47 protein-coding genes (1 of these 47 running past the window's edge) are annotated in these 57,671 nt (G+C 70.2%); 34 read left to right on the forward strand and 13 right to left on the reverse strand.

The annotated features are described in order from the left end of the window. Positions 1-279 precede the first annotated feature (279 nt). Positions 280-867, reverse strand: a complete 588-nt coding sequence (locus ACWDEW_RS07820) for an NADAR family protein (protein WP_450510597.1) — start codon at positions 865-867, stop codon at positions 280-282. A gap of 211 nt (positions 868-1,078) precedes the next feature. Between ACWDEW_RS07820 and ACWDEW_RS07825 the strand changes: the two genes are divergently transcribed. The 8 genes from ACWDEW_RS07825 (at position 1,079) to ACWDEW_RS07860 (ending at position 10,764) form a co-directional block, all read left to right on the forward strand. Beyond that, complete coding sequence (locus tag ACWDEW_RS07825; RefSeq protein WP_450510599.1) at positions 1,079-2,614, forward strand: gamma-aminobutyraldehyde dehydrogenase; 1,536 nt, start codon at positions 1,079-1,081, stop codon at positions 2,612-2,614. 56 nt (positions 2,615-2,670) lie between these two features. Beyond that, positions 2,671-3,918: an ABC transporter substrate-binding protein gene (locus ACWDEW_RS07830; protein ID WP_450510601.1), complete on the forward strand. Its 1,248-nt coding sequence runs from the start codon at positions 2,671-2,673 to the stop codon at positions 3,916-3,918. Between the two features lie 5 nt (positions 3,919-3,923). Beyond that, complete coding sequence (locus ACWDEW_RS07835; RefSeq protein ID WP_093632126.1) at positions 3,924-5,078, forward strand: ABC transporter ATP-binding protein; 1,155 nt, start codon at positions 3,924-3,926, stop codon at positions 5,076-5,078. Continuing rightward, a complete protein-coding gene (locus ACWDEW_RS07840; RefSeq protein ID WP_450510604.1) occupies positions 5,078-6,001 on the forward strand; it encodes an ABC transporter permease in 924 nt (307 codons plus the stop codon). Before ACWDEW_RS07835 ends, ACWDEW_RS07840 begins: the two co-directional genes overlap by 1 nt. Then, on the forward strand, positions 6,002-6,802 hold the full coding sequence (locus ACWDEW_RS07845) for an ABC transporter permease (protein ID WP_450510606.1): 801 nt from the start codon (positions 6,002-6,004) through the stop codon (positions 6,800-6,802). A 29-nt stretch (positions 6,803-6,831) separates the two neighbouring features. Continuing rightward, the gene (locus ACWDEW_RS07850) at positions 6,832-8,259 is read left to right on the forward strand and encodes an NAD(P)/FAD-dependent oxidoreductase (RefSeq protein WP_450510608.1); all 1,428 of its coding nucleotides are present in this window, start codon (positions 6,832-6,834) and stop codon (positions 8,257-8,259) included. Positions 8,260-8,387: 128 nt separating this feature from the next. Next, positions 8,388-8,843 carry a hypothetical protein gene (locus tag ACWDEW_RS07855; protein WP_450510610.1) on the forward strand — a complete coding sequence of 152 codons (456 nt, stop codon included), beginning with the start codon at positions 8,388-8,390 and terminating at the stop codon, positions 8,841-8,843. A gap of 112 nt (positions 8,844-8,955) precedes the next feature. Beyond that, positions 8,956-10,764, forward strand: coding sequence for a chitinase (locus tag ACWDEW_RS07860; protein ID WP_450510753.1), 1,809 nt, complete (start codon positions 8,956-8,958; stop codon positions 10,762-10,764). Here ACWDEW_RS07860 and ACWDEW_RS07865 read toward each other — a convergent pair. Further along, positions 10,752-11,345, reverse strand: a complete 594-nt coding sequence (locus tag ACWDEW_RS07865; RefSeq protein ID WP_450510612.1) for a phosphatase PAP2 family protein — start codon at positions 11,343-11,345, stop codon at positions 10,752-10,754. The genes ACWDEW_RS07860 and ACWDEW_RS07865 overlap by 13 nt on opposite strands. 478 nt (positions 11,346-11,823) lie before the next feature. Continuing rightward, complete coding sequence (gene gabT / locus ACWDEW_RS07870; RefSeq protein WP_450510614.1) at positions 11,824-13,158, reverse strand: 4-aminobutyrate--2-oxoglutarate transaminase; 1,335 nt, start codon at positions 13,156-13,158, stop codon at positions 11,824-11,826. A gap of 259 nt (positions 13,159-13,417) precedes the next feature. Between gabT and ACWDEW_RS07875 the strand changes: the two genes are divergently transcribed. The 3 genes from ACWDEW_RS07875 to ACWDEW_RS07885 all read left to right on the forward strand — a co-directional run bounded on the left by ACWDEW_RS07875 (position 13,418) and on the right by ACWDEW_RS07885 (position 19,286). Next, positions 13,418-15,811: an ATP/GTP-binding protein gene (locus ACWDEW_RS07875; protein ID WP_450510616.1), complete on the forward strand. Its 2,394-nt coding sequence runs from the start codon at positions 13,418-13,420 to the stop codon at positions 15,809-15,811. 148 nt (positions 15,812-15,959) lie between these two features. Beyond that, complete coding sequence (locus ACWDEW_RS07880) at positions 15,960-17,615, forward strand: PucR family transcriptional regulator (RefSeq protein ID WP_450510618.1); 1,656 nt, start codon at positions 15,960-15,962, stop codon at positions 17,613-17,615. A gap of 225 nt (positions 17,616-17,840) precedes the next feature. Further along, complete coding sequence (locus ACWDEW_RS07885; RefSeq protein WP_450510620.1) at positions 17,841-19,286, forward strand: aldehyde dehydrogenase family protein; 1,446 nt, start codon at positions 17,841-17,843, stop codon at positions 19,284-19,286. A gap of 152 nt (positions 19,287-19,438) precedes the next feature. Here the strand turns inward: ACWDEW_RS07885 and ACWDEW_RS07890 are convergent, their stop codons facing one another. Continuing rightward, positions 19,439-22,276 carry a glycoside hydrolase family 3 C-terminal domain-containing protein gene (locus ACWDEW_RS07890; protein ID WP_450510621.1) on the reverse strand — a complete coding sequence of 946 codons (2,838 nt, stop codon included), beginning with the start codon at positions 22,274-22,276 and terminating at the stop codon, positions 19,439-19,441. 291 nt (positions 22,277-22,567) lie between these two features. Here ACWDEW_RS07890 and ACWDEW_RS07895 point away from each other — a divergent pair, with 291 nt between their 5' ends. The 7 genes from ACWDEW_RS07895 to ACWDEW_RS07925 all read left to right on the forward strand — a co-directional run bounded on the left by ACWDEW_RS07895 (position 22,568) and on the right by ACWDEW_RS07925 (position 33,812). Continuing rightward, entirely contained in the window at positions 22,568-24,259 is a 1,692-nt protein-coding gene (locus tag ACWDEW_RS07895) for an extracellular solute-binding protein (protein WP_450510623.1), read from the forward strand. 27 nt (positions 24,260-24,286) lie between these two features. Further along, complete coding sequence (locus tag ACWDEW_RS07900) at positions 24,287-25,321, forward strand: ABC transporter permease (RefSeq protein ID WP_450510625.1); 1,035 nt, start codon at positions 24,287-24,289, stop codon at positions 25,319-25,321. Then, on the forward strand, positions 25,318-26,271 hold the full coding sequence (locus ACWDEW_RS07905; protein WP_450510627.1) for a carbohydrate ABC transporter permease: 954 nt from the start codon (positions 25,318-25,320) through the stop codon (positions 26,269-26,271). Before ACWDEW_RS07900 ends, ACWDEW_RS07905 begins: the two co-directional genes overlap by 4 nt. 103 nt (positions 26,272-26,374) lie before the next feature. Next, entirely contained in the window at positions 26,375-28,567 is a 2,193-nt protein-coding gene (locus ACWDEW_RS07910) for a 1,4-beta-glucanase (RefSeq protein ID WP_450510629.1), read from the forward strand. Further along, positions 28,567-30,537, forward strand: coding sequence for a beta-galactosidase (locus ACWDEW_RS07915; protein WP_450510631.1), 1,971 nt, complete (start codon positions 28,567-28,569; stop codon positions 30,535-30,537). The genes ACWDEW_RS07910 and ACWDEW_RS07915 overlap by 1 nt, the downstream gene beginning before the upstream one ends. 143 nt (positions 30,538-30,680) lie before the next feature. Beyond that, positions 30,681-33,062: a glycosyl hydrolase family 95 catalytic domain-containing protein gene (locus tag ACWDEW_RS07920; protein ID WP_450510755.1), complete on the forward strand. Its 2,382-nt coding sequence runs from the start codon at positions 30,681-30,683 to the stop codon at positions 33,060-33,062. Between the two features lie 36 nt (positions 33,063-33,098). Further along, complete coding sequence (locus tag ACWDEW_RS07925; RefSeq protein ID WP_019074788.1) at positions 33,099-33,812, forward strand: glycoside hydrolase family 12 protein; 714 nt, start codon at positions 33,099-33,101, stop codon at positions 33,810-33,812. Positions 33,813-33,827: 15 nt separating this feature from the next. On the opposite strand, the gene ACWDEW_RS07930 is transcribed toward ACWDEW_RS07925, so the two are convergent. The 3 genes from ACWDEW_RS07930 to ACWDEW_RS07940 all read right to left on the reverse strand — a co-directional run bounded on the left by ACWDEW_RS07930 (position 33,828) and on the right by ACWDEW_RS07940 (position 37,504). Then, on the reverse strand, positions 33,828-34,217 hold the full coding sequence (locus tag ACWDEW_RS07930) for a hypothetical protein (protein WP_450510634.1): 390 nt from the start codon (positions 34,215-34,217) through the stop codon (positions 33,828-33,830). Positions 34,218-34,334: 117 nt separating this feature from the next. Then, positions 34,335-36,377 carry a glycoside hydrolase family 31 protein gene (locus tag ACWDEW_RS07935; RefSeq protein ID WP_450510636.1) on the reverse strand — a complete coding sequence of 681 codons (2,043 nt, stop codon included), beginning with the start codon at positions 36,375-36,377 and terminating at the stop codon, positions 34,335-34,337. Between the two features lie 113 nt (positions 36,378-36,490). Beyond that, positions 36,491-37,504 carry a LacI family DNA-binding transcriptional regulator gene (locus tag ACWDEW_RS07940; RefSeq protein ID WP_450510638.1) on the reverse strand — a complete coding sequence of 338 codons (1,014 nt, stop codon included), beginning with the start codon at positions 37,502-37,504 and terminating at the stop codon, positions 36,491-36,493. Positions 37,505-37,756: 252 nt separating this feature from the next. On the opposite strand from ACWDEW_RS07940, the gene ACWDEW_RS07945 reads away from it, so the two are divergent. Together ACWDEW_RS07945 and ACWDEW_RS07950 are read left to right on the forward strand one after the other, a co-directional pair. After that, positions 37,757-38,566 (forward strand): GH12 family glycosyl hydrolase domain-containing protein, encoded by an 810-nt coding sequence (locus ACWDEW_RS07945; RefSeq protein ID WP_450510640.1) that lies wholly within the window; start codon positions 37,757-37,759, stop codon positions 38,564-38,566. Between the two features lie 111 nt (positions 38,567-38,677). Beyond that, entirely contained in the window at positions 38,678-40,609 is a 1,932-nt protein-coding gene (locus ACWDEW_RS07950; RefSeq protein WP_450510642.1) for an acyl-CoA dehydrogenase family protein, read from the forward strand. Positions 40,610-40,616: 7 nt separating this feature from the next. On the opposite strand, the gene ACWDEW_RS07955 is transcribed toward ACWDEW_RS07950, so the two are convergent. After that, positions 40,617-41,066, reverse strand: a complete 450-nt coding sequence (locus ACWDEW_RS07955; protein WP_450510644.1) for a lamin tail domain-containing protein — start codon at positions 41,064-41,066, stop codon at positions 40,617-40,619. A gap of 188 nt (positions 41,067-41,254) precedes the next feature. On the opposite strand from ACWDEW_RS07955, the gene dxr reads away from it, so the two are divergent. From dxr to ACWDEW_RS07985, 6 genes are all read left to right on the forward strand, one after another. Then, entirely contained in the window at positions 41,255-42,523 is a 1,269-nt protein-coding gene (dxr, locus tag ACWDEW_RS07960; RefSeq protein ID WP_450510646.1) for a 1-deoxy-D-xylulose-5-phosphate reductoisomerase, read from the forward strand. An 8-nt stretch (positions 42,524-42,531) separates the two neighbouring features. Then, positions 42,532-43,824: a M50 family metallopeptidase gene (locus ACWDEW_RS07965; RefSeq protein WP_450510757.1), complete on the forward strand. Its 1,293-nt coding sequence runs from the start codon at positions 42,532-42,534 to the stop codon at positions 43,822-43,824. Between the two features lie 168 nt (positions 43,825-43,992). Continuing rightward, on the forward strand, positions 43,993-45,150 hold the full coding sequence (gene ispG / locus ACWDEW_RS07970) for a flavodoxin-dependent (E)-4-hydroxy-3-methylbut-2-enyl-diphosphate synthase (RefSeq protein WP_200714782.1): 1,158 nt from the start codon (positions 43,993-43,995) through the stop codon (positions 45,148-45,150). A gap of 268 nt (positions 45,151-45,418) precedes the next feature. Next, a complete protein-coding gene (locus ACWDEW_RS07975; protein ID WP_450510649.1) occupies positions 45,419-46,267 on the forward strand; it encodes a GNAT family N-acetyltransferase in 849 nt (282 codons plus the stop codon). Positions 46,268-46,381: 114 nt separating this feature from the next. After that, positions 46,382-46,945 (forward strand): GNAT family N-acetyltransferase, encoded by a 564-nt coding sequence (locus ACWDEW_RS07980; protein WP_450510650.1) that lies wholly within the window; start codon positions 46,382-46,384, stop codon positions 46,943-46,945. A gap of 73 nt (positions 46,946-47,018) precedes the next feature. Next, positions 47,019-48,734, forward strand: coding sequence for a proline--tRNA ligase (locus ACWDEW_RS07985; protein ID WP_450510652.1), 1,716 nt, complete (start codon positions 47,019-47,021; stop codon positions 48,732-48,734). 39 nt (positions 48,735-48,773) lie between these two features. Here the strand turns inward: ACWDEW_RS07985 and ACWDEW_RS07990 are convergent, their stop codons facing one another. Continuing rightward, positions 48,774-49,160, reverse strand: a complete 387-nt coding sequence (locus ACWDEW_RS07990; RefSeq protein ID WP_450510654.1) for a hypothetical protein — start codon at positions 49,158-49,160, stop codon at positions 48,774-48,776. A 15-nt stretch (positions 49,161-49,175) separates the two neighbouring features. On the opposite strand from ACWDEW_RS07990, the gene ACWDEW_RS07995 reads away from it, so the two are divergent. The 4 genes from ACWDEW_RS07995 to ACWDEW_RS08010 are packed head-to-tail and all read left to right on the forward strand — an operon-like array spanning position 49,176 to position 52,141. Further along, positions 49,176-50,135, forward strand: a complete 960-nt coding sequence (locus tag ACWDEW_RS07995) for an FAD:protein FMN transferase (RefSeq protein ID WP_450510656.1) — start codon at positions 49,176-49,178, stop codon at positions 50,133-50,135. After that, a complete protein-coding gene (locus ACWDEW_RS08000) occupies positions 50,132-50,713 on the forward strand; it encodes a ferric reductase-like transmembrane domain-containing protein (protein ID WP_450510658.1) in 582 nt (193 codons plus the stop codon). Before ACWDEW_RS07995 ends, ACWDEW_RS08000 begins: the two co-directional genes overlap by 4 nt. Next, positions 50,710-51,930: an NADH-ubiquinone oxidoreductase-F iron-sulfur binding region domain-containing protein gene (locus ACWDEW_RS08005; protein WP_450510660.1), complete on the forward strand. Its 1,221-nt coding sequence runs from the start codon at positions 50,710-50,712 to the stop codon at positions 51,928-51,930. Before ACWDEW_RS08000 ends, ACWDEW_RS08005 begins: the two co-directional genes overlap by 4 nt. A gap of 1 nt (position 51,931) precedes the next feature. Then, positions 51,932-52,141, forward strand: coding sequence for a ferredoxin (locus ACWDEW_RS08010; protein ID WP_450510662.1), 210 nt, complete (start codon positions 51,932-51,934; stop codon positions 52,139-52,141). Positions 52,142-52,282: 141 nt separating this feature from the next. Here the strand turns inward: ACWDEW_RS08010 and ACWDEW_RS08015 are convergent, their stop codons facing one another. Both ACWDEW_RS08015 and ACWDEW_RS08020 read right to left on the reverse strand, forming a co-directional pair. Next, positions 52,283-52,531: a hypothetical protein gene (locus ACWDEW_RS08015; protein WP_381244407.1), complete on the reverse strand. Its 249-nt coding sequence runs from the start codon at positions 52,529-52,531 to the stop codon at positions 52,283-52,285. Positions 52,532-52,721: 190 nt separating this feature from the next. Then, entirely contained in the window at positions 52,722-53,144 is a 423-nt protein-coding gene (locus tag ACWDEW_RS08020; RefSeq protein ID WP_450510664.1) for a helix-turn-helix domain-containing protein, read from the reverse strand. A gap of 361 nt (positions 53,145-53,505) precedes the next feature. Here ACWDEW_RS08020 and ACWDEW_RS08025 point away from each other — a divergent pair, with 361 nt between their 5' ends. From ACWDEW_RS08025 to ACWDEW_RS08040, 4 genes are read left to right on the forward strand one after another with little or no spacing between them, the layout of a single operon-like run. Next, on the forward strand, positions 53,506-54,090 hold the full coding sequence (locus ACWDEW_RS08025) for an RNA polymerase sigma factor (protein WP_450510666.1): 585 nt from the start codon (positions 53,506-53,508) through the stop codon (positions 54,088-54,090). Next, positions 54,087-54,971 carry a BN159_2729 family protein gene (locus tag ACWDEW_RS08030; RefSeq protein ID WP_450510668.1) on the forward strand — a complete coding sequence of 295 codons (885 nt, stop codon included), beginning with the start codon at positions 54,087-54,089 and terminating at the stop codon, positions 54,969-54,971. Before ACWDEW_RS08025 ends, ACWDEW_RS08030 begins: the two co-directional genes overlap by 4 nt. After that, positions 54,968-55,516: a WhiB family transcriptional regulator gene (locus tag ACWDEW_RS08035; RefSeq protein WP_450510670.1), complete on the forward strand. Its 549-nt coding sequence runs from the start codon at positions 54,968-54,970 to the stop codon at positions 55,514-55,516. The genes ACWDEW_RS08030 and ACWDEW_RS08035 overlap by 4 nt, the downstream gene beginning before the upstream one ends. Before the next feature lie 29 nt (positions 55,517-55,545). Next, a complete protein-coding gene (locus ACWDEW_RS08040) occupies positions 55,546-56,118 on the forward strand; it encodes a hypothetical protein (protein ID WP_450510672.1) in 573 nt (190 codons plus the stop codon). A gap of 167 nt (positions 56,119-56,285) precedes the next feature. Here ACWDEW_RS08040 and ACWDEW_RS08045 read toward each other — a convergent pair whose 3' ends face one another. Further along, positions 56,286-57,176: an aminoglycoside phosphotransferase family protein gene (locus ACWDEW_RS08045; protein ID WP_450510674.1), complete on the reverse strand. Its 891-nt coding sequence runs from the start codon at positions 57,174-57,176 to the stop codon at positions 56,286-56,288. A 51-nt stretch (positions 57,177-57,227) separates the two neighbouring features. Continuing rightward, positions 57,228-57,671 carry the 3' portion of a ferritin-like domain-containing protein gene (locus ACWDEW_RS08050; protein WP_450510676.1) on the reverse strand. The gene runs 21 nt beyond the window's last position, so the window shows 444 of its 465 coding nt (coding positions 22-465); the start codon falls outside the window, past its right edge — the gene reads right to left on this strand; the stop codon is at positions 57,228-57,230.

The raw sequence follows: 57,671 nt of genomic DNA on the forward strand, positions 1-57,671 counted from the left end.
CTCAGCCTGTCGGCACCGACCCTGCTCCAGGGCTGACCACAGCAGGCACCCCCTCCGACAGGCTCCCGCGGCAGGCCTCGCCGGAGCGGCACCCAGTCCGCCACCAAAGCGAGCCCTGCTGCTGCCGAAGCGCCCTCCCCGACACGCCCCCCGGGCGCGCCCCTCACCTCAGCTGCCCCCGGGACCCAAGTCAGCGCCAGCTCCCCAGCCAGCCCCGTCCCAGCCCTGCTCCCCGAAGTGCCTCGCCGCTCTCCATCCCCCCGAAGGTCCAAGCCACCCTTACCCCAACCGCCCCCGCGCCTCCATCAACGCGAACCCCAGCAGATTCGGCCCCCGCCACCGCTCGGGATCCTCCGCCGCTGGGTCGTCCGCGGTCAGGCCGATGCCCCACACCCGGTCCACCGGACTCGCCTCCACCAGCACGCGCTCACCCGTGCCCAGCAGAAACGTCCGCAGTTCCTCGTCCGCGGCGAACTTGTGGACGCTCCCCTCGACGACGATCCCGAACCGCTCCCGCGCCCAGGTCTCCTCGTCGAAGCCCCGCACGAGGCGCCCCGCCTTCTTCGCCACGGACGGATGCCCCGCCGCCAGCACCCGCGCGAGAGCGTCCTCGTCGCCGAAGAGCCGCGCCTTCCCGGCCATCATCCAGTGCTCGGCGGTCGCATAGGTCATCCCGTCCACCGTGAACGGCGACGGCCACCACTGGCTCAGGCAGCTCGTGCCCACGCGGCCGTCCGGGCGTGGCCGGTGACCCCAGAAGTGCAGGTACTTGACCCTGGCCCCCGAGCGCACTTCCCTGATCAGGGCTTCCTGCGAATCGATCTTTTGCGCGGCCCCCGCCGCGAGCTTCCCCGTGATCTTGTCCATACACGCGAGTCTTGCAGGCACCACTGACACTCCGTCCCCCCTTTTCCACGAGGACTCGACACCTGGTCGACAGATTCCGTCGCGTAACCAAAAGGCAACAACGGAATCACTTGTTGGAGTCCCTTTGCTCTGTCAGGATCGGCATTCAAATCGAGCTGGAGCTACGCCACCCGCCAGCGGACGAAGCGGGGCGAAGGCGGAGGAGAGCGACATGCACAACCCGGGCAGCGTCACCCCGGACCGATTCCCCGCTCAGGAGTACTTCGCGGACGGCGCGCAGTTCATCGCGGGCCGCCTGACGAAGGGCACCTCGGGCCACACCCACGCGGTCGTCGACCCGGCGACCGGCGAGGACGTCTACACGTACGAGCTGGCCGGTACGGCGGACGTGGACGCGGCCGTGGCCGCCGCCCGCGCCGCCTTCCCGGGCTGGTCGGGCGCCACCCCCGGCGAGCGCTCCGACGCGCTGCACCGCTTCGCCGCCGTGCTCGCCGAGCGCGCGGACGACTTCGCCCGCGCCGAGTCCCTCCAGTGCGGCAAGCCGCTCAAGCTGACCCGCGAGTTCGACATCCCCGGGACCATCGACAACACGGCCTTCTTCGCCGGTGCCGCACGGCACCTGCAGGGGCAGTCCGCCGGTGAGTACTCGGGCGACCACACGTCGTACGTACGCCGTGAACCCATCGGTGTCGTCGGCTCCATCGCGCCCTGGAACTATCCCCTCCAGATGGCCGCCTGGAAGATCCTCCCGGCGATCGCGGCCGGCAACACGATCGTGCTCAAGCCCGCCGAGCTGACCCCGCTCACCTCGCTGATGTTCGCGCAGGCCGCCACCGAGGCCGGCATCCCGGACGGTGTCATCAACATCATCACGGGGACGGGGAAGGAGGCCGGTGAGCATCTAGTCGGCCACCCGGATGTAGCTATGACCTCCTTCACCGGGTCCACCGCCGTCGGCAAGCGCGTCGCCGAGATCGCGACCGCCACCGTCAAGCGCATCCACCTGGAGCTCGGCGGCAAGGCCCCCTTCGTGGTCTTCGACGACGCCGACCTCGAAGCCGCCGTCAACGGAGCCGTCGCCGGTTCGCTCATCAACACCGGGCAGGACTGCACGGCCGCCACGCGCGCGTACGTGCAAAGGCCCCTCTACGAAGCGTTCGTCCAGAAGACCGCCGCCCTCATGGCGAGTGTCAGGGTCGGCGACCCGTTCGCCCCCGGCACCGACCTCGGGCCGCTGATCTCGCACGTCCAGCGCGACCGCGTGGCCGCCTTCGTCGACCGGGCGCGTGACTACGCGCGTGTGGTGACCGGCGGCGAGGCTCCTCAGGGAGATCTCAAGAACGGCGCGTACTATCGCCCCACCCTGGTCGCGGACGCCGCCCAGGACAGCGAGATCGTGCAGTCGGAGCTCTTCGGCCCGGTGCTGGTGGTCCTGCCCTTCGACAGCGACGACGAGGGCATCGCGCTCGCCAACGACACCCCGTACGGGCTCGCCGCCTCCGCGTGGACCCAGGGCGTCTACCGGGCCAATCGCGCGACCCGCGAGATCAAGGCCGGCTGCGTGTGGATCAACGACCACATCCCGATCATCAGCGAGATGCCCCACGGCGGCTACAAGGCGTCCGGCTTCGGCAAGGACATGTCCGCCTACTCGTTCGAGGAGTACACCCAGATCAAGCACGTCATGTTCGACAACACGGCGGTCGCCAGGAAGGACTGGCACCGCACGATCTTCGGGGACCGATAGCAGAACTGACGGCCGCCCAGGGCGCCGCCGTCTCCTCCCGAAAGGGCAGCACGCGCATGAAGCAGTACGAGCCCGACCGCCTGACCCCGGCCGAAGTGGCCGCCGTCCGGCGCAGCTTCCGCAAGAGCAGGTCCGCGTGGACCCGTCGTTCGGTGCTGCGCGCCTCCGCCGGCGGCGCGCTCGCGGTCGGCGGACTCGGGGCCCTGAGCGGCTGCGGGATCCCCGCGGCAGGCAAGACGCAGGGAGGTGTGTCCGCCGACGACCACTCGGCCACGGAGAAGGAGATCGACTTCTCCAACTGGCCCGAGTACATCGACACGGACGACAGCGGCAAGCACCGTCCCACGCTGGACGCGTTCACCAAGCGGACCGGCATCAAGGTCAAGTACACCGAGGACATCAACGACAACGACGAGTTCTTCGGCAAGATCCAGCCGCAGCTCGCCGCCGGCCAGCCCACCGGCCGCGACCTGATCGTCCTTACCGACTGGCTGGCCGCCCGCATGATCCGGCTGGGGTATGTGCAGAAGCTGGACGCGTCCAACCTGCCGCACGCCTACGCCAACCTGTCGGACCAGTTCCGCAGCCCCGACTGGGACCCGGGCCGGGCTTACTCGTACGTGTGGCAGGGCATCTCGACGGTCGTCGCCTACAACAAGAAGGCACTCGACGGCGTCGAGGTGAAGTCGATCTCCGACCTGCTCGACAACCCCAAGCTCAAGGGCCGCGTCGGCTTCCTCACCGAGATGCGCGACAGCGTCGGCATGACCATGCTCGACATGGGCAAGGACCCGGCGAAGTTCACCACCGACGACTACGACGCGGTCATCGCCCGCCTCCAGAAGGCCGTCGACAAGGGCCAGATCCGTCGCTTCACGGGCAACGACTACACGTCCGACCTCACCAAGGGCGACTTCGCGGCCTGTGTCGCCTGGGGCGGCGACATCGTCCAGCTCCAGTCGGACAACCCGGACGTCGGCTACGTCATCCCCGAGGCCGGCTACATGACGTCGACCGACAACCTGCTGATCCCCAACAAGGCGCGTCACAAGACGAACGCCGAGCGGCTCATCGACTACTACTACGAGCCCGAACCGGCCGCCGAACTCGCCGCCTACGTCAACTACGTCAGCCCGGTCGCGGACGTGAAGCCGTATCTCGCGAAGATCGACAAGTCGGCGGCGAGCAACCCGCTGATCCTTCCCGACAAGGCCATGGCGGCCAAGTCCCACGCCTTCCGCTCCCTGAGCTCGAAGGAAGAGACGGCCTACCAGCAGAAGTTCGCAAAGCTCACAGGGGCGTGACGAGGATGAACACCAAGGACAACAGCGGCGACGTCCGCCTCTCCGGTATCAGCAAGACCTACGACAACGGCTTCACCGCAGTACAACCGCTCGACCTGACCGTGCCCCAGGGCTCCTTCTTCGCCCTGCTCGGCGCCTCCGGCTGTGGCAAGACCACCACCCTGCGCATGATCGCGGGCCTGGAGGAACCTTCCTCCGGCACCGTCCACCTCGGCGACCAGGAAGTCACCAACCTCCCGCCGTACAAGCGACCGGTGAACACCGTCTTCCAGTCCTACGCCCTCTTCCCGCACCTCGACATCTTCGAGAACGTCGCCTTCGGTCTGCGCCGGCGCGGCATCAAGTCGGTGAAGCAGCAGGTCGTCGACATGCTCGACCTCGTCCAGCTCGGCGAGCAGGCGCGCAAGAAGCCGCACCAGCTGTCGGGTGGCCAGCAGCAGCGTGTCGCCGTGGCCCGCGCGCTGATCAACCACCCCAAGGTGCTGCTCCTCGACGAGCCCCTCGGCGCCCTCGACCTCAAGCTGCGCCGCCAGATGCAGCTGGAGCTCAAGCGCATCCAGACCGAGGTCGGCATCACCTTCGTGCACGTCACGCACGACCAGGAGGAGGCCATGACCATGGCCGACACGGTCGCCGTGATGAACGCGGGCCGCGTCGAGCAGCTCGGCTCGCCCAGCGACCTCTACGAGAACCCGAACACCACCTTCGTCGCCAACTTCCTCGGCACCTCCAACCTCATCGAGGCCGAGGTCGACTCCAAGTCCGGCGACGACATCGTCCTCAAGGCGGGCGGCGGCAAGCTCGTCCTGCCCGAGGCGCGATGTTCCGCGCCCACGACGACCGGCGGCAAGGTCCTGGTCGGCGTACGCCCGGAGAAGATCACCCTCACGCCCGCCGACGACGCGGGCGAGATCCCGGCCGGCCGCAACCGCATCACCGGCAAGATCGCCGACTCCAGCTTCATCGGCGTCTCCACCCAGTACGTCATCGACAGCCCGGTCTGCCCCGAGTTCGAGGTCTACGCCCAGAACATCGACCGCGACTCCCGGCTGCGCCCCGGCGCCGACGTCGTCCTGCACTGGAACCCGGCCCACACCTTCGGCCTCGACGCGGCGCAGGACATCGACGCGGGCGTCGACACCGAAGAGGAGGCCGCCTGATGGCCGCAGTCACCGAGGCGCCGCCCCTGGCGCCCGCGCCGGAGAAGAAGCCTCCGCGCAAGAGGGGCCGCTGGACGCCGTACTGGCTGCTGCTGCCCGGCATTCTGTGGCTGATCATCTTCTTCGCGCTGCCGATGATCTACCAGGGCTCCACGTCGATCCAGACGGGTTCTCTGGAGGACGGCTACAAGGTCACCTGGCACTTCTCGACCTACTGGGACGCGGTGTCCGAGTACTGGCCGCAGTTCGTGCGCTCGGGCCTCTACGCCGCCGCCGCGACCATCCTCTGTCTGCTGCTCGGCTACCCGCTCGCGTACCTCATCGCCTTCCGCGCGGGACGCTGGCGCAACCTGATCATGATTCTGGTGATCGCGCCGTTCTTCACCAGCTTCCTGATCCGCACGCTCGCCTGGAAGACGATCCTCGCGGACAGCGGCCCGGTCGTGAGCGTCCTCAACACGCTGCACGTCCTGGACGTCACCAACTGGCTCGGCTGGACCTCCGGCGACCGCGTCCTCGCCACGCCACTCGCGGTGGTCTGCGGACTGACGTACAACTTCCTGCCGTTCATGGTCCTCCCGCTCTACACCTCGCTGGAGCGCATCGACGGACGGCTGCACGAGGCGGCCGGCGACCTGTACGCCAAGCCCTTCACCACCTTCCGCAAGGTCACCTTCCCGCTGTCGATGCCCGGCGTCGTCTCCGGCACCCTGCTGACCTTCATCCCGGCGGCCGGTGACTACGTCAACGCCGAACTCCTCGGCTCCACCGACACCCGCATGATCGGCAACGTCATCCAGACGCAGTTCCTGCGCATCCTGGACTACCCGACGGCGGCGGCACTTTCCTTCGTCCTCATGGCCGCCATTCTCGCCATGGTGACCATCTACATTCGCAAGTCCGGGACGGAGGATCTGGTCTAAATGGCAGTCGTACGCTGGTTCAAGCGCCATTTCGTAGTCATCGCCGGCCTGTTGACACTCGGATATCTCCTGCTCCCGAACGTCATCGTCACGGTGTTCTCCTTCAACAAGCCGAAGGGGCGCTTCAATTACGAGTGGCAGCAGTTCTCGCTGGACGCCTGGAAGCAGCCGTGCGGTGTCGCCGACATGTGCGGCTCGCTCTCCATCAGCCTCCAGATCGCCGTCTGGGCGACCATCGGCGCCACCGTCCTCGGCACGATGATCGCCTTCGCGCTGGTCCGCTACCGCTTCCGCGCCCGCGGCGCCGTCAACTCGCTGATCTTCCTGCCGATGGCGATGCCCGAGGTCGTCATGGCCGCCTCGCTGCTCACCCTGTTCCTCAACATGGGCGCCCAACTGGGCTTCTACACCATCCTGATCGCCCACATCATGTTCTGCCTCAGCTTCGTCGTCACCGCCGTCAAGGCCCGTGTGATGTCGATGGACCCGCGCCTGGAGGAGGCGGCCCGGGACCTCTACGCCGGCCCGGCGCAGACCTTCCTGCGTGTCACCCTGCCCATCGCGGCCCCCGGAATCGCGGCAGGCGCGCTGCTCTCCTTCGCGCTCTCCTTCGACGATTTCATCATCACCAATTTCAACGCGGGTTCGACCGTCACCTTCCCCATGTTCGTCTGGGGTTCGGCACAGCGCGGCACACCCGTTCAGATCAATGTCATCGGTACGGCCATGTTCCTCGTCGCCGTATTGTTGGTGCTCGCCTCGATGGTGATCACCAACCGCCGCAACAAGGTAAAGGCATAACCGCTAGCGCCCTGTAGGGAGTTGAAATCATGGCCCCAAGCGCCATGAGCCGTAACACCAATTGGACGAAGTCTCTCTCCGAAGCCCGGCCGGTCCCGTACTGGCTGGACGACCCCGGCAAACCCCACCCCGAGCCCGCGCTCACCGGCGCCGAGACCTGCGACCTGCTGGTCGTCGGCGGCGGCTACAGCGGACTGTGGACCGCGCTCATCGCGAAAGAGCGCGACCCGCAGCGGGATGTCGTCCTGCTGGAAGGCCGCGAGGCGGGCTGGGCCGCCTCGGGCCGCAACGGCGGCTTCTGCGCCGCCTCCCTCACCCACGGCCTGTCCAACGGCCTCACCCGCTGGCCCGACGAGATCCACAAGCTGGAGGAGCTGGGCGCCCGCAACCTCGACGAGATCGAGAGCGCGGTCGCCCGCTACTCCCTGGACTGCGAGTTCGAGCGCACCGGCGAGATCGACGTCGCCACCGAGCCGCACCAGGCCGAGGAACTCCACGACTGGCACGCCGAGTTGGCGAGCAAGGGCCTCGCCGACGGCATCGAGTTCCTGGACGGGGAAGCGGTTCGCGAACAGGTCGACTCCCCGACCTTCCTGGCCGGCCTGCACGACAGCCGGGGCGTCGCGATGCTCAACCCGGCCAAACTGGCTTGGGGGTTGAAGCGCGCCTGCCTCGGGCTCGGCGTCCGCATCTACGAACACACCCCCGCCCTCGCCCTCAAGCCGTACGGCGCCGGCATGGCCGTACGCACTCCGTACGGCTCGGTCCGCGCCCGCCGGGTCGCGCTCGGCACCAACATCTTCCCGAACCTGATCAAGCGCGTCCGCTCGTACACCGTCCCGGTCTACGACTACGCCCTGATGACCGAGCCGCTCTCGGCCGACCAGTTGGCGTCGATCGGCTGGAAGAACCGCCAGGGCCTGGGCGATTCGGCGAACCAGTTCCACTACTTCCGCCTCTCCGCCGACAACCGCATCCTGTGGGGCGGTTACGACGCGATCTACCCCTACGGCGGCCGGGTGCGCGCCGAGTACGACGACCGGCCGGAGACGTACGCCAAGCTCGCCGAGCACTTCTTCACCTGCTTCCCGCAGCTGGAGGGCCTCAACTTCAGCCACGCGTGGGGCGGCGCGATCGACACCTGCTCGCGCTTCTCGGCGTTCTTCGGCACCGCTCACCAGGGCAGGGTGGCCTACGCGGCGGGCTTCACCGGCCTCGGCGTCGGCGCCACCCGCTTCGGCGCGGACGTGATGCTGGACCTGCTCGCGGGGGAGCGCACCGAGCGCACGGAACTGGAGATGGTCCGCAAGAAGCCGCTGCCCTTCCCGCCCGAGCCCTTCGCCTGGACCGGCATCGCGCTCACCAAGTGGTCGCTGGCCCGCGCCGACGACCACGGCGGCCGGCGCAACCTGTGGCTGAAGACGATGGACAAGCTGGGCCTGGGCTTCGACAGTTGAGCCCGGCCGCTCGACGGGTGTGACCCGGTTCACTCCATCGGGGTGCCGGAACCCGCGTAATGCCGTGAGCCGACCTCCCTCTCTCCTGTGACGCGACCAGCGTCGACATGAGAAAGGGAGGTCTCCTCATGACTGGGGCGAAGACGGCCGTCGAGTGGCTGGCATCCGTGGCTCCGGATCCGGAGGCCTGCCGCTGGGAATGGGAGCGCAACCCCATGGGGATCGCGCTGCTGCCCGCCGGCAAGGCCTGGGACGTACTCATCCTGCCGGGTGAGCTCGGATACCCCACGCTCGATGTGCTCACCCGGGTCATCGACCAACCGGGCCCGGTACTCGTCGACTTCGGCGACGCACGCATGGGTTTCCTGGTGCCGCCGGGCACCGCCGCCCGCTGGCTCGGCACCGGGATCCGTACGGCGGGACCCGGTACCTGGATCGTCGTGCCGTACCCCGGCAGGTCGACCGGCGGAGTCCGCTGGCTGGTACCGCCGGACGGCTCCGGCACCCTCACCGACCCCGCACTCCTCGAACTCGCGATGCACGAGGCGGCGGCGGGGCTGGCGACGGAAGGGGAGGACGGATGAGTGGGTGAGGTCTTGACAAGCTAATTGGTCTGGACCAAATTGGGCGCGCTCCACCCCTCCAATTCCCCCATGCCCGGAGGCCCTTGTGGATCGCTCCAGACCTGTCCTCGCCATGCTCACGGCCGCCATGCTGGCCGTACCCGGCATCACCGCACTCTCGTCGGCCGCCCGTGCGGCCGACGCGGACCTGGCGAAGAACGGAGGCTTCGAGTCCGGCCTCGACAACTGGTCCTGTTCCGCGAGCAGCGGTACGACCGTCAAGTCGCCCGTGCACGGCGGCAGTTCGGCGTTGCAGGCGACCCCGGCCGGCAACGACTACGCGCAGTGCGCGCAGACGGTGACCGTGAAACCGAACTCGCAGTACGCGCTGGCCGGTTACGTCCGCGGCAGCTACGTCTACCTCGGCGCGAGCGGCACCGGCACCACGGACGTCTCCACCTGGACCCAATCGGCCCCCGACTGGCAGCGGTTGACGACAAGCTTCACCACCGGCCCGTCCACCACCAAGGTCACGATCTACACCCACGGCTGGTACGCCACCGGCACCTACTACGCCGACGACATCTCCCTCACCGGCCCGGCGGTCGACCCGGGCCAACCGCCAACCACCCCCACAGGCCTCGCCGTTGGCTCGGTCACCTCGTCCTCCGTCGCCCTCTCCTGGTCCGCCGTCACCGGCGCGACGAGCTACGCGATCTACCGCGACGGCGTGAAAGTCCAGACGGCGAGCGGCACTTCGGCCACCGTGAGCGGCCTCACGGCCGCGACGGCGTACAGCTTCCAGGTCACGGCGGTCAACGACGCGGGCGAGTCACCGAAGTCGACGGCGGTCACCGCGACCACGGCCACCGGCTCGGGCCCCAGCACCGGACTGCCCACCCACGCCCTCGTCGGCTACCTCCACGCGAGCTTCGCCAACGGCTCCGGCTACACGCGCCTGGCCGACGTCCCCGACAGCTGGGACGTCATCGACCTGGCCTTCGGCGAACCCACCTCCGCCACCTCGGGAGACATCCGCTTCAACCGCTGCCCGGATGGGGGCCCCTCCCGTTCGAGCGAAGCCGAGAATGGGGGAGAGTGCGCGAACGTCGAGAGCGACGCCGACTTCAAGGCCGCGATCAAGGCCAAACAGGCGGCGGGGAAGAAGGTGCTGATCTCCATCGGCGGCGCCAACGGCCAGGTCCAACTCACTACGGCGGCGGCCAGGGACGCCTTCGTGTCGTCGGTCTCGAACATCATCGACACCTACGGACTGGACGGCCTGGACATCGACTTCGAGGGCCATTCGCTGTCGTTGGACGCGAGCGACACGAACTTCAAGAGCCCCACAACTCCCGTGGTGGTCAATCTAATCGCGGCCCTGAAGACCCTGAAGGCCAAGTACGGTTCGAAGTTCGTGCTGAGCATGGCGCCCGAGACCTTCTTCGTGCAGATGGGCTACCAGTTCTACGGCACCGGCAAGTTCGGCGGCCAGGACCCGAGGTGCGGCGCGTATCTGCCCGTCATCTACGCCCTGCGCGACGACCTCACCCTGCTGCACGTCCAGGACTACAACTCGGGCCCGATCATGGGTCTCGACGGCCAGTACCACACCATGGGCGGCGCCGACTTCCACATCGCGATGACCGACATGCTGCTCACCGGCTTCCCGGTCGCGGGCGACACCACCAACATGTTCCCGGCCCTGCGCCCCGACCAGATCGCCATCGGCATGCCGGCGTCGGTCAACGCGGGCAACGGTTACGTGGCTCCCGCCGAGGTCACCAAAACCCTGGACTGCCTGACGAAGAAGGTGAGTTGCGGCTCGTACACGACCCACGGCACCTGGCCGACCCTGCGCGGCCTGATGACCTGGTCGATCAACTGGGACCGGTACTCGAACTGGGAGTTCCAGAAGACGTTCGACGGTTACTTCGGCTGAGGCTCGCCTCGATCGCGGCCCGCACTTCGACCGCGGTCGAGGAACAGCCGCAGCAACGCGAGCAGCACGGTCCCCAGGCACCAGCTGGCCACCACGTCCAGAGGCCAGTGGTAGCCCCGCCGGACCAGCCCGAAGCTGACGGCGGCCACGAGGAGGGCGCAGATCGCGACGGCTCCGCGGCGGGCGTACGACGTCCGGAGCCAAGGAAGGAGGACGAGCGTCGAGGCGCCGTACGCGATCATCGCGGTGGCCGTGTGGCCGGAGGGGTAGTAGCCGGTGCCGGGCGGGACGGCCGGGGTGCCGCTGCGGGCGATCAGTTCCTTGACGGGGACGATCAGCGCCGGGACCAGGGTCATCAGCACGGCCGCCGCGAGCGGTGCCGGCCACCAGCGGTCCGTACCACTGGCACGGCCGCGCCGGGCGACGTAGAGAAGGACCACGACGAGGACGGGGACCGCGACCTGGACGTTGCCGAGGTCGGCGAGGAGTTCGGAGAAGCGGTCCGGGTGGAGGAGTGTGCGGCTCAGGCGCTCGTCCAGGCGGAGGAGGGGGCCGTCGGCCGCGACCTGCCAGGTGATCACCGCGAAGAGCAGCGCGGGAAGGGCGAGAAGGAGCCAGAAAAAGGAGGTCGGCCGGTCCGGAACAGGGGGGGTAGTTCCGGGCCGGCCGTCCGGATCGGATCGTCGGCCGCCCCGGGGGGTTTGGGGCGGGCGACTGTCCGATCGGTGAGGAGATTCGGAGCCGGAGGCTCCTGTTGTGTGCGCGAGGGCACGACCAGGGCGAAGCTGGGGAGGCCTCGTCCTGAAGTCGCCCACAGTCCCCTGTGGGCGGGGTGTTTCTCTCATCTGGGTAGAACCTACGGCAGTGACTGGAGGGAAGACAGGCGGATTCGCGTCCCGTCATGCACCCCGCACACCTTCTTCACACGGCCTGACGCCCGCCGCCCCAGCCTGTGAATCACGGAGGACGAAAGGGCTGGGGCGGGTGGGACGGATGGGGCGCGGCCCCTGTGCGGGAGCTGCGGGTTCCCTGTGACCGGGAAGTACGGGAGAGGGTGGCTCAGATGCGTGCGAACGCCTGCTCGATGATGTCGAGGCCCTCGCTCAGCAGGTCCTCCCCGATGACCAGCGGGGGCAGGAAGCGGAGGACGTTGCCGTAGGTACCACAGGTCAGGACCAGCAGCCCCTCCTGGTGGCAGGCCTTGGCGAGCGCGGCCGTCGCCTCCGGGTTCGGCTCCTTGGTCGTACGGTCCTTGACCAGCTCGATGGCGATCATCGCGCCGCGCCCCCGCACATCGCCGATGATGTCGAACTTCTCGGCCATCGCACCGAGCCGGGCCTTCATCACGGCCTCGATGTTCTTCGCCCTGGCGTTGAGGTCGAGCTCCTTCATGGTCTCGATGGCGCCGAGCGCACCGGCGCAGGCGACCGGGTTGCCGCCGTAGGTACCGCCGAGCCCACCGGCGTGCGCGGCGTCCATGATCTCGGCGCGCCCGGTGACCGCGGCGAGCGGCAACCCGCCCGCGATCCCCTTCGCGGTGGTGATCAGGTCGGGCACGACACCCTCGTCCTCGCACGCGAACCACTGGCCCGTACGGCAGAACCCGGACTGGATCTCGTCGGCGACGAACACGATGCCGTTGTCGGCGGCGAACTTGCTGAGCGCCGGCAGGAAGCCCTTGGCCGGCTCGATGAAGCCGCCCTCGCCGAGGACCGGCTCGATGATGATCGCGGCGACGTTGTCGGCGCCGATCTGCTTGTTGATCATGTCGATGGCCTGCGCGGAGGCCTCGGCACCGGCGTTGTCGGGACCGGTCGGCCAGCGGTAGCCGTAGGCGACGGGAACGCGGTAGACCTCGGGAGCGAAGGGCCCGAACCCGTTCTTGTACGGCATGTTCTTCGCGGTCAGGGCCATGGTGAGGTTGGTGCGCCCGTGGTACCCGTGGTCGAACACCACGACGGCCTGCCGCTTGGTGTACGCCCGCGCGATCTTGACCGCGTTCTCGACGGCCTCGGCGCCGGAGTTGAACAGCGCGGACTTCTTGGCGTGGTCACCCGGGGTCAGCTCGGCCAGCGCCTCGGCGACCTCGACGTACCCCTCGTAGGGCGTGACCATGAAACAGGTGTGGGTGAAGTCGGCGAGCTGCGCGGAGGCACGGCGTACGACGGCTTCGGCGGAGGCGCCGACGCTCGTCACCGCGATACCGGAACCGAAGTCGATGAACCGGTTCCCGTCGACGTCCTCGATGATCCCGCCGCCCGCGCGCGCGGTGAACACGGGCAGCACGGAACCCACACCGGCCGCGACCGCCGCGGTACGGCGGGCCTGCAGCTCCTGGGACTTCGGGCCGGGGATCGCGGTGACGACGCGGCGCTCCTGCGGAAGTGCGGTCATGAGGGGCTCCTGGGGGTGGTGCGGACGCTTGCGCGCTGTCCTGTTTCTTTTTCTTCCTTTCTCGCAGGCTAGGACCGGCGGCGAAGGGTGGGCATGCTCCATGTGGGCGGTGTCGGCGCCGCGGGTTGTCCGCCGTGGACAGTGCCGGGTTCGCGTCTCTTGCCGCAGGCCCGGCCGCGTAAACGGTGAACTCCCCTTCCTGGCGCGTTAGATTGACTCGCTGACGATGCACGGAACGGCTGGTCAAGGGGCGAGGGCGATGGACAGCGACGGGACGCGGGACGCGCGGGGCACGCATGCGAATCCTGTGCCGCGTCCGGCGGCGCCGATGGAGGCGCCGGGCGTGCCGCCGAGGCCGACGCACGCCCCGGGCGCGGTCGGCACCTCCGTCGCCGACTGGCTCAACGAACCCCGGCCCGACGCCGGCCCCGGAATCTGGCGGTTCGGGTACCGCAAGCCCAAGCCGGAACAGAACTCGCAGCGGCTGTCCCCGATCACCATCGTCGGCGTCGTCGTCCCGCTCGTCGTGGGCATGGTGCTCTGGTCGCTGTGGCGGCACGGCGCCATCCCGTACCAATGGGCGCTGCTGAAGGTGTTCACCCCGGACGACTGGTGGTGGGCCGGCACCACCTCGCCGAAGGGCAAGGGCGTCGACGCCGTGACGGTGGCCGACGGCGTCTTCTTCGGCATCCTGGTCTACGGCATGGGGCGCCTGGGGAGCTGGCCGGAGATCATTCGGCACCTCGTCACGCGCCGCCCGCAGCCGGCCCGGGCGCTGCTCGCGCTGCTGGGCGCCGTGGTCGCGGAGAACCTGGTCGTGATCCCGAGCGTCTTCCCCGGCATCGGCTGGAACGCGCTTCCGGTGGCCGGACCGATCTACCACCTCATCAACATCTTCCCGGGCGGCTACGACTTCATTTCCACGCCGCTGATGGGCAACCTGCTCTACGTGGTCATCGGTCTACTGCTCCTCTGGCCGTTCGCCCGCATCGGCGGCTGGCTGCCGCTTCTCCGGGAGCGGTACGCGCCGCGCGACCCCGCCGCCGCACCGGCCGCCGCAGAGCAGACGCCGGCCGTCGGATCACGGGCCCACTGGCCCGAGCTGCGGGAGGCGGGGCAGTTCGAGGCCGCGGACGTCCTCACCCACGAGGTGCTGGCGGGGCGGATGAACGACGTGGACTGCGCGCGCGTCGACCACGCCTGGAAGCGGGCCCGGCGGACGGGCGACCTCTCCTCCTTCACCCGCACCGTGCTGCGGGCCGCCGGTGGTGCCTGGACCCACCCCTCCGGCTCCCGTGACCTCCCCGGCCGTGTCGCGCGGCACGACCTGCTCGCCGGTCAGGTGCGGATCGGGACCTGGGCGGCGGGTGAGCGCACCGCGCTCGCCTACCGCGGCGTCGGCACCGCGCTCGGCCCGGACACGCTGGGGACCTCGCTGCTCGTCGTCGGACCCTCGGGTTCGGGCAAGACACGGCACGTGGTGCGGCCGCTGGTCGAGAACCTCACCCTCCAGGCCCTCACCGGCCGGTGCGCCGTCGTCGCGGTGTGCGCGGCCGGCGAGCCGCTCGGTCCGGACGACGCGTTCGACGTGATCGTCAGGGTCGGGGACCCGGCGTCCGTCCACGACCTCGACCCGTACGCCGAGTCCGGTGACCCGGACGAAGCCGCCGCGCTGCTCGCGGAAGCTCTGGTCGGCGACCTCGACACGGTGGACACTCAGCGTGCCGCCGGCGCCCTGGCCCAGCTTCTCGGGCCCTACCGGGCCGTGTACGGGAGGTTTCCCGCACTGCCCGTGCTGCGCGAACTCCTTGAGGGCGAGCCGAGGGTGCTCGCGGAGCTGAGCGGGGCACTCACTGACGGCGAACACGCCATGATGCGGCGCGAACTCGACTCCCGCATGCGCCATGCCGGCGGTGGCAACGACCCCGGCCAGGCCCTCGCCGACCGGCTCGCACTGCTCGACCGCCCGGTGTTCGCCGAGTTCTTCGGAGCGGAGGGGGGGACCGCGCGGCCGTTCTCGCTGCGAGCCGTCGCCCATCATCCGCTGCGGGTCCGCATCGACCTGCCCGAGCACGGGCACGACGAGGCGGCCAAGGTGCTCACCCGGCTGGTCCTCGCCCAGTTCACCGCGGTGGTGCGCGGCCGTGAGCGCGGGCACTTCGCCTGCCTTGTGCTCGACGACGCCACCGGCGCCGTGACCACCGAGTCACTGCGCCGGATCCAGCGGCTGCGCTCCGAGGACGCGGGGGTCGTCCTCGCCCTGCGTACCGTCGGCGACGTGCCCGAGGCCCTGCACGGCCCGCTGTACGGCGCGGTCGGCTGCCGAATGGCACTGTCCGGCGTCACCACCTGGGACGGCAGCCGCTTCGCTCAGGCCTGGGGCACCGAGTGGGTGGAGACCACGGATGTCGCCAAGCACACCGTCTTCGCCGACCAGCCCATGACCCGCGCCATCCACGCCCTCCGCAAACTGATCACCGGCAAAGCCGTGACCACGGAGGCCGTCACCGTCCGCCAGGTGGAGCGCGAACGCTGGTCCGCGTCCGAGTTGGCGCACGGTGTGCCGGCCGGGCACGCGGTGTTGTCGCTGACCAGTGTGAAGGGGGAACACGCGCCGCCGCTGCTGGTGGATCTGCGGGGCCAGGGGCACTGAACCGGACATACGGGGGCGTCACGACCGTACGGTGAGGCAGAATTGGCGCACGCCGCTCGTACGCGGCGGCCAAAAGGCCGGCGTCATCACTCGTTCTCGCTTCCAACCCCCCTTCCCCCTTCCGACCGCTGCTCTACCTGAAGGCCCCATGCCCCCCACGCTCGCCTCGCTCGTCCACCACTCCGCGCTCAAGCTCACCGTGCGCGCAGGCGAGGACCGCCTGGACGTGCCCGTGCGCTGGGCCCATGTCAGCGAGCTGGCCGACCCGGTGCCGTACATGGAAGGCGGGGAACTGCTGCTGATCACCGCGCTGAAACTGGACGCGGAGGACCCCAAGGCCATGCGGCGGTATGTGAAGCGGCTGGTGGAGGCGGGGGTCGTAGGGCTCGGGTTCGCCGTCGGGGTCAACTACGACGAGATCCCGAAGGCGCTGGTCGACACCGCGGCGGAGGAGGGGCTCCCGCTGCTCGAAGTGCCCCGGCGGACCCCGTTCCTCGCGATCAGCAAGGCTGTCTCCGCGGCGATCGCCGCCGACCAGTACCGGGCCGTGACCGCCGGGTTCGCCGCTCAGCGCGAGCTGACCAGGCAGGCTCTCGCCGACGGTCCGGAGGGGCTGCTCGCCGCGCTCGCCTCGCAGGTCGACGGGTGGGCCGCGCTCTACGACGCGTCCGGCGCCGTCGTCGCCACCGCACCGGACTGGGCCGGCCGTCGCGCCGCCCGGCTCACCGCGGACGTGGAACGGCTGCGGGAGCGCCCGGCGCCCGCCTCCTCCGTGGTGGGCCTCCCGGACAACGAGGACCGCGTCGAACTGCACTCCCTCGGCACCGGACGACGGCCGAAGGCAGCCCTCGCGGTGGGGACCGCCGCCGCGCTCGGGACGGCGGAACGGTACGCCGTCCACTCGGCGATCGCGCTCCTCACCCTCACCACCGAACGCTCACGGTCTCTGCAGGCCGCCGAACAGCGGATCGGCGCGGCGGTGCTGCGGATGCTGCTCGCCGGACAGCCGGACCACGCGCGGGCGGTCGCCGGGGACCTGTTCGGCGCGCTCCTCGACGCGCCGTTCCGGGTGGTCGTGGGGGAGGGCACCGGCGCGGACCGCGATCCGCTGGGCGGGCTCGCCGAGGTCATGGAGTCGGCGGCGGCCCGCTCCGGAGAGGCTGTGCTCGTCGTACCAGAAGGGCCGCAAGGCTCGCAAGGACCGCAAGCATCGCAAGGCTCGCACCCGCCGGAGCGGCTGGTCGTGCTCGCTGTCGACGGCGGCGCGGCCGTCGAGGCCTGCCGCGAGTACGCGGCGGCGCTGGAGGCCGAGCGTGCCTCCTCGGACGTACGGGATGTACGGGATGCACGGGACGTGCGGGAGCAGGGCGAGGACGACGGGCCGGTCGTCGGGCTCTCCGCGTCGGCCGGGCCGATCGCCGCCGCTGCCGCCTACAAGCAGGCGGAGCAGGCGCTGTCGGTGGCCCGGCGGCGCGGGCGGGTGTTCGTCGAGCACGAGCAGCTGGCCGCCGGGTCGGTGCTGCCGCTGCTCGCCGACGACGCGGTACGGGCGTTCGCGGACGGTCTGCTGAGGCCGCTCTCCGAGCACGACGCGACCGGGCGCGGGGACCTGGTCGCCTCGCTGCGGGCCTGGCTGTCCCGGCACGGACAGTGGGACGCGGCGGCGGCCGATCTCGGGGTGCACCGGCACACCCTGCGGTACCGGATGCGGCGGGTCGAGGAGATCCTCGGGCGCTCGCTCGACGATCCGGACGTACGGATGGAACTGTGGCTGGCGCTGAAGGCGACGGCCGCAGCGGAGTGATGGCCCCGTGGTGGAGTGACGGCCGCGGCGGCCCCGTGGTGGAGTGACGGCCGCGGCGGAGTGATGGCCGTGGTGGACCGATCGCCGCCGCGGATTGACGTGCCCTGCCGAACTGTACTGTTCCCGTCCGGTACCACTACGACTCGGCTAAACGCACCGCGGCCTCCCCGCCCCTACGGTTGACGAGAAGCCCCAAGACCACCCCCAACGCGGAAGGGCCGGGACATGACTTCCACCCACGCCTTCTGGCTCGCCGGCCGTCAGGCCACGGGCGAGGACACCTTCGACGTCACCTCCCCGTGGGACGGACGCCTCGTCGGCAAGGTCAGTGTGCCGACCGACGCCCAGGTCGAGGAGGCGGTGGCCGCCGCGTACGCCGTACGGGACGAGTTCGCCGCGACCCCCGCCCACGTCCGCGCCGCCGCCCTCGACCACGTCAGCCGGCGTCTCGTCGAGCGCACCGAGGAGATCGCGCAGCTGATCTCCGCCGAGAACGGCAAGCCCGTCAAGTGGGCGCGCGGCGAGGTCGGCCGGGCCGTGTCCGTGTTCCGGTTCGCCGCCGAGGAGGCCCGGCGCTTCAACGGCGGCGAGGCCCAGCGCCTCGACACCGACGCCGGCGGCCAGGGCCGGCTCGCGCTCACCCGGCGTTTCCCGAAGGGCGTCGTCCTCGGTATCGCGCCCTTCAACTTCCCGCTGAACCTCTGCGCCCACAAGATCGCCCCCGCGATCGCGGCCGGCGTGCCGATCATCCTCAAGCCGGCCCCGGCCACCCCGCTCTCCGGTCTGATCATCGGTGAGCTGCTCGCCGAGGCCGAGCTGCCCGCCGGCGCGTGGAGCATCCTGCCGGTCGCCAACGACCACATGCCCGCCCTCGTCCAGGACGAGCGGCTGCCGGTGATCTCCTTCACCGGTTCGGAGAAGGTCGGCTACGCGATCATGGACTCGGTGCCGCGCAAGCACTGCACCCTGGAGCTGGGCGGCAACGGTGCGGCCGTGGTCCTCGGGGACTACTCCTCCGACGCCGACCTCGACTGGGCCGCGACCCGTATCGCCACCTTCTCCAACTACCAGGGCGGCCAGTCCTGCATCTCCGTGCAGCGGGTCATCGCCGACGCCTCCGTCTACGACCGCCTCCTCCCGCGCATCGTCGCGGCGGTGGAGGCTCAGGTCACCGGCGACCCGAGCGACCCGAAGACCGACGTCGGCCCGCTGGTCAGTGAGGCCGCGGCGCAGCGCGTCGAGTCGTGGGTCCAGGAGGCCGTCGACGCCGGCGCCACCCTCCTCACCGGCGGCAAGCGCGACGGTGCCTCGTACGCGCCGACCGTGCTCACGGACGTACCGGCCGACGTCACGATCTCCTGCGAGGAGGTCTTCGGACCGGTGCTGACCGTGACGAAGGTGGACGGCGAGGCCGCCGCCTTCGCCGCCGCCAACGACTCCAAGTACGGCCTCCAGGCGGGGGTGTTCACCCACGACGTGCAGGTCGCCTTCCGCGCTCACCGCGCCCTTGAGGTCGGCGGTGTCGTGATCGGCGACGTCCCGTCCTACCGCGCCGACCAGATGCCCTACGGCGGCGCCAAGCAGTCCGGCGTCGGCCGCGAGGGCGTGAAGTTCGCGATGGACGACTACACCTACGAGCGGGTGCTGGTGCTCACGGGCCTCGCGCTCTGAATCGTTCGCCGCAGCGGGACGGTCGCTCTGACCGTCCTCTCACCCGACGGCTCTAGCTAATGGGATCCATTTTCATATAGCCCCCCTGAAGGGGCCCGGCACCGATGCCTTCCGGTGCCGGGCCCCTTCTCCCCGTCGACCCCTCCGGACCCTCAGCCGGAGAAGCCGACGTGCGCGAGCCGCAACGGGCCGCGCAGTCTTATGTGCACGTCGTGCACGCCCTCGGCGACGATCCCGGCGCCGACGGTGGTGTAGTCGTACGGGCCCGACGTCGGCGCGGACAGGGCGAGTCGGGCGAGTGTCGGACCGCCGTCGAGGGACAGTTCCACGGCCCCCTCGCCCGCCACCTCCACGGTCACCTCCGTGACCCCGGCGCCGAAGTCGCAGTGCCGGTAGGTCAGCTCCGCCGTGCCACCGGCCGCCGGTGTCACCGCGTCGCCCGCCGCCTTCGTCCGGTCGACGATCTCGCCGCCCGACTGCTCGTCGAAGTCGGCCGCGGGCAGGCCCCGTTGGAGAAGATCGCGGGGTGCGGCGGGCTCACCGGTGAGCGTCACCGTCGTCCGCAGGCGGATGTCCTCGCTGGAGGCACCGACGAACAGGTCGTACGGGCCGGGTTCGAGACGTCGGCCGCCTCGCTTCACATCCCAGAACTCGAAGGCGGACAACGGGACTTCGAAGGAGAGCTCCACCGTCCCGCCCGGCGCGAGGGTCACGCGGCGGTGCGCGGCCAGTTCGCTGAGCGGGCGGCGGACCGACGGGTTCACCGCGCTGGTGTACAGCTGCGCGACCTCGTCGGCCGTCACGTCCCCCGTGTTGGTGACCGTGAACTCGACGCGCACCGCGCCGGGTTCGACCCGGGCGCGCAGGTCGCCGTAGGAGAAGGACGCGTACGACAGGCCGTGGCCGAACGGGAACAGGGGCGTGCCCTCGAAGTAGAGGTACGTCTGACCGCCGCCGATCACGTCGTAGTCGAGGAGGTCGGGCAGGTCGGTGTCGGCCGCGTACCAGGTCTGGGGGAGGCGGCCGGCGGGGGAGACGTCACCGGCGAGGATCCGGGCCAGGGCCGTGCCGGCCGCCTGGCCGCCGTGGGCGGTCCACAGGAGCGCGGGGAGGTCGGAGGGGGCGACCGTGTAGGGGTACGCGGAGACCAGCGCCAGGACCGTGTTCGGGTTGGCGGCGCGGGCCGCGCGCAGCAGGCGCTGCTGCTGGGCCGGGAGTCGGAGCGTCGTACGGTCCTCGGTCTCGCGGCCGTTGATGTGCGGGTCGTTGCCCGCGACGACGAGCACCACGTCGGCCGCCTCTGCGACCCGGGCCACCGCGTCCTCGCCGCGCTCGGCGATCACCAGCTCGAAGATTTCTCCGCCCTCTTCGGCAACCTTCACGCCGTCGGCGGCGACAGAGACGTGGCGACCCGTACCGATGTGCAGCAGGAGGTGACCGTTCTCGTGGGGTTCCAGGCGGAATGTCTCCTGGACGACCCAGCCGCCGGGCTGGTCGGCGGAGGCGCGCACATAGCCGTCCTCGGCGACCGAGAGGTAGCGGCCGTCGGGGGCGCGGAGGGTGAGGACGCCCTCGCCCCAGTCGACGAGCGCGAGTTCCGAGCCCGTGGGGTCGGTGGTGAGTGGCGGCAGGTCGGTGCGGCCCGCGAGGAGGGCGGGGTCCAACGCGCCCTCGGCGCCGCGCACTTCGTCGGGCACGTCCGCCAACGGGACGTGCAGGCAGTCGCCTCGGGAGGTCTTCAGCCGAACCCGGTCCACGCCCTCCGCGAACTCGACGCGCTCGGCGCCGAATCGCTCGTACAGGCCCTCCAGCGGGGTGGAGCGGTGGATCAACGTGCCGCTGTACCAGTCGAGTTTGCACTCGTCGGCGAGGAGACCGACCACGGCGAGACGGGTGTCGTGGGCGAGGGGCAGCAGATCGCCGGAGTTCTTGAGCAGGACCACCGCTTGTTCGGCGGCCTCCTGGGCGAGCGCCCGGTGCGCCGGGGTGTCGAAGTCCTCGATGCCCGCGTGCGGGTCGTGCGCCGGGTCGAACTCGCCGAGCCGGAACCGGACCGAGAGCTGCCGGCGCACCGCCGCGTCGAGGTCGGCCTCGGTCAACAGGCCCTGTTCCAGGGCGCCTCGGACCCGCGCCACGATCGTCGAGCCGTCCGTGCCGTGGTCGGTGAAGCTGTCCACGCCGGCGAGCAGCGAGGCCGCCGTCGCCTCCTCGTGGGTGTCGAAGTAGTGCTCGGAGTCGACCAGGTTGGAGGGTGCGCCCGCGTCCGAGCAGACCAGCAGGTCCTCGTCGGTCCAGGTGCGCAACTGCTCGCGCAGATACGGCGAGACGTGGTTGGGGCGGCCGTTGACCAGGTTGTACGCGGGCATCACCCCGGCCACCGCGCCCGCCTCGACCGTCTCGCGGAAGGCGCGCAGGTCGTACTCGTGCAGCACGCGCGGGCGGACGGAGGACGAGGTGACGTCGCGGCCCGTCTCGTTGTTGTGCGCCAGCCAGTGCTTGAGGACGGGGGCCGTGCGCCAGTACGTCGGGTGGTCGCCGCGCAGGCCGCGCGTGTACGCGGTGGCGATGGCCGAGGTCAGCCTCGGGTCCTCCGAGTAGCCCTCCTCGTTGCGGCCCCACAGCGGGTGGCGCAGCAGGTTCACCGTCGGCGCCCACACGTTGAGGCCCACGCGGTCGTCGCGGGCGCGCATCGCGCGGACCTCCTTGGACACCGCGTCGCCGACCCGTCGTACGAGTTCCTCGTTCCAGGTCGCGCCCAGGCCCACCGCCTGCGGGAAGACCGTCGCCGGGCCCATCCAGGCCACCCCGTGCAGGGCCTCCTGGCCGGTGCGGAACGCGGCGACGCCCAGGCGCTCGACGGCGGGCGCGTACTGGTGCAGAAATCCGATCTTCTCGTCGAGGGTGAGCCGTGCCAGCAGATCGTCGATGCGCTTCGCGAACGGCAGCTGCGGGTCGCGGAAAGGCGGCGTAGGCGGCGTTTGTGCGGTCACGTGGGGTTCCCCTTGCGATGGAGCGGCGCGGCTCTTTCGAAGCGCTTCGATGCTGATTCGATGCGGAGCGGGTGTCAAGAGACCTTCACCGTTATTTCAAGCAGCACATACGGACAGGTCACCTCCCACACCTCGGAGGAATCTTGGGAGCGACCCTTGTGCACCCTCGGGCGTTCACTTAACCTCGCAGCAACATCGAAGCGCTTCGACTAAGTGCTCTGTTCCACTCAAGACACCGCAGCCGACGGCTCCACCGCCGGGTGTCCTGGTGCGCCATGAAGGGTTGACGCAATGACGCCGAACGCCTCCGCCGCCTCCGCTCCCAGCCGGAGAAGTTTCCTCGCCTCCACGGCGGTCGCCGCCGCAGCGGTGGCGGGAGGGGTACCGCTGCTCTCCGCCTGTGGAGCCTCGGACAGCGGCTCCGGCGGCGGCACCTCGCAGGGCAAGGGAGTCAAGAAGCTGCTGCCGGCGTTCGTGGCCGGCAACGTGGTGACCCCGGACCTCCCCTCCAAGAACGGCTCCGCGATCGGCTTCACCAGCAAGCTCGACCTTGCCACCCTGAAGACCTCGGTGCCGAAGAAGCTCGGCAAGGGCGGCAAGGTCTCCATCATGTCGCCGTTCTGGGGCTCCCCGCCGAAGAGCGACAACGCCTACTACAAGGCGATGAACAGCCTCATCGGCGTCGACGTGACCTGGCAGAACCAGGACGGCAACACCTACGACCAGAAGCTCGGCGCGGTCCTCGCCTCCAGCGACATCCCGGACGTCGTGGTCGTCCCCGGCTGGAACATGGGCGGCAAGATACCCAGCGCCATCATCGGCAAGTTCGCCGACCTCGGCCCCTACCTCGCCGGCGACAAGGTCAAGGACTACCCGAACCTCGCGGCGATCCCGTCCGACGCCTGGCAGCGCTGCATCTTCGGCGGCAAGCTGCGCGGACTGCCGATGCCGTCCTCGTACGTGCCCAACATCGTGCCGCTCTACCGCAAGGACATCTTCGACAAGGAGGGGTACCAAGTCCCCACCTCCGCCGACGAGTTCATGGCTCTGGCCAAGGAGATCACCAACGCCAAGGCCAAGCGCTGGGCCTGCCTGGACATGAAGTGGACCGCCTTCAACGCCTGGGGCGTGCTCTCCGGCAGCGAGAAGTCGCTCGGCTGGAACCTCGTCGACGGCAAGCTGATCAACCGCATCGAGACGCAGGAGTACCTCGAAGCACTGGAGTGGACCCGCAAGCTGTTCGCCGCCGGATACGTGCACCCCGACGCCAAGTTGGGCAAGAGCGCGGCCACCGACCCGGGCCCCAAGTTCGCGGCCGGCGAGTTCCTCATCTACGCCCAGGACATCTCGCAGTGGTGGAGCCGCACCGCCGAACAGGCCACCCAGAACCCGGACTACAAGATCTGGGGCATGGACATCTTCGGCCACGACGGCGGCGCCCCGACCCTGTGGGCCGGCGAACCGGCGGGCATCTTCGCCTTCATCAGCAAGAAGGCCTCCGAGTCGGTGATCCGTGACGCGCTGGCCGTCGCCAACGTCACCGCCGCGCCGTACGGCACCAAGGAGTACATGCTCACCAACTACGGCGTGGAGGGCACCCATTACACCGTCAAGAACGGTGTGCCCACCAAGACCGACCAGGGCAACAACGAGGTCATCAACGCCTACGTCATGGTGGCCAGCCCCGCCGCCACCATCGCCCACCCCGACTTCCCCGACGTCGCCAAGGCGCAGGTCGAGTGGCAGCAGCGGATGGGTGCCTTCACAAAGAAGTCGACCTTCTACGGTCAGCAGATCACCGAGCCGAGCCGCTACACCAACCTCTCCAACGACTTCGAGCAGTTGGAGGACGACATCACCCGCGGCCGCAAGAAGATCAGCGACATGCAGCAGGCCGTGTCGGACTGGAAGAGCAAGGGTGGCGACCAACTCCGCGCCTGGTACCAGAAGTTGCTCGACGACAACGGCACCGCGACGAGCTGACCCGGTACCGAGGCAAGGAGAACGGCCGTGTCCCACAGCACGGTGCCTCGGAGCAGGACCGAGGCCGACACGACGGGCAAGACCCCGGTGGCGTCCGGCGGCGCCACCGGCACCCGGCACAAGGACCTGAAGGCGAAGGTGAGCCTGCGGCTCAGGTTCAGACGCGACCGCGTCCTGCTCCTGATGACCCTGCCGGCGGTCCTGCTCATCCTGGTCTTCAACTACCTGCCGATCCTGGGCAACATCGTCGCCTTCGAGGACTACGACCCCTACGTCAGCGACAACGGCATCGTCTCGATGCTGCACAGCCCCTGGGTCGGCCTGGAGAACTTCCAGCAGATCTTCGCGGACTCGTCCTTCTGGAACGCCGTACAGAACACACTCGTCCTGTTCTCCCTCCAGCTGGTCCTGTTCTTCCCGATCCCGATCCTGCTCGCGCTGCTCATCAACAGCGTGGTCAGGCCCCGGGTCCGGGCGCTCTCCCAGGCGATCCTCTACCTCCCGCACTTCTTCTCCTGGGTGCTGGTCATCGCCGTCTTCCAGCAACTCCTGGGCGGGGCCGGGCTGTTCTCGCAACTCCTGCGGCAGCACGGCTTCGACGGCCTCGACGTGATGACCGACCCCAACACGTTCAAGTTCCTGATCACCGCGCAGAGCGTGTGGAAGGACGCGGGCTGGGGGATCATCGTCTTCCTCGCCGCGCTGTCCTCCGTCAGCCCCGACCTCTACGAGGCCGCAGCGATGGACGGCGCCGGTCGCTGGCGCCGCATGTGGCACGTCACGCTGCCCGCGCTACGACCGGTGATCGCACTGCTGCTCGTGCTCCGCGTCGGTGACGCGCTGACCGTCGGCTTCGAGCAGATCCTGCTCCAACGCGACGCCGTGGGACCGGGAGCGGCGGAGGTCCTCGACACCTTCGTCTGGTGGAACGGTGTCCGCAACCAGGACTTCGGCTACGCGGCCGCCGCCGGACTCGTCAAGGGCGTGATCAGCCTCGGCCTGGTCCTCGCCGCGAACAAAGTGGCCCACCTCATGGGCGAGCAGGGGGTGTACAAGAAATGACCGCCGTCATCGACAATCCCGTCAACCCCGCCAAGTCCGTACGACAGCCCGGTCGTTGGGCCGCTCCGCCCCGGCCGACCTGGGAGGAGGAACCCAGCAGGGCCGGCCTCGCCGGCAAGGGGCTCGTCCTCACCCTCGCCTGCCTCGGCATCCTCTTCCCGCTCTGGATCGTCCTCGTCACCAGCCTCTCCTCACGCAAGACCATCGACCGGGCCGGCGGCCTCGTCATGGTGCCCAAGGGCATCACCTTCGTCGCCTACAAGGAACTCCTCAGCGGCGGCCAGGTCACCCGGGCGGCAGTCATCAGCGTCCTCATCACCGTCGTCGGCACGGCGTTCTCCATGACCGTGTCCGTCCTGTGCGCCTACGGCCTCTCGCGGATCGGCTCGCTCGGGCACCGGTGGATCCTGATGATGATGCTGGCCACGATGTTCTTCAGCGCCGGGCTCATCCCGACGTACCTGCTCGTCCAGTCGCTCGGTCTCACCGACAGCTATCTCGCGCTGATCCTGCCGAGTGCGTTGAGTGTCTTCAACATCCTCGTTCTGCGCGGGTTCTTCATGGGGATCTCGCAGGAACTCGTCGACAGTGCGCGGATTGACGGTGCCGGTGATTTCCGGATTCTCTGGCAGATCGTGATGCCGCTGTCCCGTGCGGTGCTCGCCGTCATCACGCTGTTCTACGCCGTGGGATATTGGAGCGCCTGGTTCAACGCGTCCCTGTATCTCAACGACCAGGACATGATGCCGCTGCAGAACGTCATGATCCAGCTGGTGCAGAAGCAGGAGGCGCCGGTGGGGCTCGGGCAGGCGATCAAGACGGGAGAGCTGTCGGGGCTGGCTGTGCAGATGGCGGTCATGGTGATGGCTCTGTTGCCGGTGGCTGTGCTTTCGCCGTTTGTGCAGCGGCATTTCAAGAAGGGGATGCTGACGGGAGCCGTCAAAGGCTGAATCGGTTGTTCGTTGTCTGCGGGTGAGTGGGGGCTGGTCGCGCAGTTCCCCGTGCCCCTCAGGTAGGAATTCTCACCCCATCTCAAAGAGCGAGGTATGTGTCATGCGCGCGTCCCGTTTGAGCCGTCGGGCCGTTCTTGCCGGGACTGCGGCCGCCGCCGCGCTTACCACCGTGCCGGGCGTTGCCGCCAAGGCACAGGCAGCCGAAGCCCCTTCCTACCGATGGCGCAACGCCACCATCGGCGGCACCGGATTCGTCACCGGTGTCCTCTTCCACCCCTCCGTCCGTGGCCTCGCCTACGCCCGTACCGACATCGGTGGTGCCTACCGCTGGGACGACCGGGCCGCCCGCTGGACCCCCCTCACCGATCAACTCGGCTGGGACGACTGGAACCTCCTCGGCGTGGAGGCCCTCGCCGTCGACCCGGCGCATCCGGACCGGCTGTATCTCGCCGTCGGCACCTACGCCCAGTCCTGGGCCGGCAACGGAGCCGTACTCCGCTCCGAGGACCGGGGCACGACCTGGCTCCGCACCGACCTCACCGTGAAGCTCGGCGGCAACGAGGACGGACGTGGCGCCGGGGAACGGCTGCTCGTCGACCCGCGTGACAGCGACACCCTGTGGCTCGGCACGCGGCACGACGGGCTGCTGAAGTCGGCCGACCGGGGAGCTACTTGGGCGGCCGTCAGCGACTTCCCGGCCGCACCGAGCGCGAGCGGACAGGGCGTGACCTTCCTCGTCGCCGTCGGCCGTGCCGTCTACGCCGGGTGGGGTGACGGCGACGGGACCACCACCGCCGTCAACCTCTACCGCACCACCGACGGCACCACCTGGGAGGCCGTCTCGGGGCAGCCCACCGGCACCTCCGCCAAGGTCCCGATCCGCGCCGCCTACGACCGCCACGCGCGCGAGCTGTATGTGACGTACGCGGACGCAACCGGGCCCAACGGCCAGTCCGCCGGCAGTGTGTACAAGCTCGCCGTCGCCACTGGCCGCTGGACGGACGTCACCCCAGTCCAGCCCGGCGGCAGCGACACCTTCGGTTATGGCGGGGTCGCCGTCGACGCCCGTCGCGCGGGGACCGTCGTCGTCTCCACCAACAACCGCTGGGCGGCCGTGGACACCCTGTACCGGACCACCGACGGCGGCCGTACCTGGACGTCCCTCAAGGACTCCGCGGTCTTCGACGTGTCCGAGACTCCTTTCCTCAAGTGGGGTGCGGACCAGCCGAAGTTCGGCTGGTGGATCCAGGCCGTCGCCGTCGACCCGTACGACTCCGAGAACGTCGTCTACGGCACAGGCGCCACCCTCTACGGCACCCGCGACCTCACGCACTGGGCACCGCGGATCCGTGGCCTGGAGGAGACGTCCGTGATCCAGCTGATCTCGCCCCCGGTCGGGGAGGCGCACCTGATCAGCGCCTCGCGGGACATCGGCGTGATGTACCACGAGCGGCTCACGGCGTCCCCGTCGCGGGGCATGGCGACGAACCCCGTGTTCGGGTCGGCGACGGGAATCGCGCAGGCCGCGGGCAGGCCGGCGTATGTCGTCCGCACGGGCTGGGGCGACAACGGCAACGGCGCACACTCGGACGACGGCGGCCGGACCTGGGCGCCCTTCGCTGCCCAGCCCTCCATCGCCCACGACGCACCGGGGCCCATCGCCACCAGCGCCGACGGCGGTACGCTGCTGTGGTCCTTCGTGCACTGGGACGGCACGAAGTACGCGGCTCACCGCTCGGCGGACAACGGCGCGACCTGGACCGAGATCTCCTCCTTCCCGAAGGGCGCCACGCCGGTCGCCGACCCGGCCGACCCGACGCTCTTCTACGCATACGACACCGACACAGGAACGCTATACGTCAGCACTGACAGTGGCCTCTCGTTCACTGCGCGTGCGGGCGGACTGCCCGCCGGGGACAGCCAGTTCCAGTTGGTCGCGGCCCCCGGCAGGTCCGGTGACCTGTGGCTGAGCGTGAAGTGGAACGGTCTCTACCGGTCCGTCGACGGCGGCGCGAGCTTCAGCAAGGTCGCCAGCTGCTGGGCCTCCTACACCCTCGGCTTCGGCAGACCCGCCCCCGGCGCCGACTACCCGGCGATCTACCAGGTCGGCTCCACCGAGACCATCACCGCCGTCTACCGCTCCGACGACGAGGCGAAGACCTGGGTGCGGATCAACGACGACCGGCACCAGTGGGGCTGGACCGGGCAGTGCATCACCGGCGACCCGCGCGTGTACGGCCGTGTCTACCTCGCCACCAACGGGCGCGGCATCCAGTACGGGGAGCGGATCTGATGCCTCAGCTCGGTGACGCCACCCGTGGCCGCGTCCTCTTCGGCGGCGACTACAACCCCGAACAGTGGCCCGAGGAGACCTGGCCCGAGGACGTCCGGCTGATGAAGGACGCCGGCGTCAACTCCGTCACCCTCGGCGTCTTCTCCTGGGCGAAGCTCGAACCCGAGCCGGGAGCAAGGGAGTTCGGCTGGCTCGACCGGCTCATGGACCTGATGCACGACAACGGGATCGGGGTCGTCCTCGGCACACCCACCTCCTCCCCGCCGCCGTGGCTCGGCCGCCTCCACCCGGAGACCCTGCCCCGCGACGCCGACGGCCGCATCGAGTGGTGGGGCGGACGCCAGCACTTCTCGCACTCCAGCGCCGTCTACCGCCACCACGCCGCCGCCATCACCGAGGCCCTGGCCGCCCGTTACGCCGGTCACCCCGCCCTCACGATGTGGCACATCAACAACGAGTACTGCACCTTCGACTACGGCGACGAGGCCGCCGTCGCCTTCCGCCGCTGGCTGCGCGCGAAGTACGGCACGCTCGACGCCCTCAACTCCGCCTGGGGCACGGCGTTCTGGAGCCAGGGGTACGACACCTGGGACGGCGTCCTGCCCCCGCGCCACGCCCACTACCTCAACAACCCCACCCACGTGCTCGACTTCCGGCGCTTCACCTCCGACATGCTCCTGGAGTGCTACACCGCCGAGCGCGACATCGTCCGCCGGTACACCCCGCACCTCCCGGTCACCACCAACTTCATGCCGCTGTGGGTCGGTCAGGACGGCTGGCGGTGGTCCGAGGAGGAGGACGTCGTCTCGGTCGACCTCTATCCCGATCCGCGCGACCCGCTCGGCGCCCAAAGCGCCGCTCTCGTCCAGGACCTGACCCGCTCGCAGGCGCGCGGCCCGTGGATGCTCATGGAGCAGGCGGCCGGGCCGGTCAACTGGCGCGGTGTGAACCACCCGAAGCCGCGCGGCCTCAACCGCCTCTGGTCCCTCCAGGCCGTGGCCCGGGGCGCCGACGCCGTCTGCTACTTCCAGTGGCGCCAATCCCGGCAGGGCGCCGAGAAGTTCCACTCCGGGATGCTCAGCCACGCGGGAGAGCGGGGCCGCACCTTCCAGGAGGTCAAGCAGCTCGGCGCCGAACTCGCGAGCATCGGCGGCGAGGTGACGGGTACTCACATCCGGGCCGACGTCGCGATCCTGCACGACTGGCACGCCTGGTGGGCCGGTGCCCAGGACGGCCGCCTTTCCACCGAGGTCGACCACGCCGAGGTCGTCCGCGCCTGGCACCGGGCCCTGTGGGAGTCTCACCTCACCACCGACTTCGCCCATCCTGAACACGACCTGTCCGCCTACGAGTTGGTGGTCGTACCGCAGCTCTACCTCCTCACCGACACCGCGATCGACAACCTCCTCGCGTACGTCCGCGGCGGCGGCACCCTGGTCTGCGGCTTCCTCACGGGGATCGCCGACGAGGACGACCGCGTCCGCCCCGGCGGCATGGACGGCCGCCTCCGCGAGCTGTTCGGCATCCGCACCCTGCACGAGTGGTGGCCGCTGGACCCCGGGGAGACCGTCGAGTGCGAGGGCTTCCGCGGGACGCTCTGGTCGGAGGAGATCGAGCCCGAGGACGGCGCCGCCGACGAGGCGATCCCTTACAAGGGCGGGGAGTTGGACGGCCTGCCGGCCGTGCTGCGCAAGGGCCGGGCCTGGTACGTCTCCACACTCCCCGAGCCGTACGCGTTCCGCGCGCTGCTCGCCCGGGTCGCCGCGGAGGCGGGCGTTCGCCCGGTACTCGAAGGCCTTCCGGCGGGCGTCGAGGCCGTACGCCGCGGCGAGCTGCTGTTCCTCCTCAACCACGGACGCGAACCGGTGACCATCCAAGTCCCGGGCGCCTACGCCGACTTGCTCACCGACACACTCGCCGAGAACGAGCTCACCCTCGGCCGCTACGGCGTCGCGGTGCTACGGCCATGACGGGAGGAGCCGAGCCCGTGGGGGCTGTGTCGGAGGTGCGTGGGTCCGGTGGAGTCGTGCCGGAGGTGCGTGGGTCTGGTGGAGCCGTGCCCGAGGCGCGCGCATCCGGCGACGCCCCGCCCGAGGCGCGTGGGTCCGCCGACATCACGCCTGCGACCACGACCCCCCACCACAGCACCTGGGAGCCCGCCCCCGCCGCCCGCTGGGAGGATGCCTACCTCAGTGGCAACGGGCATCACGGCGCCCTCGTGTTCGGCGATCTGGACGACGACCGTGTCATCGTCACCCATCACACCCTGGTCCGCCCGAACGGTGCCGAGCACGCCCGGCCCCCGCGCCTCGCCGCCGAACTTCCCGCGCTCCAGGACCGGTTGCTCGCCGGTGAGCTCACGGCCGCCGAGGACTTCACGGACGGCCGCCCGCTCCAGTGGGTCCAGCCCTTCCACCCCGCCTTCCAGACACGACTGCGCGACCGGTCGACCGCCGGCGAGGGAGGCGACTCCAGTCGGTCCGTCGACGTCGGCGCCGGCGCGGAACGTGACCACTGCCGCTCAGTGGACTTCACCACCGCCGCGAAACGTGACCACCGCCGCTCCGCGGACGTCAGCACCGGCGCGCAACGCGACTACCACCGCTCCGTCGACTTCACCACCGGCGAGACCACCGCCCACCGCGGCGAGCGGCGCAGCCGAGTCTTCGTCTCCCGCGCCGACGACGTGATCGTCCAGCACGTCACGGCCCCGGACCTCACCCTCGATCTCACCCAGGAGCACCAACTCCCCGGCGCACCAGCAGGGTTGGCGGTCGGCCACGGCACGTTCCTCACCTCCGGCGGCGCCCTGCTCAACCTTCGGGTCCGCTACCCCGACAGCGACCGCGCCTACACCGGGGTGACCCTGGCCGTGGTCACCGGTGGAACAACTCGACTCGCCCCGAGCGGAGTTCGCGTCACCGGCGCCACCGAGGTCCTGCTCCTCACCCGCGTACGGCGCCACACCGGCGAACTGGACGTCGCGGCGGAGACCCGCGCCCTACGTGCCCTGGTGCCCCACGAGCGGCAGGGGCGCGGGCACCGGCACCCCTACGACACCCTCCTCGACCGCCACCTCGCCCTCCACCGCACGGCCTACGACCGCGTCACCCTCGATCTCAGTGCCGACGCCACCGAACGCGCCCTTCCCGGCTCCGAGTTGCTCAAGCGGCCCGGCAGCCCCGCGCTCCTGGAACGCCTCTTCGCCGCGGGCCGCTACCATCTCCTCTCCGCCAGCGGCCTGCTCCCGCCCCGCCTCACCGGACTGTGGACCGGCGACTGGGACACGGCCTGGTCCGGCGCTTTCACCAACGACGCGAACCTCAACCTCCAGACCGCCTCCGCCGCGAGCGCCGCACTCCCCGAAGTCACGGACGCTCTCGCCTCCCTGATTCACCGTCAGCTCGGCGACTGGCGGGAGAACGCGCGCGCCGTCTTCGGTGCCCGGGGCGTCGTCGCGCCCGCGCACACCGACGGCGAGTCCGGGCTGTCGTACCACTTCAGTCGCGAGTACCCGCTGCACCTGTGGACCGCCGGCGCCGACTGGCTGCTCAAGCCGCTCGTCGACCACGACGAGACCCGTGGTGAACGCGACCCGCGCACCGCCGCCGCACTCGCCGAAGTCGCCCTGTTCCACGACGACTTCCTCTCGTCGAGCGATCGCACCGGACGCACCGACCCCGACGGTCGACTGGTCCTAGTCCCCTCCTACTCGCCCGAGAACCGTCCCGCGAACGGCAGTTGGGGCGCGATCAACGCGGCGATGGACCTCTCCGCCGCCCGGCACGCGCTGCACACGGCCGCCGACTACCACCCGGGCACCCCGGAGGCCGACCGCTGGCGCGCCCTCGCCGACCGGCTCCCGCCACACCGGGTTAACACGGACGGAGCCCTGGCCGAATGGGCGTGGCCCGGCCTGGAGGACGCCTACGACCACCGCCACCTCAGCCACCTCTACGGCGTCTGGCCCCTGGACGAGATCAACCCCTACGACACCCCGGAGCTCGGGAGAGCCGCTCATCGCGCGCTCCAACTCCGGGGCACCGAGAACGATTCGGCGCACGGCCACCTCCACCACGCGCTCGTCGCCGCCCGCCTCCGCGACGGCGAACGGGTCGCGCACGCCCTCGGCCAGGTCCTCGACGGCGACTTCTTCCACGCCTCGCTGATGAGCGCGCACTACCCCAACCGCGATGTCTACAACGCGGACGCCGCCCACACGCTGCCCGGTGTACTGATCGAGACGCTGGTGCAGTCGACCCCGGACCGGCTGGTCCTGCTGCCCGCGCTGCCCGCGGCGTACCCGCAGGGCCAACTCACCGGCGTACGCACGAGGTTCGGGGCGGAGCTGGATCTGACCTGGACACCGGACTCGGCCGTCGCGGTCCTGCGCCCCTCCCGCACCCACCGCGTCGAACTGCGGACTTCCTCCGGCACCCAGCCGCTCGAACTCGTCGCCGGAGAAGACCGCGTCCTCACCCTGGGGGCGCGGTAGCCACACCCAACTCCCCCCACCCATGGAAGGGACACCATGGCAACACGCACCCGCAGCAGGCTCGTCATGGCCCTGCTGGCCCCCGCCCTCGCGCTCGGCGCCACCGTCGGCCTCGCCTCGGCCCCCGCCTCCGCCGCCGTCTGGAGCTCCTGCGACCAGTGGGGCAGCACGACCCTCAACGGCTACACGCTCTACAACGACATCTGGGGCTCCGGCGCCGGCACCCAGTGCATCTGGGCCAACTCCGGTACCAACTGGGGAGTCACCGCCAACCACCCCAACACCGGCGGTATCAAGGCCTACCCCAACGCCAAGAAGGTGATCGGCAAGTCGATCACCTCGCTCGGTTCGCTCAAGAGCAGCTACAACGTCACGGTGCCGTCGTCCGGCGCGTACAACACGTCGTACGACATCTGGGACACCAACTACGCCTACGAGATCATGCTCTGGGTCAACAAGACCGGCGCGGTCGGCCCGCTCGGCACCTCGCAGGGCAGCCTGACGCTGGGCGGTTCCACCTGGACCGTCTACAAGGGCAACAACGGCAGCAACGACGTGTTCTCGTTCGTGCGCAGCTCCAACTCCTCGTCCGGCACGATCGACATCCTGCCGATCCTCAAGTGGATCAAGGACACCAAGGGCTGGTTCGGCAATGTGACCATCGGGGACCTGCAGTTCGGCTTCGAGATCACGTCCTCGTCCGGCGGCCTCGCCTTCACCACCAACAGCGAGAGCGTCACCAGCAGTTGACCCACCCGGGCACGCTCAGCCGCCCGGTCCCCGCACACCACGGGGGCCGGGCGGTTCCGCGACGACGAGCCCCGCGACCCAGCAGCCGAGAGCGGCGAGCACGAGGCCGCCCACGGCCGGGTTGACGTAGCCGGGAACCGTGCGGGTGACATAGCTGCCCCCGCCCGTCGTCTCGCAGACGAACCTGAGCGGGACGAAGTCCACGGAGTAGTCCACGACGTGGGCGGCTCTGGGGTCCTCCGGCCCGTCCTCCTGTCCGTTGGTCGTACGACAGGGCAGTATCGGCGAGGAGTTGGCGCCGCCGTCCTCCGCCTGGATGAGCGCGCCCAGCACGTAGAGCAGACCCCACAGATACAGGGCGAACGCGGCCAGGCCCGCCGCGCCGGCGAGCTTGCGCAAGACCATCGCAGGAGTCCATCAGAACAAGATCGGCACAGCTGTGACGGAGGCCACAGTTCCGCGCAACGGAAGCGTCACGGCCCGGAGGAGAGGCCCAACTCCCCTCCGGCCGAGGCCACTTGGCTATTCCGCGATCGGCAACGTCGCCCCGTCCCGCAGGAACAGCGGGATCCGGTCCAGCGGGGCGTCGACCGTGACGGCCGTGCCGCCCTCGTACGTCTCGCCCGTCCACGCGTCCGTCCACCTGGCGCCGGCCGGCAGATAGGCCGTACGGGCCGTGGCGCCCGCCGTCAACACCGGTGCCACCAGCAGGTCGGGGCCGAAGAGATACGCGTCGTCGACCGACCAGGCCGCCGGGTCCCCGGGGAACTCCAGGAACAACGGCCGCATCACCGGCAGCCCCTCCTCGTGCGCGGCCCGCATCACATCGAGGACGTAGGGCTTCAGGCGCTCGCGCAGCCGCAGGTACCTCTCCAGGATCGGCAGGGCCTGATCGCCGTACGACCAGACCTCGTTGGGGCCGCCCGTCATGTCCGGGCCGAGCGGCATGCCCGGGTCGCGGAAGCCGTGCAGGCGCATCAGCGGGGACAGTGCGCCGAACTGGAACCAGCGGACCATGACTTCCTGGTACGCCGGGTCGTCCGGGTCGCCGCCGTGGAAGCCGCCGATGTCCGTGTTCCACCAGGGGATGCCGGACAGCGCGGTGTTGAGACCCGCCGCTATCTGACGGCGCAGGGTCGGGAAGTCGGTGCCGATGTCACCCGACCAGAGCGCGGCACCGTAGCGCTGACTGCCCGCCCACGCCGAGCGGTTGAGGGTGATGATCTCCGATTCCCCCTCGGACAGGAGTCCTTCGTGGAAGGTGCGGGAGTTCTCGGCCGGATAGAGGTTGCCGACCTCCAGGCCAGGGCCCGCCCAGTAGCGCAGGTTCTCCTGGAAGCCCGGCTTCAGCTCGGGCTCGCAGGCGTCCAGCCAGAAGGCCGTGATGCCGTACGGCACAAGGTAGTTGTCGCGGATCCTCGACCACAGGAACTCGCGGGCCCCGGGGTTGGTGGCGTCGTAGAAGGCGACCTGGACGGTCGACGCGACGCCCTTGTCGGGCCAGTCGGCGTGGGCCATCGGCCCGTACTGGGTGCCGATCAAGAACCCGCGCTGCTCCAGCACCGAGTGGTTCTCGCTCAGCGGTGACACCGACGGCCAGACGCTCACCACCAACTTCACGCCCAGCTCGTCCAGTTCACGCACCATGGCCGCCGGGTCGGGCCACTCCGCCGGGTCGAACTTCCAGTCGCCCAGGTGCGTCCAGTGGAAGAAGTCGCAGACGATCGCCGAGAGGGGCAGTTCACGGCGCTTGTACTCCCGTGCCACGGCGAGGAGTTCGGCCTGGGTGCGGTAGCGGAGCTTGCACTGCCAGAAGCCGGCCGCCCACTTCGGCAGCATCGGCGTACGGCCCGTCACCGCGCTGTAGCGGCGCTGGCCGTCGGCCGGGTCGCCCGCGGTGATCCAGTAGTCGATCTGCCGGGCCGAGTCGGCCACCCAGCGCGTCCCGTTCCCGGCCAGCTCCACGCGGCCGATCGCCGGGTTGTTCCACAGCAGGGTGTAGCCACGGCTGGAGACGAGCACCGGGATGCCGACCTCGGCGTTGCGCTGGACCAGGTCGAGGACCAGCCCCTTCTGGTCCAACTGCCCGTGCTGGTGCTGGCCGAGGCCGTACAGCTTCTCGTCCTCGTAGGCGGCGAAGCGCTGCTCCAGGCGGTGATGGCCGTTGCCGACCGCCGTGTAGAGCCGCGAGCCGGGCCACCAGAAATGGGCGCGGGCCTCCGCGAGGAGCTCGGCGGAGTCCTCGGTGCGCAGGAAGCGGATCAGGCCCTCGGCGTCGACCTCGACCGTCAACTTGCCTACGGTCAAGATCCCTTGGTTCTCCTCGATCTTGACGCTCGCCCCGGTGGGCGGTGCCTCGTCCAGGAGCGCTCCGGGCAGCCCGTCGAGCAGCGGACCGCCGAGCCGGGCCCGGACCCGGACCGCGTCCGGACCCCAGGGCTCGATCCGTACGGTCTCCTGACGCCCGCTCCACTCCAGCGCGCCGTCCCGCTCACGGAAGGTGCCGAGGGTGGGGGAGGACTGCGCAAGGCTGACCTTGGGCTGGTTTCCGGCAGGCTGGTTCACGAGAGGGCTCCTGTGAGCAGTGCAGACAGAGGAGTTGCAGACATGGCGGTGCCCCGGCGGCGGCACAGGGGTGGAGCTCTGAGGGGTCGGGGGACCAGCGGATCGGAAAAGGCTCAGGACCCGGCGGGCGCCGGCCCCGTACTCGCCCGCACCGTCAACTCCGGTGCGATCAGCACGACTTCGTCACTGCCGCGGCCGTCCAGCTTGGCCACCAGGTGCTCCACGGCGTAACGCCCCATCTCCTGCGCGGGGATGGCGACGGACGTCAGCCGCACCGAGGCCTGGGTGGCGACCTGGTCGGGGCAGACCGCGACCACCGACACGTCCTCCGGCACGGCCCGGCCCTGCTGGCGCAGCAGTGCGAGTAGCGGCTCGACCGCCGACTCGTTCTGCACGACGAAGCCCGTGGTGCCGGGCCGCTCGTCGAAGATCCGGGCCAGTGTCACCGCCATCGCGTCGTACCCGCCCTCGCACGGCCGGTGCAGTACCCGCAGGTCCAACTCCCGTGCCCGGGTCCGGAGTCCGTCGAGGGTGCGCTCGGCGAAACCGGTGTGCCGTTCGTAGACCGCGGGCGCCTCGCCGATGACAGCGATGTCGTGGTGACCGAGCTTCGCGAGGTGCTCGACGCACAGCGCGCCGGTCGCCCCGAAGTCGAGGTCGACGCAGGTCAGTCCGGTGGTGTCGGCGGGGAGGCCGATGAGCACGGAGGGTTGGTCGGTGCCGCGCAGCAACGGCAGCCGCTCGTCTGCGAGTTCGACGTCCATCAGGATCATCGCGTCGGCGAGCCCGCTGCCGGTGACCCGGCGGACCGCGTCGGGGCCCTCCTCGCCGGTGAGCAGCAGCACGTCGTAGCCGTGCAGCCGGGCGGTGGTCGCCACGGCGATGGCGATCTCCATCATCACCGGTACGTACATGTCGGTGCGCAGCGGCACCATGAGCGCGATGATGTTGGACCGGCTGCTGGCCAGGGCGCGGGCGCCCGCGTTCGGGTGGTAGCCCAGCTCGCGGATGCTCTGCTCGACCCGCTGCCGGGTGGCTCCGGAGATGGACCGCTTGCCGCTGAGGACATAGCTCACCGTGCTCGCCGAGACTCCGGCGTGCTGGGCGACCTCGGCGAGGGTGACCATCCAGCTCTCCAAGCTTTGTGAAGCGCTTCGACAGTGCGCGTTGCTGACAAGGGCGGGTGAGGGTGGTTCGACATTAGCTTCAGGCGGTGTGGGTGTCCATAGGTTGTCGAAGCGCTTCGACACTTTCTCGATACGGTCGGTCCGGTGAGATTCCCCGCGCGGGAAGCAACCTCCGGGCGGCTCGGCGGCCACTGAGAGGTCGTAGCGGCCGCTGACGGGCCGTAGACGAACCGTCCCCCGGAAGGACCCCCGATGCAACACCGCAGACCCCGTCTCTCGAAGAAGGCGAAGGTGCTGGCCGCCGGCTCGGTCGCGCTTACGGCGCTCGCCGGGGTGACCGTCGCCCGGGCGGGCGAGACGAGCAAGAAGTGCGGGGCCTTCGACACCGTCACGCTCGGCAAGTACTACGTGAACAACAACCTCTGGGGCCAGGACAAGGCCACCGGCAGCCAGTGCGTGTGGGACAACTCCCGGTCGGGGTCCACGATCTCGTGGGGCACGTCCTTCAGCTGGGCCAACAACGCCAAGGGCACCGACGCGGACGTGAAGTCGTACGCCAGTGCCGTCCTCGGCTGGCACTGGGGCTGGAAGGTCGACAAGGCGACCACCGGACTGCCGATCAGGGTCGGCGACCGCAAGCCGGTGAGGACCAGCTGGGACTTCGCGCTCAGCTCCAGCCCCGGCACCCTCGATGTCGCCTACGACCTGTGGCTGCACTCCAAGAACACCGCCGACTGGGCCGACCGGCCCACCGACGAGATCATGATCTGGCTCAACCGGCAGGGCGGCGCGGGCCCGCTCGGCACCAAGTACGGCAGCGTCAGCCTCGACGGCGCGATGTGGGACATCTACCAGGGCAACATCGGCTGGAACGTCTACTCCTTCGTCCGCACCGCCAACACCACCAAGGCCACCCTCGACATCGACGACTTCACCCAGGCCCTGGTCCGCCGCAAGCTGCTGAGCAACGACAAGTACCTCTCCGGCATCGAGTCCGGCACCGAGGTCTTCAAGGGCTCGGGGCGCCTTGACACAAAGGCGTACTCCGTCGACATCGGCTGAACGGACGCACGAAGGGTGGCTGCTTCGCGGCGGATCGGGTAGATACGAACGGGTAGCACCCATCGGTAACCACAGAGCGCCGAGGGTCCGATTCGCGGCGAGGTGAGCCTCATGTCCGCTCCATCCAGCAAACCCACCGTCACCGAGCGGGAAGCCCGGCAGGTGGCGGAGGCCGCCCGGGAACAGGACTGGCGCAAGCCCAGCTTCGCCAAGGAACTGTTCCTCGGCCGCTTCCGGCTCGACCTCATCCACCCCCACCCGCTCCCGCCCGACGAGGACGTACGGCGCGGCGAGGAGTTCCTCGCCAAGCTGCGCGTCTTCTGCGAGACGGGGATCGACGCCGCCCGCATCGAGCGCGAGGCCCGCATCCCCGACGAGGTCATCGCCGGCCTCAAGGAGCTCGGTGCCCTCGGCATGAAGATCGACCCCAAGTACGGCGGCCTCGGTCTCACCCAGGTGTACTACAACAAGGCGCTGGCGCTGGTGGGCTCGGCCTGCCCGGCGGTCGGCGTGCTGCTCTCGGCGCATCAGTCGATCGGCGTACCGCAGCCGCTGAAGCTTTTCGGCACGGACGAGCAGAAGGCCGAGTTCCTGCCGCGCTGCGCCCGCACCGACATCAGCGCCTTCCTGCTCACCGAACCGGACGTCGGCTCCGACCCGGCGCGCCTGGCGACCAGCGCGGTGCGGGACGGGGACGCGTACGTCCTCGACGGGGTGAAGCTGTGGACCACGAACGGCGTGGTCGCCGATCTGCTGGTCGTGATGGCCCGGGTGCCGAAGTCCGAGAACGGCAAGGGCGGCATCACGGCGTTCGTCGTGGAGGCCGACTCGCCCGGCATCACCGTCGAGAACCGCAACGCCTTCATGGGCCTGCGCGGCATCGAGAACGGCGTCACCCGTTTCCACCAGGTCCGGGTCCCCGCCGCCAACCGCATCGGCCCCGAAGGCGCGGGGCTGAAGATCGCCCTCACCACGCTCAACACGGGCCGCCTCTCCCTCCCCGCGTCCTGCGTCGCCGCCGGCAAATGGTGCCTGAAGATCGCCCGCGAGTGGTCGGCGGCCCGTGAGCAGTGGGGCAGGCCGATCGCCGAGCACGAGGCCGTCGGCAAGAAGATCTCCTTCATCGCGGCCACGACCTTCGCCCTGGAGGCCGTACTCGACCTGTCCAGCCAGATGGCCGACGAGGACCGCAACGACATCCGCATCGAGGGCGCGCTCGCCAAGCTCTTCGCCTCCGAGATGGGCTGGCTGATGGCCGACGAGCTGGTCCAGATCCGCGGCGGCCGCGGCTTCGAGACGGCGGAGTCCCTCGCGGCCCGCGGCGAGAAGGCCGTCCCCGCCGAACAGGTCCTGCGCGACCTGCGGATCAACCGCATCTTCGAGGGCTCGACCGAGATCATGCACCTCCTCATCGCCCGCGAGGCCGTCGATGCCCACCTCACGGTCGCCGGCGACCTCATCGACCCGGACAAGTCCCTTTCGGACAAAGCGAAAGCGGGCGCGGGCGCGGGTGTCTTCTACGCCAAGTGGCTCCCGAAGCTGGTCGCGGGCAGCGGACAACTCCCGGGCACCTACGGCGAGTTCCGCCACGGCATCGACCTCTCCAAGCACCTGCGCTACGTCGAGCGCAACGCCCGCAAACTGGCCCGCTCCACCTTCTACGCCATGTCCCGCTGGCAGGGCCGTATGGAGACCAAGCAGGGCTTCCTGGGCCGGATCGTCGACATCGGCGCGGAACTCTTCGCGATGAGCGCGGTCTGCGTCCGGGCCGAACTCCTGCGCACCCAGGGCGATCACGGCCGCGAGGCCTACCAACTCGCCGACGCCTTCTGCCAGCAGTCCCGCATCCGGGTCGAGGAGCTCTTCGGCCGGCTGTGGACCAACACCGACGACCTCGACCGCAAGGTGGTCAAGGGAGTCATGGGCGGCGCGTACACGTGGCTTGAGGAGGGCATCGTGGACCCGTCGGGCGACGGACCCTGGATCGCCGACACGACCCCGGGCCCGTCGAAGGCGGACAACGTGCACCGCCCCGTCGACTGACCCCGGATCAGCAGTACTTGTCGCTCGGATCCCGCGTCGTCCACGAACAGGTGTCGACCTTGCTGCCGGTCGCTCTGGTCAGCGTCGCCGTGTCGCTGGTGTTGTTCCAGACATAGGCACCGCGGTTCTGGTACGTGTTCGACGCGGTGTCCGAGCCCTTGCCGGTGTGCACCTTGATGTACTTGCCGGCGCCGATCTTGATGTTCTTGAAGACGTAGCGGTGGTTCGAGACGTCCTTGAGGACCCACCCCTTGAGCGAGATCGCCGACCGGCTGGTGTTCTTGATCTGCACCCACTCGCCGTTCAGGCTCGCGTTGGACCGGTTGTCCGAGCCCGGGCTGTCGAACCAGACGTGGTAGATCGTGACCCCGCCGGCGGCCTCGGCCGGGGTGCTCAGCAAGGTGCCGGTGAGTATCGCGGCGCCCGCGAGCGCGGGCAGGGCAGCGCGTATCCGCATGGAGAATCCCCCCAGGATGTCGTCCACTGGCCGGTCGTCCACCGGCGCAGGACTGAAGTGTTATCACATGACCTTCACGTCGTATTCACAAAGGGGGATTTCCCTTCAATCACCGACGAGAGCCGATAAGCCACCCACCCGAGGGAACCGCTGTCCACCAGCGCACCCGTTGCGGCAACAATGGAGGGATGAGCGACAGTCCAGCACCCCTCGCCGACCCACATCTCGTCTACGACCCCGTCGTGGGCGACGGTCCCAAGGCCCTGGTGATCCTGGGGTCCACCGGGTCCATCGGCACCCAGGCCATCGACCTCGTGCTGCGCAACCCGGACCGTTTCCGGGTCACCGCCCTCTCCGCCAACGGCGGCCGGGTCGGGCTCCTCGCCGAGCAGGCGCACCGGCTCGGGGTGCGGACCGTCGCGGTCGCCCGCGAGGACGTCGTACCGGCACTGCGCGAGGCCCTTTCGGCGCAGTACGGCGCGGGGGAGCCGCTGCCCGAGATCCTGGCCGGTCCGGACGCGGCCACGCAGGTCGCCGCCTCCGACTGCCACACCGTGCTGAACGGCATCACCGGCTCCATCGGCCTCGCGCCCACCCTCGCCGCCCTGGAGGCGGGCCGCGTCCTCGCGCTCGCCAACAAGGAGTCGCTCATCGTCGGCGGCCCGCTGGTGAAGGCCCTTGCGAAGCCCGGCCAGATCATCCCGGTCGACTCCGAGCACGCGGCCCTCTTCCAGGCCCTCGCGGCCGGTACCCGCGCCGACGTCCGCAAGCTGGTCGTCACCGCGTCCGGCGGCCCCTTCCGGGGTCGTACGAAGGCGGAACTTGCGAACGTGACCGTCGAGGACGCTCTCGCGCACCCCACCTGGGCGATGGGTCCGGTGATCACGATCAACTCGGCGACCCTGGTGAACAAGGGGCTGGAGGTGATCGAGGCGCACCTGCTGTACGACATTCCCTTCGATCGCATTGAGGTGGTCGTGCACCCGCAGTCGTATGTCCACTCGATGGTGGAATTCAACGACGGATCTACGATTGCCCAGGCGACGCCCCCCGACATGCGCGGGCCGATCGCCATCGGGCTCGGCTGGCCCGAGCGGGTCCCGGACGCGGCGCCCGCGTTCGACTGGAGCAAGGCCTCGACGTGGGAGTTCTTCCCGCTCGACACCGAGGCGTTCCCCTCCGTCGGCCTCGCCCGGCATGTGGGACAGCTCGCGGGCACGGCCCCGGCGGTGTTCAATGCGGCGAACGAGGAGTGCGTGGAGGCGTTCCGCGCGGGCGCGCTGCCGTTCAACGGAATCATGGAGACGGTGACACGGGTGGTCGAGGAACACGGGACACCGGCCACGGGAACCTCGCTCACCGTGCCGGACGTCCTCGAAGCGGAGACCTGGGCGCGTGCCCGGGCCCGCGAACTGACAGCGCAGACGACCACGGCGAACGCGGAGGCGCGTGCATGACAGCCCTGATGATGATCCTCGGCATAGTCGTCTTCGCGGTCGGCCTGCTGGTCTCGATCGCCTGGCACGAGCTGGGACATCTCTCCACCGCGAAGCTCTTCGGCATCCGGGTGCCCCAGTACATGGTCGGCTTCGGCCCGACCATCTGGTCCCGGAAGAAGGGCGACACCGAGTACGGGTTCAAGGCCATCCCGTTCGGCGGCTACATCCGCATGATCGGCATGTTCCCGCCCGGCGACGACGGCCGGATCACCGCCCGCTCCACCTCGCCCTGGCGCAGCATGATCGAGGACGCCCGGTCGGCCGCCTTCGAGGAACTCCAGCCCGGCGACGAGACCCGCCTCTTCTACACCCGCAAACCGTGGAAACGGGTCATCGTGATGTTCGCGGGCCCGTTCATGAACCTCATCCTGGCGGTGGCGCTCTTCCTCACCGTCCTGATGGGCTTCGGCATCTCGCAGCAGACCAACACGGTCAGCTCGGTCTCCCAGTGCGTCATCGCGCAGAACCAGAACCGCGACACCTGCAAGAAGACCGACCCGGCCTCCCCGGCCGCCGCCGCGGGCCTCAAGGCCGGCGACAAGATCCTCAGCTTCAACGGCGTGAAGACGACCGACTGGAACAAGCTCTCCGACCTGATCCGCGCCGCCCCCGGCAAGACGGTCGCGATCGTCGTCGAGCGCAAGGGCCAGGACGTCACCCTGCACGCGAAGATCGCGTCCAACCAGGTCGCCAAGAAGGACTCCAGCGGTCAGATCGTCCAGGGCCAGTACGTCACCGCCGGCTTCCTCGGCTTCAGCGCGGCCACCGGCATCGTCCGCCAGGACTTCGGCGACTCGGTCACCTGGATGACCGACCGCCTGGGCGAGGCCGTCGACTCCATCGCCGCCCTCCCCGGCAAGATCCCGGCCCTGTGGAACGCGGCCTTCGACGGCGCCCCCCGCCAGGCCGACTCCCCGATGGGCGTGGTCGGCGCGGCCCGCGTCGGCGGCGAGATCTTCACCCTCGACATCCCGCCCACCCAGCAGCTGGCCATGGCCCTGATGCTGGTCGCCGGCTTCAACCTCTCCCTGTTCCTCTTCAACATGCTCCCGCTGCTCCCGCTCGACGGCGGGCATGTCGCGGGCGCCCTGTGGGAGGCGCTGCGCCGCAACCTGGCGAAGGTGCTCAAGCGCCCGGACCCGGGCCCGTTCGACGTGGCGAAGCTGATGCCGGTCGCGTATGTCGTGGCAGGGATCTTCGTCTGCTTCACGTTGCTCGTCCTCGTGGCGGACGTGGTTAACCCGGTGAAAATCTCCTAGTCATCCGTAGTTTGTGGCGGCCTCACATCCTTGATGTGGGGCCGCCCTCCATTGGGTGGGTTTACGGCCGGGATGTGCTCGGGCCCGCACGGTTGACGTAATCTCGAAGCCTGGAGCCCGTTGTTCCGGGACCGGGGCCTTGATCCACGACTTGGGGTTGCACAGCAGATGACTGCGATTTCTCTCGGCATTCCGTCCGTTCCGACCCGGCTCGCCGAGCGTCGCAAGAGCCGGCAGATCCAGGTCGGATCCGTGGCGGTCGGCGGTGACGCGCCGGTGTCCGTGCAGTCCATGACGACCACCCGTACGTCGGACATCGGCGCCACCCTCCAGCAGATCGCCGAGCTGACCGCGTCCGGCTGCCAGATCGTCCGGGTCGCCTGCCCGACCCAGGACGACGCCGACGCCCTGGCGACGATCGCCCGCAAGTCGCAGATCCCGGTGATCGCGGACATCCACTTCCAGCCGAAGTACGTGTTCGCCGCGATCGAGGCCGGCTGCGCCGCGGTCCGCGTGAACCCGGGCAACATCAAGCAGTTCGACGACAAGGTCAAGGAGATCGCGCGGGCCGCGAAGGACCACGGCACCCCGATCCGCATCGGCGTGAACGCGGGCTCGCTGGACAGCCGACTGCTGAAGAAGTACGGCAAGGCGACCCCCGAGGCACTGGCCGAGTCCGCCCTCTGGGAGGCGTCCCTCTTCGAGGAGCACGGCTTCCAGGACATCAAGATCTCGGTGAAGCACAACGACCCGGTCGTCATGGTCGAGGCGTACCGCCAGCTCGCCGCCCAGTGCGACTACCCGCTGCACCTCGGCGTCACCGAGGCGGGCCCGGCGTTCCAGGGCACGATCAAGTCGGCCGTCGCCTTCGGCGCGCTGCTCTCGCAGGGCATCGGTGACACGATCCGCGTCTCGCTCTCCGCCCCGCCGGTGGAGGAGATCAAGGTCGGCCTCCAGATCCTGGAGTCCCTGAACCTCAAGCCCCGCCGCCTGGAGATCGTCTCCTGCCCCTCCTGCGGCCGCGCCCAGGTGGACGTCTACAAGCTGGCCGAGGAGGTCACGGCGGGCCTGGAGGGCATGGAGGTCCCGCTCCGCGTGGCCGTCATGGGCTGCGTGGTGAACGGCCCCGGCGAGGCCCGCGAGGCCGACCTCGGCGTCGCCTCCGGCAACGGCAAGGGCCAGATCTTCGTCAAGGGCGAGGTCATCAAGACCGTCCCCGAGTCGAAGATCGTCGAGACCCTGATCGAGGAGGCGATGAAGATCGCCGAGCAGATGGAGGCGGACGGAGTGGCTTCGGGGGAGCCGACGGTCGCGGTCGCGGGCTGAGCAGGCCTTTGGGCTCGCTTGAGCGGGCTTGGGCTCCACGCCTCAGCTCCCGCGCTTCGCTTGTCGGCGCCGGTCGACACCATCAGCCCGCCCGGCGCTTGAGGGCGAGGCCGTCCAGGCCGAAGCGGGGGTCTGGGGGCGGCAGCCCCCAGAGACGCCCACCTGACTCACCCTCACGAGAGAAGCGAGCGTCAACACAAGGCGGCATCGCTCAGCTTCCGCAGGTACAGTGCGGAGATCAGCAGATCCTCAGGGTGAGGCCCCGTACGTGTTGACCCAGACCACCTCTCGGGTGCTCGAACCGAGCGACCTGGAAGCCGCGCTCGCCGTACTCGACCGCGAGCCGGTCACGAACGCCTTCGTGACCTCGCGGGTGCAGGTCGCCGGCCTCGACCCGTGGCGGCTCGGCGGCGAGATGTGGGGCTGGTACGAGGACGGCATGCTGACGTCCCTCTGCTACGCGGGCGCCAACCTGGTCCCGATCTGCGCGACCCCTCGGGCGGTCCGCGCGTTCGCCGACCGGGCCCGCCGGGCCGGCCGCCGCTGCTCCTCGATCGTCGGCCCCGCCGAGGCGACGGCCCAGCTCTGGCGGCTCCTCGAACCGAGCTGGGGCCCGGCCCGAGAGGTCCGCGCCCACCAGCCCCTGATGGTGGCCGACCGCATGCCCACCGACATCGCTCCCGATCCCTACGTCCGTCGCATCCGCAAGGACGAGATGGAGACGATCATGCCGGCGTGCGTGGCGATGTTCACCGAGGAGGTGGGCGTCTCGCCACTGGCGGGCGACGGCGGCCTCCTCTACCAGGCCCGAGTGGCCGAACTCGTGGGCTCCGGCCGCTCGTTCGCCCGCCTCGACGAGTACGGCAAGGTCGTCTTCAAGGCCGAGATCGGCGCGGCGACCCCGCAGGCCTGCCAGATCCAGGGCGTCTGGGTGGCCCCCGAGTACCGGGGGATGGGCGTGGCGGCCCCGGCGATGGCAGCGGTACTGCGCTACGCGCTCGCGGACGTGGCCCCCGTGGTCAGCCTCTACGTCAACGACTTCAACACCCCGGCGAGAAGGGCGTACTTGAGGGTGGGCTTCCAAGAGGTCGGCGCCTTCATGAGCGTCCTGTTCTGAAGCGTTTTCAGGGGCGCGGGGCTGTTTCGATGTGCGGCTCCGCCGCGTGGGCGCGACCAGCCACAAACGGCCCGCACCCGAACGACAACCGCCACCCCCCTGTACTCTCCCCACATGCGATTTCCCGGTCACGGCCACCGCCACCCCGAAGACGTCGTGATCGCCCCCCTGAACCTCTCGGCCCACGTCGACGAAGCCCTCGCCGTACAAGCCGTCGCCTTCGGCCTGGGCGCCGACGAGGTGGCCGTACGCAGGCAGATCGTCCTGCGCCACATGACCTACCCCGGCGCCGACGCCTTCGGCGCCACCACCCAGGGCCGACTGGTCGGTTTCGTCTACGGCATGCCCAACAACCGCACCCACTGGTGGTCCACGGTCGTGGAGCCGTACCTCCGTGCCGGCGGCCACGACGCCTGGCTCGACGACTCCTTCGTGATCACCGAGCTGCACGTCCACCCGCACTTCCAGAACCGCGGCCTGGGCCGTTCCCTGATCACCACGATCACGGACACCGCCGCCGAACCCCGCTCGATCCTCTCCGCGATCGACACCGACAGCCCGGCCCGCGGCCTCTACCGCTCCCTCGGCTACGAGGACCTCGCCCGCCAGGTCCTGTTCCCCAGCGCCCCGAAGCCGTACGCGGTGATGGGCGCCCCCTTGCCCCTCCGCCGCCGCTAACCGATTTCCACCGGCACAGCGAGCCCGGCTAACCTCCTAGCCATCACCCTTTCCCGGCAGGAGTACAGGAACCATGGCGAACGCACCGGTCCAGCGCATGTCCCAGTTGATGGCGAAGACGCTGCGCGACGACCCGGCGGACGCCGAGGTCCTCAGTCACAAGCTGCTCGTGCGGGCCGGTTACGTCCGCCGTACCGCCGCCGGCATCTGGTCCTGGCTGCCGCTGGGCAAGAAGGTCCTCTCGAACGTGGAGCGGATCGTGCGCGAGGAGATGGACGCGATCGGCGCCCAGGAGGTGCTGCTGCCCGCGATCCTGCCCCGGGAGCCGTACGAGGCGACCGGCCGCTGGGACGAGTACGGCCCCGAGCTGTTCCGCCTCAAGGACCGCAAGGGCGGCGACTACCTCCTCGGCCCCACCCACGAGGAGATCTTCACGCTGATCGTGAAGGACCAGGCGTCCTCCTACAAGGACCTGCCGGTCATCCTCTACCAGATCCAGCACAAGTACCGCGACGAGGCCCGCCCCCGGGCCGGCATCCTCCGCGGCCGCGAGTTCCTGATGAAGGACTCGTACTCCTTCGACACGGAGGACGAGGGCCTCGCCAAGTCGTACGCCCTGCACCGCGAGGCCTACCAGAAGGTCTTCGCGCGCCTGGGCCTCGACTACCGCATCTGCGCCGCCACCGCCGGCGCGATGGGCGGCTCCAAGTCGGAGGAGTTCCTCGCCCCGGCCGAGGCCGGCGAGGACACCTTCGCGGACTGCCCGAACTGCGACTTCGCCGCCAACACCGAAGCGATCGCGTACGAGTTGAAGCCCGTGGACGCCACCGGCGTGCCCGCGCTCGAAGAGATCCCCACCCCCGACACCCCGACCATCGAGACCCTCGCCGCCCACCTCGGCGTCGAGGCCTCCGCGACCCTCAAGAACCTCCTCGTGAAGGTCGACGGCGAGATCGTGGCCGTAGGAGTGCCCGGTGACCGCGAGGTCGACATGGACAAGGTCGAGGCCCATTTCGCCCCCGCCGCAGTCGAGTTGGTGACGGCGGAGGACTTCACCGGCCGGCCCGACCTGGTGCGCGGCTACGTCGGTCCGCAGGGCCTGGGCGAGAAGGTCACGTACATCGCCGACCCGCGCGTGGCCCCCGGCACCTCGTGGATCACGGGCGCCAACAAGGAGGGCACGCACGCGAAGAACGTCGTCGCGGGCCGTGACTTCGAGGTCGGCGAGTACGTCGACGTCGTGGTCGTGCAGGAGGGCGACCCCTGCCCCAAGTGCGGTACCGGCCTCAAGCTCGACCGCGCCATCGAGATCGGCCACATCTTCCAGCTCGGCCGCAAGTACGCCGACGCCCTCAAGCTCGACGTCCTCGGCCAGCACGGCAAGCCGGTCCGCGTGACCATGGGCTCCTACGGCATCGGCGTCTCCCGCGCGGTCGCCGCTCTCGCCGAGCAGACCGCCGACGACAAGGGCCTGTGCTGGCCCGCCGAGGTCGCCCCGGCCGACGTGCACGTGGTCGCCGCGGGCAAGGCCCTCCAGACCGAACTCGCCCTGGACGTCTCGGAGAAGCTGCGCGCGGCCGGTCTGCGCGTCCTCGTCGACGACCGGGCCGGGGTCTCCCCGGGCGTGAAGTTCACCGACTCGGAGCTGATCGGCGTACCGAAGATCCTGGTTGCGGGCCGCCGCTCCGCCGAGGGCGTCCTGGAGCTCAAGGACCGCAGGACCGGCGAGCGCGAGGAACTCACCGTCGACGAGGCGATCGCCCGCCTGACCGCACAGCCCGCCCTGTAAGAGATCTCTCAGAGAGTTCTGCGCAGGCGTATGGGCGCCTCACAGACTTCTCTCAGGCTGGTCCCCGAACGTAGTACGTGACAGAGCGTCACTGCGGAGGGGAACGGTCATGACATTCAAGGAGAGTGGGGCCGCTGCGGCGGTCCGCAGAGGCAAGCGGCGCATCGCGGCGGCCACGGCAGCGGTCACGCTGGCGGCGGCCGCCGGGGTGTTCGCCCTGGTCGGCACGATGCAGTCGGAGACGACGGCGAGCACGGACACCGGTTCGTCGTCGTCCTCCTTGTCCTCCACTTCCTCGGGGGACTCCACGAGCAGCTCCTCCTCGGACACCTCGTCGTCTTCTTCTTCTTCATCTTCATCGTCCTCGGACCTCCAGGCGTCCTCCGGCGGAGTCTCGTCCTCGTCCGGCGGCTCCACCGACTCCACGTCGGGAGCGTCGTGATGACCACAACGACCCTGCGCAGGACGGCCGCCGCCGACTGGCGCGCCCTGGGGACCAGCGTCCGGCTGGTCGTCACCGACCCGGCCCTGCTGGACTCCTGCAACCTGCTCCTCGCCCGGCACCTCGCCGAGGTCGACGCGGCCTGCAGCCGGTTCCGCGCCGACTCCGAACTCGTCGCCCTGGACGCCGCGTCGGGCCGCCCGGTCACCGTGAGCCCACTGCTCGCCGAAGCTCTCGCGGTCGCCCTGCGCGCCGCCGAGGCGACGGACGGAGCGGTCGACCCGACCGTGGGCTCGGCGATGAACGCCATCGGCTACGACCGCGACTTCACCCTCGTCCGCGAGGACGACCGCCCGGTCCGGCTCACGGTGAAGCGCGCCCCGGGCTGGCGCCTGATCGACCTCGACCGTACGACGGGCACGGTCACCGTCCCGGCCGGTGTCCGCCTCGACCTCGGTGCCACGGCGAAGGCCTGGGCCGCCGACAAGGCCGCGGCGATGCTGGCCGAAGTGGCGGGCTGCGGAGTCCTGGTGAGCCTGGGCGGCGACACGGCCGTCGCGGGGGAGCCCCCGGCCGGCGGCTGGAACATCCGCGTCCAGGACGTCACCGGTTCCGTCGACCAGACGCCCACGGACGGCACGTACGCCACGATCGGCCTGCGTTCCGGCGGCCTCGCCACCTCGGGCACGGGCGCCCGCAACTGGCGCCGCAGCGGCCACGAACTGCACCACATCGTCGACCCGCGCACCGGCCTCCCGGTCCGCAGCCCCTGGCGCACGGTCTCGGTCGCCGCGGCGACGAGTGCCGACGCCAACGCGGCGAGCACGGCGGCCATGGTCAAGGGCGCGGGCGCCGAACGCTGGCTGACCCGCCTCGGCCTCCCGGCCCGCCTGGTCGCCCAGGACGGCACGGTCGTCACGACCCCGGGCTGGCCCACCTCCCTGGTGGCCGCCGCATGAGCTCCGAGATCCTCTGGTACGCCAACCGCGCCACCGGAGCCGTCTGCCTCGTCCTGTTCACGGTCGTGGTCCTGCTCGGCATCGCGGTCCGCCTGCGCACCCGGCTCCCCGGCCTGCCCCGCTTCGGCACGGTGAACCTGCACCGCAGCCTCTCCCTCTCCGCGACCGCGTTCCTGGCCCTGCACATCGCGGTGGCGGTGATCGACGGCTACGTGAACATCGGCGTCCTCGACGCGGTGGTCCCCTTCGTCTCCGGCTACCAGCCGCTCTGGCTCGGCCTCGGCACGGTCGCCCTCGACCTGCTGCTCGCGGTCCTGGTCACCAGCCTCCTGCGGGAACGCCTCGGCCACCGCACCTGGCGGGCGGTCCACTGGCTGGCGTACGCCTCCTGGCCCGTCGCCCTGATCCACGGCATCGGCATCGGCACGGACACCGGAACCGACTGGATGACCTGGCTGACCGTGTCCTGCGTGGCCACCGTGGTCGCCGCCTTCGGCATCCGCCTGGCCCACTCCGCCCGCGCCGCCCGCCGCACCCCCGCGGCCCTGCTCCGCACCGCCGAAGGAGCCCGCTCATGACCACCACGGCCTTCACCGACGTCTACATGTCCCCCCGCCTCCTCGCCCCGGGCAGCACTGCGGCCGACCTCGCCACCCACGAACAGCGCTACGGCCCACTGTCGTACGGCGATCCGGACGCCCTCCTGAGAACCGTCGCCGAATCCGGTCTCACCGGACGCGGAGGCGCCGCGTTCCCGACGTACCGCAAGCTGGTCGCGGTGGCCGACGCGAGCCGTCGCACGGGCCGCGCCCCCGTGGTCGTGGCGAACGGCGCGGAGGGCGAACCGGCCGGCCGCAAGGACAAGACACTCCTGCGCCTCTCACCCCATCTGGTGCTGGACGGGCTGCAGTTGGCGGCCAGGGCTGTCGGCGCGGGGGAGGCCCACCTGGCGGTGGAGGACGGCGCGTCCTACCTGGAGTCGGCCCTGGCCCAGCGGAACGACCCGCTGAGTGTGAAGGTGGTCCGCCTCCCCAAACGCTTCCTGTCCGGCCAGGCCTCGGCGCTCGCCCAGTACGTCTCCGGGAACGCCCCGCTGCCCCGCCACCAGCAGCCGCCGGTCCGCGAACGCGGGGTGCGCAAGGCGCCGACGCTCGTGCAGAACGTGGAGACCCTGGCCCACCTCGCACTGGTCGCCCGCTACGGCGCCGACTGGTTCCGCAGCGCGGGCACCCCCGCCCAGCCCGGCAGCACGCTCTGCACCCTGCATGTGCCGGGCCGTGAAGTCCGGGTGGTGGAAGCCCCGTTCGGACTCCCGTTGGACCGTCTGCTCCCGCTCCAAGGCATGTCGGCGGTCCTCGTCGGCGGCTACCACGGCACCTGGATCCCGGTCGCCGAAGCAGCCCAACTCACCCTGGACGCAACGTACTTGGGGGCGGGCGTCCTGGCCGCCCTCCCCGCCGACCGCTGCGGAGTGGCCGAAACCGCCCGCGTCCTGCGCTACTTGGCCCTCCAGTCGGCCGGCCAGTGCGGTCCCTGTCTGAACGGCCTGCCGCGCATCGCCTCGGCGTTCGGCACCCTGGCCACTCCCGGCCCCCAGTCCACCACCCGTCAGGACGTGGCCCGTTGGTCCGGCCTGGTGGAGGGCCGGGGCGCCTGTCACCACCCCGACGGCACGGTCCGCCTGGTGCGCAGCGCGCTCACCACCTTCGCGGCCGAACTGGACGCCCACGCAAGGGGTTTGTGCACGGCGACCGACCGCACCCCCTTCCTCCCGATCCCGAACGAGGCCCGCTGACATGGACCAACAGCTCGACATCGACTGGACGGCGTGCCAGGGCCACGGCCTGTGCGCGGAGCTGCTGCCGGACCACATCACCATGGACGAGTGGGGCTATCCCCTGGCCGGGGACACCCGCATCCCCGCCCGCACGGTCAGGCGCGCCCGCAGAGCCGCCGCCGACTGCCCCGTCCTCGCCCTCAAACTCACGCCGACTCCGGCGGCCTGACGTCCACCGGAACCGGCGGCCGGGGCAGCCTGGGGCCGCGGAGGCGGCGTGATTCGCCCTTGACAGTGCGTACTTGAGTGCGAGGTGTCCGTCCGGCCCCCTCGCCGGCGCCGGTTCAGGCGCCGACGGGCTCACGGGAAATCAGCAGACCTCGGCGGTGACCAGCTCGCGCAGGAGCAGCTCGCGCGGGAGTTCCACCGGCATCCCGCAGAAGCATCGGAGCAGGCTGCCGTGCGATGCGGGGGCACCCAGGTCGATCATCAGGATGTCCCGTACTTCCCGGAGTACGTCACTCGGCTGGAAGCCCTTGGCGACACGGATGACGACCTCGTCCGGGTCCCATGTCGCGATTTCAGGCAGATTGTCCGCTAATGAAATGTGGATGCACACAACTGTCTCCCCAGGGATGCACAACGACGCGAGTGATCCGCTCCGGGAGGTCAGCGGTTGACCGATGGTATCCATGGCCGTCGGAGGCTGGGAGAGTTTCGGTCATATTCACTCGTGCGGGGTGTATCGCCTTTCCCTGTGCGTCGGGCGCCGGCATCGCCGTGAGGGGCCGGGGCGGAGGTCGCTGACCTCACGTGATGCGGCTGACCTGGAGCATAGCCTCGGCATCCTTGATGAGTGCGCGCTGACGTGCCTCCGGCAATTGCCGGTACAGCTTGAGGAGTCGCGCCTCCCGCTCGTCCGCGCTGGGCCCGGGTGCGGGGCGGCCCACCGCTTCGAAGAACTCGCGCGGGGTCGTCCGCACGCCCCAGCCGCGGAACACCTCCACCATGGCCCGCAGCCTCTCCGGGTCGATGCGAGAGGTGCCGCGGGTCCGGTTCATCCACGCGTTGAGCGTCGGATACGAGATGCCCGCTGCCGATGCCAGGTCCTTCTGGGTCTTTCCCGGGGCCTGTGCCAGGAGGTGTTCGAGCAGAGCCGTCAGGTCTACGTCCTGACGGGCCGGATCGTTGCCGGGTTCTTCGTCTCCTCGGCGGCTTTGCTGGTTTGTCACGCAACAGAGGATCCGGCATCGCTATCTACAAGCGCAAGTAGATCGCAGACCGGCAATTCGGGCTTCTGGTGCACGCCGGAGCGCTATTGCGGTTGTTCCACCGTAAATGCGCGGGTGTGCGCCCGCGTGCTCCCGTCGCGGGAGCGGGCCCGCTCCTTGCGGTCCGTGCATAACTTGACACTGTATGCATCTACGTGAAGACTGTAGATATCTCCGGAGGCGGACCCCGATGCCCGGCGGTGGGGTCGCATAGCGGTGTCCATGCCGCACGACCGTCGAGATAATCTACATCTACATGAATATTGAAGATGTGGGGTGCCGTCGCTCCACACCCCGAAAGACGTCGACGGGAGTACCCATCGTGTTCGCACCGAACAACGGCACGTCCGCACCGGACGGTCCGGAGCCCGAACTGGTCGCCCGGGCCCGCGCCGGCGACCGGGAGGCGTTCGCCGCCCTCTACTTCGAGCACTACCACCTGGTGTACGGCTTTCTGCTCGTCCGTACGCGCAACAGACACCTGGCCGAGGACCTGACCCAGGAGGTGTTCATCCGCGCACTGCGCCGCATCGACGTCTTCACCTGGCAGGGCACGGCGTTCGCCGCCTGGCTGATGACCATCGCCAAGAACCTCTACCTGGACGAGCTCGGCCGCGGCTGCACCCGGCTGGAGACCCCGGTCGCGGAGTTCCCGGAGTCGCAGACGCCCGGCCGCAGACAGGAGTCGCCCGCCCTGCGCGAGCTGGAGGCGGTCGAGGCCCACGAGACGGTGCGTACCGCCCTGCACACCCTCAACGACCAGCAGCGGCACTGTGTGCAACTGCGCTTCCTCCACGAGCTGACACCGCAGGAGACCGCCCTGGAGATGGGGCGGAGCGTCGGCGCGGTCAAGGCGCTGACCCACCGGGCGCTGCGCAAGCTGCGCTGGACGGCGGTGGGCGCGTGAACAGGAGCCTTCCCCACGCCGCCCGCGTGATCCGCACGGTGCTGCCGACCGTCCGCACCGAACAGGCGGTGGCCGTCGCGCACGCGCTGGACTCGGCCCGCCTCCTCGTCGATCCGGAACGCTCCTTCGGTGTGGTGCTGAGCCGGAGGCCGGACGGCGGCTGGGCCCGCGCCGCGCGGCCGGTCACCGAACTGGAGCGGCAGGCCATGAGCTGGGACGCCTCCTGCGAGCGGGCGCGTCATGCCGCCCGCACCATCGAGCGATACCTCGACAGCCACCCCGGTCCGCACGCCGTCCGCGTCGAGGGCGACCGGGTGCGGGTGCTGCTCCGCATCGAGGACCTCGCCCAATGGGCGCGCTGGTGCTCGTACTTCGGCATCACGGTGGTCGGCGAGCGGACCGAGCCCCACACCCTGACCGGCGAGGGAGAACTCGACGGCGTCCGGGTGACGGTGATGGTCCTCGGCACCCCCACGGCACCACCGGAGCCGGCGCCGGGCGCGCACCAACGTCCGTTCCGGATCGGCGAGATCCTGTACGACCTGGCCCTGCCGCAGCGCGACGGACACGGGGACGTCTGGTACTTCCAGGGCTACCGGACCAGCGACGGCATGCCCCTGATGTCTCTCGACGGCAGGCCCGAGCGCTGCTCCCTCGCCAATGTGGCCGCATACCTGGGGCCGTTGTCGCCGGAGCGGCCCGACGGCGACGGCCCGGCTGTCGGTCCGGCCGCCGGCCCGGTGCGGACCTCGGCGACGCCGCCCGAACCGGCCGTACAGCGGATGCTGCCGGAGCAGGGGCACCGGCCGGCCTGGGCGCAACGGCCCGTACCGCTCGTGCCGTCGGGACTCGCGGCGGGTCCGGAGGGGCCGGACCGATGAGCGCCGGTCGGTCGAGGGGGCCGACCCGCGCCGGGGGAGGAGCGGAGGAGGGCACCCGGGCATGGGAGGCGAGAGCCGCCTGCCGTCACCAGGACGCGGAGCTCTGGTTCTCCCGCCGGTCCTCGTCCACGGCCGTGTCCATCTGCGCGGCCTGCCCCGTACTGGCCCAGTGCCGGGCCGCCGTACTCAAACGCGAGAAGGGACTGCCCAAATGCCATCGCGACGGTGTCATCGCCGGTCTGACCGGAGCGCAGCGCTACGCCCTGGAGTGCCAGGCCGATCCGTCGCCGCCCGCCGAACTCGCGGCACCCCGCGTCCCGCCCGGTGTGCCGCGAGGGCAGCTCGCCCCGTGCGGCACCCGGGCGGCATACCAACGGCATCTGCGCCTGCGGGAGCCCGTCGACGAGGCCTGTCGTCTCGCCAACGCGCGGAGCGCCAGCACATACCGACGCACCGGCTCCACCCGCGGCCGGACCGACGACTCCCGAGCCCGCGACCACCTGTGGGGCGCGGCCGGGACGAGCAGCGGTCCGCCCCGGGAGTGATTCCCCGTTCACCGCCACCGGAGTACCTCATGCCCGCACCTTTGACGATGCCCCTGCCCGAAGAGCCCGTGTCCGGCGGCTCGGAGGCTCGCGGCACCCGGCCCGTCGGCCGCACGGCCGCCCTGCTCCGCCTGCTCAGGCCGCGCGGGCGTGCCCGTCGGCAGGAGGCCGCCCTGTGTCACCGTCTCTCCGTGGACCTCGACGGCTGCCGGAAGGAACTGGCCCGCTGGCAGCGCCACACCGACTCCTTCGAGCGGGAGCTGACCCGTGTCTCCTTCGAGCGCGCCCACCTCCTCGCCTGGCTGGCGGCGCTGCACCCGTCGAGCGCGGCCATCAGTCCGGCCGTCGGCGGCAGGCACCTGCTGAGCCTCGTGGCCGGGGACCGGCAGTTGTCCTGGTGGCTGCTGCCGAGGGACCTTCCGCTCTTCGGACACGTCCGGCGCGTCGAGCACACCGCCCACCACCTGCGACGCGACGGCCCCGCCGCCCTGGAGCAGGCCGCCCACATCCGCAGTCACACCCGCCTGCTGGCCATGGAGGGAGCCCTGTTCGCCGCACCCGTCCGACAACAGCCGCAGGCGCGGCCCCCGACCGAGCGCTGACACGGCACGGGACGGCCTCCCGGCTGCCCCGCGAAACTCCGGTTGGCAGGCTCGGGAGGCACGTCGGCCGGACCCACGGCGCTCCCCTGCGAGGACCCTCCAGCAGGGGAGCGCCGTCCCCTCCGCGGCACGCCACGGGGACGGCCCGGCCTCCGCCCGCGATGCGGCTACAGCCAGCCCGCGAACTCCAGCAGCAACTCGGCGTCCGACGTCCGTCCCACGCGGCGCGCCCGCACCCCCGACTCCACCGCCCGGAACAGCGTCCAGCCACGCAGCCGTTCCTGGTCCACCTCCAGCGACTCCGCGAGCCGCTTGATCCGCCGCCTGGTGGTGGCGGCCCCCGAAGGCGTGGCGATCAGATCCTCCACCCGGTCCCGCACCAGCCGAGCCAGATCGAACGCGCACTCACCCACGACAGGATCCGGCCCCACCGCGAGCCACGGCACCCGGTCACCGGCCAGCACCTTGCTCTGCCGAAACGTCCCGTGCAGCAACCGCGCCTCAGGAGGCGCGGCCAACAACTCGTCCCGGGCGTCCAGGGCCGCCGAGACCAGCGAAGCGACCTCCGGGTCACTGCCCCGCATGGCCGCGGCCTGCCGCCCCGTCCGCTCGGCCACGGTCTCGAAGACGTGCCCGGCCGGCGGTTCGACCCACAGCCGCCGCAACGTCCCCGCCGCCTCCAGCAACGCCTTCGCCTCCGGCAACGACCGCACCGACACATCCGGATGCAACCGCTCCAGCACCAGCACACCTTCACCGGCAGCCGCCTCGACCAGCTGCACGGCCCCCCGCCCACCCCAGTGCGCGAGCGCGGCCCGCTCGCTCTCCGGCCGGGCCCGGCGCGGGGCCAGCTTCAGCACCGCAGGGGTCCCGTCGGCCCGCCGAACCAGCACGACCAGGCTGCTGCGCCCACCGGGCACCTGCACCCGTTCCACAGTCAACTCGCGTAGATCAACGGCCTGTTGGGCCACCTCGGGCAGCTTCTCCAACCAGTCGTCACCGCTCGGTGCCGTCTCACCGAGCGCCCTCACCAGACGCTGCGGCGGTTCGAAAGCCATGCGCGAGTTGTTCCCTTCCTGCCGTACTGCCGTCCTGCGTCCCCGTGCGGATCACGCCGTGGGTGTCGCCGGGGCCGTGGGGGTCGCGGCCCGCTCGGCGAGACCTGGGAAGGGTACGCTGCCGCCGCGCCAGCGCACCGCCCGGACCGCCGCTTCCCGCAGCGCCTCCGCGGCCGTGCCGCGCACCCCGCCGGTCGACGCCCGCACCAGGTCGGAGTAGACCCCGGCGACCCGTTCCTCCAGCTCCGCGGCGAGTTGTACGGCGGCGGCCGAGTCCGGCACCGGGAACGGCAGCGCGTACGCGGCCGACGCGGCCACCGGCTTGCCGCCGAGGTCCCGCACTTCCCGGACCAGGGCGTCCCGCCGGGCCCGGTGCCCGTCGTAGGCGGCCTTGGCCTCGGTGCGCCGGCCCTCGCGGATACGGCCGCCGACCACGCCGTAGCCGTAGACCGCCGCGTGCTCGGCGGCCAGCGCCGCCTGGAGTGCGGTCAGTTC

It is taken from the genome of Streptomyces sp. NPDC001100, from assembly GCF_053598575.1.

Coding starts and splice junctions, on each gene's coding strand:
- ACWDEW_RS07820 (WP_450510597.1), bottom strand. CDS start 867: ATGGACAAGATCACGGGGAAGCTCGCGGCGGGGGCCGCGCAAAAGATC.
- ACWDEW_RS07825 (WP_450510599.1), top strand. CDS start 1,079: ATGCACAACCCGGGCAGCGTCACCCCGGACCGATTCCCCGCTCAGGAG.
- ACWDEW_RS07830 (WP_450510601.1), top strand. CDS start 2,671: ATGAAGCAGTACGAGCCCGACCGCCTGACCCCGGCCGAAGTGGCCGCC.
- ACWDEW_RS07835 (WP_093632126.1), top strand. CDS start 3,924: ATGAACACCAAGGACAACAGCGGCGACGTCCGCCTCTCCGGTATCAGC.
- ACWDEW_RS07840 (WP_450510604.1), top strand. CDS start 5,078: ATGGCCGCAGTCACCGAGGCGCCGCCCCTGGCGCCCGCGCCGGAGAAG.
- ACWDEW_RS07845 (WP_450510606.1), top strand. CDS start 6,002: ATGGCAGTCGTACGCTGGTTCAAGCGCCATTTCGTAGTCATCGCCGGC.
- ACWDEW_RS07850 (WP_450510608.1), top strand. CDS start 6,832: ATGGCCCCAAGCGCCATGAGCCGTAACACCAATTGGACGAAGTCTCTC.
- ACWDEW_RS07855 (WP_450510610.1), top strand. CDS start 8,388: ATGACTGGGGCGAAGACGGCCGTCGAGTGGCTGGCATCCGTGGCTCCG.
- ACWDEW_RS07860 (WP_450510753.1), top strand. CDS start 8,956: ATGCTCACGGCCGCCATGCTGGCCGTACCCGGCATCACCGCACTCTCG.
- gabT (WP_450510614.1), bottom strand. CDS start 13,158: ATGACCGCACTTCCGCAGGAGCGCCGCGTCGTCACCGCGATCCCCGGC.
- ACWDEW_RS07875 (WP_450510616.1), top strand. CDS start 13,418: ATGGACAGCGACGGGACGCGGGACGCGCGGGGCACGCATGCGAATCCT.
- ACWDEW_RS07880 (WP_450510618.1), top strand. CDS start 15,960: ATGCCCCCCACGCTCGCCTCGCTCGTCCACCACTCCGCGCTCAAGCTC.
- ACWDEW_RS07885 (WP_450510620.1), top strand. CDS start 17,841: ATGACTTCCACCCACGCCTTCTGGCTCGCCGGCCGTCAGGCCACGGGC.
- ACWDEW_RS07895 (WP_450510623.1), top strand. CDS start 22,568: ATGACGCCGAACGCCTCCGCCGCCTCCGCTCCCAGCCGGAGAAGTTTC.
- ACWDEW_RS07905 (WP_450510627.1), top strand. CDS start 25,318: ATGACCGCCGTCATCGACAATCCCGTCAACCCCGCCAAGTCCGTACGA.
- ACWDEW_RS07910 (WP_450510629.1), top strand. CDS start 26,375: ATGCGCGCGTCCCGTTTGAGCCGTCGGGCCGTTCTTGCCGGGACTGCG.
- ACWDEW_RS07915 (WP_450510631.1), top strand. CDS start 28,567: ATGCCTCAGCTCGGTGACGCCACCCGTGGCCGCGTCCTCTTCGGCGGC.
- ACWDEW_RS07925 (WP_019074788.1), top strand. CDS start 33,099: ATGGCAACACGCACCCGCAGCAGGCTCGTCATGGCCCTGCTGGCCCCC.
- ACWDEW_RS07930 (WP_450510634.1), bottom strand. CDS start 34,217: ATGGTCTTGCGCAAGCTCGCCGGCGCGGCGGGCCTGGCCGCGTTCGCC.
- ACWDEW_RS07940 (WP_450510638.1), bottom strand. CDS start 37,504: ATGGTCACCCTCGCCGAGGTCGCCCAGCACGCCGGAGTCTCGGCGAGC.
- ACWDEW_RS07945 (WP_450510640.1), top strand. CDS start 37,757: ATGCAACACCGCAGACCCCGTCTCTCGAAGAAGGCGAAGGTGCTGGCC.
- ACWDEW_RS07950 (WP_450510642.1), top strand. CDS start 38,678: ATGTCCGCTCCATCCAGCAAACCCACCGTCACCGAGCGGGAAGCCCGG.
- ACWDEW_RS07955 (WP_450510644.1), bottom strand. CDS start 41,066: ATGCGGATACGCGCTGCCCTGCCCGCGCTCGCGGGCGCCGCGATACTC.
- dxr (WP_450510646.1), top strand. CDS start 41,255: ATGAGCGACAGTCCAGCACCCCTCGCCGACCCACATCTCGTCTACGAC.
- ACWDEW_RS07965 (WP_450510757.1), top strand. CDS start 42,532: ATGATGATCCTCGGCATAGTCGTCTTCGCGGTCGGCCTGCTGGTCTCG.
- ispG (WP_200714782.1), top strand. CDS start 43,993: ATGACTGCGATTTCTCTCGGCATTCCGTCCGTTCCGACCCGGCTCGCC.
- ACWDEW_RS07980 (WP_450510650.1), top strand. CDS start 46,382: ATGCGATTTCCCGGTCACGGCCACCGCCACCCCGAAGACGTCGTGATC.
- ACWDEW_RS07985 (WP_450510652.1), top strand. CDS start 47,019: ATGGCGAACGCACCGGTCCAGCGCATGTCCCAGTTGATGGCGAAGACG.
- ACWDEW_RS07995 (WP_450510656.1), top strand. CDS start 49,176: ATGACCACAACGACCCTGCGCAGGACGGCCGCCGCCGACTGGCGCGCC.
- ACWDEW_RS08000 (WP_450510658.1), top strand. CDS start 50,132: ATGAGCTCCGAGATCCTCTGGTACGCCAACCGCGCCACCGGAGCCGTC.
- ACWDEW_RS08005 (WP_450510660.1), top strand. CDS start 50,710: ATGACCACCACGGCCTTCACCGACGTCTACATGTCCCCCCGCCTCCTC.
- ACWDEW_RS08010 (WP_450510662.1), top strand. CDS start 51,932: ATGGACCAACAGCTCGACATCGACTGGACGGCGTGCCAGGGCCACGGC.
- ACWDEW_RS08035 (WP_450510670.1), top strand. CDS start 54,968: ATGAGCGCCGGTCGGTCGAGGGGGCCGACCCGCGCCGGGGGAGGAGCG.
- ACWDEW_RS08040 (WP_450510672.1), top strand. CDS start 55,546: ATGCCCGCACCTTTGACGATGCCCCTGCCCGAAGAGCCCGTGTCCGGC.
- ACWDEW_RS08045 (WP_450510674.1), bottom strand. CDS start 57,176: ATGGCTTTCGAACCGCCGCAGCGTCTGGTGAGGGCGCTCGGTGAGACG.